General features: G+C 62.8%; 54 protein-coding genes (1 of these 54 only partly in view). 34 read left to right on the plus strand and 20 right to left on the minus strand.

Features of this window, described 5'->3' with window-relative positions; genetic code table 11:
• Positions 1-565: 565 nt before the first annotated feature.
• Positions 566-715, minus strand: coding sequence for a hypothetical protein (locus tag HMPREF2526_RS13550; protein ID WP_232761136.1), 150 nt, complete (start codon positions 713-715; stop codon positions 566-568).
• A 272-nt stretch (positions 716-987) separates the two neighbouring features.
• Positions 988-2,040 (minus strand): pseudouridine synthase, encoded by a 1,053-nt coding sequence (locus HMPREF2526_RS00160; protein WP_083295487.1) that lies wholly within the window; start codon positions 2,038-2,040, stop codon positions 988-990.
• Here HMPREF2526_RS00160 and HMPREF2526_RS13330 point away from each other — a divergent pair.
• From HMPREF2526_RS13330 to HMPREF2526_RS00175, 4 genes are all read left to right on the plus strand, one after another.
• A complete protein-coding gene (locus HMPREF2526_RS13330) occupies positions 1,976-2,116 on the plus strand; it encodes a hypothetical protein (protein WP_168160887.1) in 141 nt (46 codons plus the stop codon). The genes HMPREF2526_RS00160 and HMPREF2526_RS13330 overlap by 65 nt on opposite strands.
• A 46-nt stretch (positions 2,117-2,162) precedes the next feature.
• A complete protein-coding gene (locus tag HMPREF2526_RS00165) occupies positions 2,163-3,059 on the plus strand; it encodes a universal stress protein (RefSeq protein ID WP_046647652.1) in 897 nt (298 codons plus the stop codon).
• Between the two features lie 139 nt (positions 3,060-3,198).
• Positions 3,199-3,459, plus strand: a complete 261-nt coding sequence (locus HMPREF2526_RS00170) for a GlsB/YeaQ/YmgE family stress response membrane protein (protein ID WP_010188457.1) — start codon at positions 3,199-3,201, stop codon at positions 3,457-3,459.
• 68 nt (positions 3,460-3,527) lie between these two features.
• Positions 3,528-4,136, plus strand: a complete 609-nt coding sequence (locus HMPREF2526_RS00175; protein ID WP_070545093.1) for a TetR/AcrR family transcriptional regulator — start codon at positions 3,528-3,530, stop codon at positions 4,134-4,136.
• On the opposite strand, the gene yidC is transcribed toward HMPREF2526_RS00175, so the two are convergent.
• A complete protein-coding gene (gene yidC, locus HMPREF2526_RS00180; protein ID WP_046647648.1) occupies positions 4,093-5,079 on the minus strand; it encodes a membrane protein insertase YidC in 987 nt (328 codons plus the stop codon). The two genes, HMPREF2526_RS00175 and yidC, sit on opposite strands and share 44 nt — an antisense overlap.
• A 66-nt stretch (positions 5,080-5,145) precedes the next feature.
• On the opposite strand from yidC, the gene HMPREF2526_RS00185 reads away from it, so the two are divergent.
• Positions 5,146-5,904, plus strand: coding sequence for a class E sortase (locus tag HMPREF2526_RS00185; RefSeq protein ID WP_070545095.1), 759 nt, complete (start codon positions 5,146-5,148; stop codon positions 5,902-5,904).
• Entirely contained in the window at positions 5,904-6,056 is a 153-nt protein-coding gene (locus tag HMPREF2526_RS13335; protein WP_049154629.1) for a hypothetical protein, read from the plus strand. Before HMPREF2526_RS00185 ends, HMPREF2526_RS13335 begins: the two co-directional genes overlap by 1 nt.
• Positions 6,057-6,090: 34 nt before the next feature.
• On the opposite strand, the gene HMPREF2526_RS00190 is transcribed toward HMPREF2526_RS13335, so the two are convergent.
• A complete protein-coding gene (locus HMPREF2526_RS00190; protein WP_070545097.1) occupies positions 6,091-6,645 on the minus strand; it encodes a DUF2020 domain-containing protein in 555 nt (184 codons plus the stop codon).
• Here HMPREF2526_RS00190 and HMPREF2526_RS00195 point away from each other — a divergent pair.
• Together HMPREF2526_RS00195 and HMPREF2526_RS00200 are read left to right on the plus strand one after the other, a co-directional pair.
• On the plus strand, positions 6,644-7,816 hold the full coding sequence (locus tag HMPREF2526_RS00195) for a sensor histidine kinase (protein WP_070510858.1): 1,173 nt from the start codon (positions 6,644-6,646) through the stop codon (positions 7,814-7,816). The genes HMPREF2526_RS00190 and HMPREF2526_RS00195 overlap by 2 nt on opposite strands.
• 36 nt (positions 7,817-7,852) lie before the next feature.
• On the plus strand, positions 7,853-8,491 hold the full coding sequence (locus HMPREF2526_RS00200) for a LuxR C-terminal-related transcriptional regulator (RefSeq protein WP_046647640.1): 639 nt from the start codon (positions 7,853-7,855) through the stop codon (positions 8,489-8,491).
• Here HMPREF2526_RS00200 and HMPREF2526_RS00205 read toward each other — a convergent pair.
• Together HMPREF2526_RS00205 and HMPREF2526_RS00210 are read right to left on the minus strand one after the other, a co-directional pair.
• Positions 8,488-8,805: a histone-like nucleoid-structuring protein Lsr2 gene (locus HMPREF2526_RS00205; protein WP_070510860.1), complete on the minus strand. Its 318-nt coding sequence runs from the start codon at positions 8,803-8,805 to the stop codon at positions 8,488-8,490. The two genes, HMPREF2526_RS00200 and HMPREF2526_RS00205, sit on opposite strands and share 4 nt — an antisense overlap.
• Positions 8,806-9,120: 315 nt before the next feature.
• The gene (locus HMPREF2526_RS00210) at positions 9,121-9,753 is read right to left on the minus strand and encodes a DUF6474 family protein (RefSeq protein ID WP_070510862.1); all 633 of its coding nucleotides are present in this window, start codon (positions 9,751-9,753) and stop codon (positions 9,121-9,123) included.
• Between the two features lie 75 nt (positions 9,754-9,828).
• On the opposite strand from HMPREF2526_RS00210, the gene HMPREF2526_RS00215 reads away from it, so the two are divergent.
• Positions 9,829-11,265, plus strand: a complete 1,437-nt coding sequence (locus tag HMPREF2526_RS00215; RefSeq protein WP_210384375.1) for a TM0106 family RecB-like putative nuclease — start codon at positions 9,829-9,831, stop codon at positions 11,263-11,265.
• 119 nt (positions 11,266-11,384) lie between these two features.
• On the opposite strand, the gene HMPREF2526_RS00220 is transcribed toward HMPREF2526_RS00215, so the two are convergent.
• Both HMPREF2526_RS00220 and HMPREF2526_RS00225 read right to left on the minus strand, forming a co-directional pair.
• Positions 11,385-12,677 carry a copper oxidase gene (locus tag HMPREF2526_RS00220; protein WP_070545100.1) on the minus strand — a complete coding sequence of 431 codons (1,293 nt, stop codon included), beginning with the start codon at positions 12,675-12,677 and terminating at the stop codon, positions 11,385-11,387.
• An 11-nt stretch (positions 12,678-12,688) separates the two neighbouring features.
• On the minus strand, positions 12,689-13,840 hold the full coding sequence (locus tag HMPREF2526_RS00225; RefSeq protein ID WP_070545102.1) for an MFS transporter: 1,152 nt from the start codon (positions 13,838-13,840) through the stop codon (positions 12,689-12,691).
• 70 nt (positions 13,841-13,910) lie between these two features.
• On the opposite strand from HMPREF2526_RS00225, the gene HMPREF2526_RS00230 reads away from it, so the two are divergent.
• A complete protein-coding gene (locus HMPREF2526_RS00230; RefSeq protein WP_070545103.1) occupies positions 13,911-14,783 on the plus strand; it encodes a LysR family transcriptional regulator in 873 nt (290 codons plus the stop codon).
• Here HMPREF2526_RS00230 and HMPREF2526_RS00235 read toward each other — a convergent pair.
• The 4 genes from HMPREF2526_RS00235 to HMPREF2526_RS00250 all read right to left on the minus strand — a co-directional run bounded on the left by HMPREF2526_RS00235 (position 14,780) and on the right by HMPREF2526_RS00250 (position 18,739).
• Complete coding sequence (locus tag HMPREF2526_RS00235) at positions 14,780-15,754, minus strand: ArsA family ATPase (RefSeq protein ID WP_070510870.1); 975 nt, start codon at positions 15,752-15,754, stop codon at positions 14,780-14,782. The two genes, HMPREF2526_RS00230 and HMPREF2526_RS00235, sit on opposite strands and share 4 nt — an antisense overlap.
• Entirely contained in the window at positions 15,745-16,002 is a 258-nt protein-coding gene (locus HMPREF2526_RS00240; RefSeq protein WP_046647629.1) for a cory-CC-star protein, read from the minus strand. The genes HMPREF2526_RS00235 and HMPREF2526_RS00240 overlap by 10 nt, the downstream gene beginning before the upstream one ends.
• On the minus strand, positions 15,992-17,698 hold the full coding sequence (locus HMPREF2526_RS00245) for a carbon starvation CstA family protein (RefSeq protein ID WP_070545105.1): 1,707 nt from the start codon (positions 17,696-17,698) through the stop codon (positions 15,992-15,994). Before HMPREF2526_RS00245 ends, HMPREF2526_RS00240 begins: the two co-directional genes overlap by 11 nt.
• 438 nt (positions 17,699-18,136) lie before the next feature.
• Positions 18,137-18,739 (minus strand): superoxide dismutase, encoded by a 603-nt coding sequence (locus tag HMPREF2526_RS00250; RefSeq protein WP_046647628.1) that lies wholly within the window; start codon positions 18,737-18,739, stop codon positions 18,137-18,139.
• Positions 18,740-18,903: 164 nt separating this feature from the next.
• On the opposite strand from HMPREF2526_RS00250, the gene msrA reads away from it, so the two are divergent.
• Complete coding sequence (msrA, locus tag HMPREF2526_RS00255) at positions 18,904-19,554, plus strand: peptide-methionine (S)-S-oxide reductase MsrA (protein ID WP_070545107.1); 651 nt, start codon at positions 18,904-18,906, stop codon at positions 19,552-19,554.
• 15 nt (positions 19,555-19,569) lie between these two features.
• Here the strand turns inward: msrA and HMPREF2526_RS00260 are convergent, their stop codons facing one another.
• On the minus strand, positions 19,570-21,411 hold the full coding sequence (locus HMPREF2526_RS00260; RefSeq protein ID WP_070545108.1) for an alpha/beta-hydrolase family protein: 1,842 nt from the start codon (positions 21,409-21,411) through the stop codon (positions 19,570-19,572).
• A 140-nt stretch (positions 21,412-21,551) separates the two neighbouring features.
• Here HMPREF2526_RS00260 and HMPREF2526_RS00265 point away from each other — a divergent pair, with 140 nt between their 5' ends.
• From HMPREF2526_RS00265 to HMPREF2526_RS00275, 3 genes are read left to right on the plus strand one after another with little or no spacing between them, the layout of a single operon-like run.
• A complete protein-coding gene (locus HMPREF2526_RS00265) occupies positions 21,552-22,499 on the plus strand; it encodes an L-lactate dehydrogenase (protein WP_070545111.1) in 948 nt (315 codons plus the stop codon).
• Positions 22,499-23,203: a glycerophosphodiester phosphodiesterase family protein gene (locus HMPREF2526_RS00270; protein ID WP_046647624.1), complete on the plus strand. Its 705-nt coding sequence runs from the start codon at positions 22,499-22,501 to the stop codon at positions 23,201-23,203. Before HMPREF2526_RS00265 ends, HMPREF2526_RS00270 begins: the two co-directional genes overlap by 1 nt.
• Positions 23,204-23,224: 21 nt before the next feature.
• Positions 23,225-24,154: a DUF5926 family protein gene (locus tag HMPREF2526_RS00275; RefSeq protein ID WP_070545113.1), complete on the plus strand. Its 930-nt coding sequence runs from the start codon at positions 23,225-23,227 to the stop codon at positions 24,152-24,154.
• Positions 24,155-24,261: 107 nt separating this feature from the next.
• On the opposite strand, the gene HMPREF2526_RS00280 is transcribed toward HMPREF2526_RS00275, so the two are convergent.
• From HMPREF2526_RS00280 to HMPREF2526_RS00290, 3 genes are all read right to left on the minus strand, one after another.
• Positions 24,262-25,656 carry an LCP family protein gene (locus tag HMPREF2526_RS00280; protein WP_083295488.1) on the minus strand — a complete coding sequence of 465 codons (1,395 nt, stop codon included), beginning with the start codon at positions 25,654-25,656 and terminating at the stop codon, positions 24,262-24,264.
• Positions 25,657-25,747: 91 nt separating this feature from the next.
• Positions 25,748-26,446, minus strand: coding sequence for a CPBP family intramembrane glutamic endopeptidase (locus tag HMPREF2526_RS00285; protein WP_070545114.1), 699 nt, complete (start codon positions 26,444-26,446; stop codon positions 25,748-25,750).
• Positions 26,443-27,588: an amidase gene (locus HMPREF2526_RS00290; RefSeq protein WP_070545117.1), complete on the minus strand. Its 1,146-nt coding sequence runs from the start codon at positions 27,586-27,588 to the stop codon at positions 26,443-26,445. The genes HMPREF2526_RS00285 and HMPREF2526_RS00290 overlap by 4 nt, the downstream gene beginning before the upstream one ends.
• A gap of 41 nt (positions 27,589-27,629) precedes the next feature.
• Here HMPREF2526_RS00290 and pheA point away from each other — a divergent pair, with 41 nt between their 5' ends.
• Both pheA and HMPREF2526_RS00300 read left to right on the plus strand, forming a co-directional pair.
• On the plus strand, positions 27,630-28,541 hold the full coding sequence (pheA, locus tag HMPREF2526_RS00295; protein WP_070545119.1) for a prephenate dehydratase: 912 nt from the start codon (positions 27,630-27,632) through the stop codon (positions 28,539-28,541).
• Between the two features lie 11 nt (positions 28,542-28,552).
• Positions 28,553-29,200 carry a histidine phosphatase family protein gene (locus HMPREF2526_RS00300; RefSeq protein WP_070545121.1) on the plus strand — a complete coding sequence of 216 codons (648 nt, stop codon included), beginning with the start codon at positions 28,553-28,555 and terminating at the stop codon, positions 29,198-29,200.
• Positions 29,201-29,268: 68 nt separating this feature from the next.
• On the opposite strand, the gene HMPREF2526_RS00305 is transcribed toward HMPREF2526_RS00300, so the two are convergent.
• From HMPREF2526_RS00305 to HMPREF2526_RS00315, 3 genes are all read right to left on the minus strand, one after another.
• Entirely contained in the window at positions 29,269-29,616 is a 348-nt protein-coding gene (locus HMPREF2526_RS00305) for a metallopeptidase family protein (protein ID WP_070545123.1), read from the minus strand.
• A 29-nt stretch (positions 29,617-29,645) separates the two neighbouring features.
• Positions 29,646-30,755 (minus strand): septum formation family protein, encoded by a 1,110-nt coding sequence (locus HMPREF2526_RS00310; protein WP_070545125.1) that lies wholly within the window; start codon positions 30,753-30,755, stop codon positions 29,646-29,648.
• A gap of 73 nt (positions 30,756-30,828) precedes the next feature.
• Positions 30,829-31,560 (minus strand): GntR family transcriptional regulator, encoded by a 732-nt coding sequence (locus HMPREF2526_RS00315; protein WP_198525913.1) that lies wholly within the window; start codon positions 31,558-31,560, stop codon positions 30,829-30,831.
• Between the two features lie 66 nt (positions 31,561-31,626).
• Between HMPREF2526_RS00315 and serS the strand changes: the two genes are divergently transcribed.
• The 7 genes from serS (at position 31,627) to HMPREF2526_RS00350 (ending at position 41,378) form a co-directional block, all read left to right on the plus strand.
• Entirely contained in the window at positions 31,627-32,889 is a 1,263-nt protein-coding gene (gene serS / locus HMPREF2526_RS00320; protein ID WP_070510890.1) for a serine--tRNA ligase, read from the plus strand.
• An 82-nt stretch (positions 32,890-32,971) separates the two neighbouring features.
• Entirely contained in the window at positions 32,972-34,666 is a 1,695-nt protein-coding gene (locus HMPREF2526_RS00325; protein WP_070545127.1) for a lysophospholipid acyltransferase family protein, read from the plus strand.
• A gap of 332 nt (positions 34,667-34,998) precedes the next feature.
• On the plus strand, positions 34,999-36,723 hold the full coding sequence (locus tag HMPREF2526_RS00330; RefSeq protein ID WP_070510894.1) for a glycerol-3-phosphate dehydrogenase/oxidase: 1,725 nt from the start codon (positions 34,999-35,001) through the stop codon (positions 36,721-36,723).
• 74 nt (positions 36,724-36,797) lie between these two features.
• Positions 36,798-37,535 carry an MIP/aquaporin family protein gene (locus HMPREF2526_RS00335; RefSeq protein ID WP_070510896.1) on the plus strand — a complete coding sequence of 246 codons (738 nt, stop codon included), beginning with the start codon at positions 36,798-36,800 and terminating at the stop codon, positions 37,533-37,535.
• Positions 37,536-37,571: 36 nt separating this feature from the next.
• Positions 37,572-39,119 carry a glycerol kinase GlpK gene (gene glpK / locus HMPREF2526_RS00340; protein ID WP_070510899.1) on the plus strand — a complete coding sequence of 516 codons (1,548 nt, stop codon included), beginning with the start codon at positions 37,572-37,574 and terminating at the stop codon, positions 39,117-39,119.
• A 189-nt stretch (positions 39,120-39,308) separates the two neighbouring features.
• On the plus strand, positions 39,309-40,154 hold the full coding sequence (locus HMPREF2526_RS00345) for a Cof-type HAD-IIB family hydrolase (RefSeq protein WP_070510901.1): 846 nt from the start codon (positions 39,309-39,311) through the stop codon (positions 40,152-40,154).
• Positions 40,155-40,277: 123 nt separating this feature from the next.
• Positions 40,278-41,378, plus strand: coding sequence for an HNH endonuclease signature motif containing protein (locus HMPREF2526_RS00350; protein ID WP_070545171.1), 1,101 nt, complete (start codon positions 40,278-40,280; stop codon positions 41,376-41,378).
• Positions 41,379-41,487: 109 nt separating this feature from the next.
• Here HMPREF2526_RS00350 and HMPREF2526_RS00355 read toward each other — a convergent pair whose 3' ends face one another.
• Entirely contained in the window at positions 41,488-43,434 is a 1,947-nt protein-coding gene (locus HMPREF2526_RS00355; protein WP_070545129.1) for an N-acetylmuramoyl-L-alanine amidase, read from the minus strand.
• A 170-nt stretch (positions 43,435-43,604) separates the two neighbouring features.
• On the opposite strand from HMPREF2526_RS00355, the gene glf reads away from it, so the two are divergent.
• The 11 genes from glf to HMPREF2526_RS00410 form a co-directional block, all read left to right on the plus strand.
• Positions 43,605-44,801 (plus strand): UDP-galactopyranose mutase, encoded by a 1,197-nt coding sequence (glf, locus tag HMPREF2526_RS00360; protein WP_070545131.1) that lies wholly within the window; start codon positions 43,605-43,607, stop codon positions 44,799-44,801.
• Between the two features lie 81 nt (positions 44,802-44,882).
• Positions 44,883-45,080: a hypothetical protein gene (locus tag HMPREF2526_RS00365; protein WP_070545133.1), complete on the plus strand. Its 198-nt coding sequence runs from the start codon at positions 44,883-44,885 to the stop codon at positions 45,078-45,080.
• Between the two features lie 89 nt (positions 45,081-45,169).
• Positions 45,170-45,778, plus strand: a complete 609-nt coding sequence (locus HMPREF2526_RS00370; protein ID WP_070545134.1) for a three-helix bundle dimerization domain-containing protein — start codon at positions 45,170-45,172, stop codon at positions 45,776-45,778.
• A 94-nt stretch (positions 45,779-45,872) separates the two neighbouring features.
• Positions 45,873-47,825: a glycosyltransferase gene (locus HMPREF2526_RS00375; RefSeq protein ID WP_070545136.1), complete on the plus strand. Its 1,953-nt coding sequence runs from the start codon at positions 45,873-45,875 to the stop codon at positions 47,823-47,825.
• Positions 47,815-48,342, plus strand: a complete 528-nt coding sequence (locus tag HMPREF2526_RS00380; RefSeq protein ID WP_070545139.1) for a phosphatase PAP2 family protein — start codon at positions 47,815-47,817, stop codon at positions 48,340-48,342. Before HMPREF2526_RS00375 ends, HMPREF2526_RS00380 begins: the two co-directional genes overlap by 11 nt.
• On the plus strand, positions 48,339-49,346 hold the full coding sequence (locus HMPREF2526_RS00385; protein WP_049156922.1) for a decaprenyl-phosphate phosphoribosyltransferase: 1,008 nt from the start codon (positions 48,339-48,341) through the stop codon (positions 49,344-49,346). The genes HMPREF2526_RS00380 and HMPREF2526_RS00385 overlap by 4 nt, the downstream gene beginning before the upstream one ends.
• An 11-nt stretch (positions 49,347-49,357) precedes the next feature.
• On the plus strand, positions 49,358-51,103 hold the full coding sequence (locus HMPREF2526_RS00390) for an arabinofuranosyltransferase AftB family protein (RefSeq protein WP_070545141.1): 1,746 nt from the start codon (positions 49,358-49,360) through the stop codon (positions 51,101-51,103).
• A 144-nt stretch (positions 51,104-51,247) separates the two neighbouring features.
• On the plus strand, positions 51,248-52,279 hold the full coding sequence (locus HMPREF2526_RS00395) for an alpha/beta hydrolase (protein WP_210384376.1): 1,032 nt from the start codon (positions 51,248-51,250) through the stop codon (positions 52,277-52,279).
• Positions 52,280-52,574: 295 nt separating this feature from the next.
• On the plus strand, positions 52,575-54,488 hold the full coding sequence (locus HMPREF2526_RS00400; RefSeq protein WP_371326136.1) for an alpha/beta hydrolase-fold protein: 1,914 nt from the start codon (positions 52,575-52,577) through the stop codon (positions 54,486-54,488).
• Positions 54,489-54,496: 8 nt separating this feature from the next.
• Entirely contained in the window at positions 54,497-55,015 is a 519-nt protein-coding gene (locus HMPREF2526_RS00405; RefSeq protein ID WP_049156931.1) for a hypothetical protein, read from the plus strand.
• A gap of 66 nt (positions 55,016-55,081) precedes the next feature.
• Positions 55,082-55,773, plus strand: partial view of a cutinase family protein gene (locus HMPREF2526_RS00410; protein ID WP_070545173.1) — the 5' portion only. The gene runs 241 nt beyond the window's last position; 692 of the gene's 933 nt are visible here — the first part of the coding sequence; it begins with the start codon at positions 55,082-55,084; its stop codon lies beyond the right edge, outside the window.

Here is a 55,773-nt window from a genome sequence, read left to right on the forward strand (position 1 = left end):
TGTGGGAGAGTAAGAAACCGCCGACACCAAACAAAACAAACAACTAAATATATCTCACCAAGAGCCTAGACACACCATGTCTAGGCTCTTGGTGCGTTTTCGGGCCTTCGCATCGCACCCCAAGCAACACTGGGGGCGAGTATACGTGTCGTTGAAGGCAACCTAAGCCAGTCGCACAGCAGTGCTGCCATATCCGGCAGCCGGAAGCGACATCTAGAAAACCCAAAAGCACAAACCCGAAAACACAGACCTGCGTGCTGCACATCCACGTCTCCACGTCTGCGCTTATAGACCGCAACGGATCCGAGCACGAGTCATACGCGCTAATTATCTCAAGCACAAAGAATCCACCGCCGCCCAAACAAGCAACACAGCTTTGCCGGCTGAGGACACTCATCCCCGGACCATTTGCAGGCTACAGCATTCTTGAACCTAGGCGCATCGCCCAAGTGATGGGTTTGCCTCGTAGAGAACAACAAAAATAGCCCCCAGCCGCAGCAAAAGCGGGCCGAAGGCCAAATCTACAGGAAACAGGAACAGGCGCTGTCTTTGGTGACGGTGGTACTTAGCCCTTCTCGCAACCGCGGGTGTCGTGCAAACCGCACTGAGGGACGCCCAGGAACGAAAGAGCGAGCGATGAGAGCGTGACTGGAATAGCGATAATGTCGTAGAAGGGGGAGTCGACGACGAGTTCATTGAGAGACGACGAGTTCATTGAGATCAGTAGACGATCCTTGTCGAGCGTTGTTCACTAGCCCGTCCTCGGCTGTCGCTGTGGGTGTCGCCGTGACCATAAGTGCGGCGGCACTGATGATAGCTAGGGACTTCTTCATCGTGTCAGTTCCTTTCGGATAGGGAATTATAGGGATGTCCTAGGCTATCGGACCAACATGTCAAAGGCAATGGTTTGAGTGCTGGTCTAATTCCGTCCTCATTCTTTGGCAGCAGTGTTGCTTGGCCCAGCCTTTTTGGGTACTGGGGCCAAAACTACGGGCGAAGAAGATTATGGGTATGTAGGGGTAATCGAGAGTGAAACTCACGGGTATAGCCGGTTACGGGGTCGGCAAAAGAAGTGTGCGTCGCCGTCAAGTGCATGGGAATTCGCATATCCTCGGCTTCTGCCGGGTAGATGACGGGGTAGATGGGGTCCCCAATAATGGGTATTGCTGCCTGGAGCATGTGCAATCGGAGTTGATGCGTCTTGCCAGTCTGCGGCTTTAAGGTGTACTTCCCGAGCTCTGGTAGTGAACCGTGGATGGACTCGTAGGGGGCCTTATCTACGGGCACCACGCCGGCGACCTCGGTGATGGCATTGACTTCCCCCTCGACGATGCGGCCTTGCAGCTCCCCCGGGGTCTTCTCCATACGGGAGCGCCAAATGGTGCCTGGGGAGACGTCGGCAAGCGGCGCGATGGCCTCGTAGGTCTTGTTTACGCGGCGCTCGGCAAACAACGTTTGGTAGGCGCCCCGGACGGAGCGGTCCTTCGTAAAGACGAGGATGCCGGAGGTAAGCCGGTCGAGACGATGCGCGGGAGATAGCTCGTTGTTTCCCGTCATCCGGCGCAGGCGCACGGTTGCAGTCTCTGTGATGTGCCGGGCGCGGGGCATGGTGGCCATGAAGGGCGGCTTATCCACCACTAGGAGGTGCTCGTCCTCAAAGAGGATTGGTATGTCGTATGGGACGGGAGTTTCGGGAGCCGGCATGCGGTAGAAGTACACCATTGCGTTGGTGGCGAGAATACTATCAGGGCGAAGAGGGGAACCATCTTGGCGCACAACTTCGTCTGCGTCGAAGCGGGCCTGTAGCGCGGCCTCGTTGTCGCCGGGGTGACGGTGGCGCTGAGTGACGATGAGGTGGTGAACGAAGTTCCACGCGGTAATCGGACCTTCAGGCACGCGGGCGTGGGTGGGGTTTAGCCCATCACGGATAGGAAGTGGTGTTGCGCCACGCCTTTTTTGCGATATTCTTTGACCCATGGATTTTAACTCTATTCTCGCACCCGTCATCGATTTCTTCTCTAATGGTATCGGTGCCGTCATCCGTGACATTGTCGTGGCCGCCTACAACATCCTCTTCCCCGCCAACGCGGACGCTGCTACCACCCCACAGGTCTAGTAATAGGTATTAGACTGGAAGTGTAAGCACTTCGAAAGGAAAGGTCATGGCAAAGGAAGACATTGTCGTCGTCGCCGTTGATGGTTCGGAAGCGTCGAAGAACGCCGTCCGCTGGGCTGCTAATACCGCGGTAAAGCGGGGTATCCCGCTGCGTATCGCATCGAGCTATACGATGCCGCAGTTCCTCTACGCCGAAGGCATGGTTCCGCCGAAGGAGCTTTTTGATGACCTCCAGGCGGAAACCCTAGAGAAGATCGAGGATGCCCGCGCCGAGGCCCACAAGGTTGCCCCGGATCTGAAGATTGGCCACACCGTGGCTGAGGGCTCCCCGATTGACATGCTGCTGGAGATGTCCAAGGACGTCACCATGATTGTCATGGGCTCCCGCGGCATGGGCGGCCTGTCCGGCATGGTGATGGGCTCGGTGTCCGCATCCGTCGTTTCCCACGCCTCCTGCCCGGTTGTCGTGGTCCGTGAGGATAACCACGTCACTGAGTCCACCAAGTATGGTCCGGTTGTCATCGGTGTCGATGGCTCCGAGGTTTCCCAGAAGGCAACAGATTATGCCTTCAAGGAAGCCGATGCCCGCGGCGCGGAGCTCATTGCCGTTCACACCTGGATGGATATGCAGGTTCAGGCCTCCCTGGCCGGCCTCTCCGCCGCACAGGCCGAGTGGGCTGAGGTGGAGAAGGAGCAGGCAGAGCTGCTGACCGAGCGCCTCGCTGAATTCCAAGAAAAGTACCCGGAGGTACAGGTCAAGAAGGTTATTGCTCGCGACCGTCCGGTTCGCGCGCTGGCAGAGGCTTCTGAGGGCGCCCAGCTTCTCGTCGTGGGTTCCCACGGCCGTGGTGGTTTCAAGGGCATGCTGCTTGGCTCCACCTCCCGCGCGCTACTGCAGTCCGCACCGTGCCCGATGATGGTGGTACGTCCGGACTCCGAGTAACCTTCGCATAACCCCGCTATAACGATTCGGGCCCATTTACTGGATAAGTGGTAAGCCCGAGTCGTTTTGGTGTTTTAACGCGTACGGTGGGGAGAACGTAAATAAAAGCTATTTACTGTTACTAGAAGGAGTGAGTGACATGGGACTTGGTCTCGGTTTCTTTGGTTCGATTGTTGTCGGCATTATTGCGGGCTGGCTCGCAGAGAAGATTATGAAGCGCGATCAGGGGCTGTTCACTAACCTCATTGTTGGTGTTATCGGTGGCCTGATTGGTGGCGGCTTGCTTGCGCTCTTTAATAAGAGCGTTGGTGATAGCTGGTTCTTGATGATTATTACGGCAACGGTCGGCGCCTGTATCCTGCTGTGGATTGTGGGAGCCATTACGGGCCGCAAGAAATAATAATTCGCATACATACCGGTTTGTCTATATTGTGTAGATGAACCGGTTTTGTCATGTGAGGAGAAGAAATGGCCGAAAAGAAGTCGCGACGCAATCGTCCGAGTCCGCGCAGCCGACTGCTCGAATCCGCCACGCGGCTCTTTACCACCGAAGGAATCCGCGTGATCGGCATCGACCGCATCCTGCGTGAGGCGGACGTCGCTAAGGCATCGCTGTACTCCCTCTTCGGCTCTAAGGACGCCCTCGTTATCGCGTACGTTGAGGCCCTTGATGAGGAATATCGCGCCGATTGGCAAAAGCGCACCGAGGACGCGACAGACCCGGAAAGCAAGATTCTGGCCTTCTTCGACAAGGCCATCGAGGAGCAGCCCTCCATGGAATTCAGGGGCTCGCACTTCCTCAACGCTGCGGGCGAGTATCCGCGGCCAGAAACTGATGCCGAGCGCGGCATCGTGGCCGCCTGCGTCGAGCACCGCACGTGGATGCATTCCACGGTCACAGCACTCCTCAACGCTAAGAATGGCTACCCCTCAGAGGAGCAGGCGAGCGAAATTCTCATCTTCCTTGATGGCGGGCTTGCCGGCGCGCGCCTTACCCGCGACGTCGCCCCGCTCGTAACAGCCAAGCAGCTGGCTATTCGGCTTCTGTCGGCTCCTCCTGCCGACTATTCGATTTAACAATTTTTCGTGCCTCCGCCACGATTTCCGAGTGCCGCTTGCGGCTAGCGGCGAGCTCTTCCTTGTGCCCCGGATCCTCTTTGAGCCGCTGCTTAGCCGCTTTCTTTTCCCGCTTCTTCTCCTTGGTGCGCCAGCGCTGTATGCTAGCGCGGCGCTGCTCGTGGACGGCCTCTGGCAGCGGGTAGCGCTTGCGCAGAATGATTTCGTACACGCCCGTCTGTAGCAGGGTGAAGAGGTAGGAACAACCCCAGTAGAAGATGATGGTCACGGGGATGGGGCCGTGCCAGGCCACCATCCACAACATCCACGGGATAAGAACCACCATGAGGGCCATAAACCACAGCAAGCGGCGAGGGATCTTTTCGTCGAAAAGCGTGGTGAGGTAGCCGCGGTAGAGCGTAATGAGCGTGTTGAGGGAGGTAAACACGAGTGCCGCGATGAGCATTGGCAGGACCAAGTCACGGTGCTCGCGGGCGAAATTGGTGAGGGGAACGCCGAAGACGGTGGAAGCGCGGAAAGAGGAGACGTCGTCTAGCGTGAGCATCCCCACCGGCTCATGCGTGGAGCCAGAAACCCGGAGCACCACCTGGTAGAGGCCAATAAAGGCGGGAATGATGAGGAAGGCTGGGAAGCAACCCACTAATGGATTGTGTTGAAAGCGCTTCTTGAGATCGCGCTGCTGCGTAAGGACGGCGACGGCTTCATCGACGGTGTCGGCCCGAGCGAGCTGCGCGTTGAGCTCGGTCATCTCTGGGCGCATGAGGGCTCCGATGCGGCCTTGCTTCACGGAAAGCCAGTTCAGCGGTGCGATGAGCCCGCGGACCGTCAGCACGAGGAAGACGATGGTGAGGATCCATGACATGGAGCCGGAGAAGAAAGCACCTAACAGGAGGTGCCAGAGTTTCATGATTCCGGAGACCGGATACATGAAAATTTCGATCATCGCCTACTCCTCTTTCTGCAGGGTGGTGGGGCACTTACACGTTACAGGGAGGCTAGGGTAGTGAGTATGCCCCACCCCACCGCACGCACGCGAACGACCGTCGGCTCCGTCATCGGTGAGCTGATGCTGACGGCCGGCGTGCTGCTGCTGCTCTTTGCTTTTTACGAGTCCTACTGGACCAACATCGCCTCCGGCAAGCTGCAGGACGAAGCTAACGAGACGCTGCAAGAGGAGTGGCACAATCCGCGCGGCGCTGGCCATGCTCCGCAGCTCGGTGAGGCATTCGCACGCCTCTATATCCCTGCCTTCGGCTCGGATTTCGCTTTCGCGGTTCTGGAAGGCACCAACGAGGATGATTTGCTGCGCGGACCGGGGCGCTACACGGAGACACAGATGCCCGGTGAGCCGGGTAACTTTGCGGTGGCCGGGCACCGTGTGGGCAAGGGCGCGCCCTTTAATGACTTGGGTAACCTGCACACCTGCGACGCCATCGTCATCGAAACTGCGACGGAGTGGATCACCTACCGCGTGCTGCCTATCGACAGTTCCCCGGGGGAGTGCTTCAGCCAGGAGCAGCAAGCCAAGCCGGAGTACCAGCCGGTGCAGGGCCGCCACATCACGCTGCCGGGCGATGTCAGCGTGCTCCAGCCTGTTCCCGGGGCGGAGGGCGTTGAGCCGAGCGAATCCTTGCTTACGCTCACGACGTGTCATCCGCAGTTCTCCAATGCGGAGCGCATGATCGTGCACGCCATGGAGACCGACCGGGAGGCTAAAGCGCTCGGCTCAGATGACAATGACCGCCCCGCAGTCTTGGAGGAGAACTAATGTATCGCGCACTGTGGAACCTGTTGCCCGGCCCCACCGCGGTAAAAGCCCTGCTGGCGTTGGCCCTTGCCGTAGGGGTTTTCTTCCTGCTCATGGAGGTTGTGTTTCCCTGGGTAGCAGCGCAGATGCCCTATAACGACGTTGCCGTTTAGACCATTAAATGCTTAGGCCTTATACGTTTAGGCCTTATAGGCCTAAACGCTTGATCGCTTCCTGCGCTATGAGCTGGGGCTTGAGCGTTTGCAGCTGGTTCGACCACACCACCACGGCGTGGTTGTCCTTCTGCACGGCGAAGACCGAGTGATCCTCAAAGACGCCGCGCCCGCCCGACCAGCCATCGAATTCGGCAAGCTCCGTGTCCTCGACAGGGGCGGCCCAGTCCACGACCGCGCGCGCTTCCTCCACGCTGGGCATCTGGCGGATGAGGACGGTGACTTGTGGCTCCTCGGGGTAGGACCAGAACACACAGGCGGGGGTGCCAAAGCGCTTGTCGACGCCCCACCGGGTCATCCTCTGCCCGTTCGTATCGGCCACCCATTGGGTATCCAGATAGGGGCAGTCTTCCCAGTCGCTGACCTCCGCTGTGGCGTCGATGGGCAGGCCATCGCCTGCGTCGGTGGGTGTCGCAGGGCTTGCGGCCGGGGTGCTGGGGGTGGGGTCGTCTGCATCCGAGCACCCCGCGGCGGCGAAGCCGATGCCGATCAGGCAGGCGGCAAGCGGGGGAAGTAGGCTGTGGCGCATGACGTCCACACTAGACCAGCGCTCGGTTGAATCGGATGCCCTGCGCAACGGTATCCACGTCCTGACGGCGACGCTGCTGGTGGTGGCGATTTTTACCACGGTGCGCCTACCTCTGTGGCAGGGCGTGCTCAACCTGCTGCTCTTGGTTTCTTTCGCCGTGGTGTACTTCGGGGGCTCAGCCTACTTGGAGACGCTGCCGCGCATCGCGCGTTATGGCTGGATAGTCATCCTCACGGTATTGTGGCTTGCCGACTTGGCTGTGGCGCCTGCGGCCATCTACCTCGTGTTTTCCCTGTACTTTGTGTACCTCTACGTACTGGAGATGATCCCCGGCGTCATTTGCGTTATTGCGGCCACAGTGATGACCGTGCTGGTGCAGGTACCGGGCGGGCTGTCCTTCGGCGGCGTCATGGGCCCAGCGGTATCGGCCCTGGTGACGATCGCTATCACCTATGCCTTCCGGGCGCTGAGCCGTATGAACCAAGAATTGGTGAAGACCCGTTCGCAACTTGTGGAGTCCGAGCGCACGGCCGGTATGACAGCCGAGCGCCAGCGCATCGCCCACGAAATCCACGACACTCTGGCACAGGGCCTGTCCTCCATCCAGATGCTTCTGCACGCCGCTGACCGCGACCTGGCCCAGGAGAATATCCCTAAGGCGCAGGAGCGCATTGAGCTCGCCCGGCGCACCGCGGCGGATAACCTCCACGAGGCGCGTGCCATGATCGCAGCACTACAGCCGGCGGCGTTATCGGAAACCTCCCTGGAATCAGCTATGACCAGGATGGCGGATAACTTCGCGGCCACCGGTGGGGTTGATGTTTCCGTGGACGTTGAAGGCGATGTCCAGCAACTTCCCATGAAGGTGGAAGCAGCACTGTTGCGGATTGCGCAGGGGGCGATGGGGAACGTCGTCAAGCATGCCCACGCCAGCAAGGCACGGGTGACGGTGACCTATGCGCCGGATGAGGTGCGCGTGGACGTGGTGGACAATGGAGACGGCTTTGATGTCGAGGCAGTGGAGAATAAGCCGGCGGGGTTGGGGCATATTGGTCTATCGGCGATGCGCAGGCGTGCCGAGGAGCTCGGCGGAGAGGTCGTGATTGAATCCACCCCAGGCAGCGGCACGGCGGTCTCAGTTAGTGTGCCCTTAGATAACGATGTAGATTAGGAATTTGTCCACACCGTACCAATGAGGAGGAAGCCCGTGATTAGGGTCTTGCTTGCCGACGACCACGAGATCGTACGCCTAGGTCTACGCTCGGTGCTCGAGGGGGCTGAGGATATCGAGGTGGTGGGCGAGGTAGCTACCGCCGAAGCCGCCGTCTCCGCAGCGCAGGCAGGTGGCATTGACGTCCTCCTCATGGATCTGCGTTTTGGAGCGGGTATTGAAGGTACCCGCGTCATGGGCGGCGCGGAGGCGACCGCCGCCATCCGCTACTCCATGGAGAACCCGCCCAAGGTGCTCGTGGTCACTAATTACGACACTGACGCGGACATTCTCGGGGCGATTGAGGCCGGAGCGGTGGGCTACTTGCTGAAGGATGCGCCGCCGGTGGAGCTGCTCGCGGCGGTGCGCTCGGCGGCCGACGGTGATTCGGCGCTCTCGCCGGTGGTGGCCGATAAGCTGATGACCCGCGTGCGCACGCCGCGCACCTCTCTTACCCCGCGCGAGCTGGAAGTACTGAAGCTGGTCGCGGCGGGATCCTCCAACCGGGAGATCGGTGTGGAGCTGATGCTTTCGGAGGCGACGGTGAAGTCTCACCTCGTCCACATCTATGACAAGTTAGGAGTGCGCTCGCGCACGTCGGCCGTGGCGGCCGCCCGCGAGCAGGGCGTTCTTTAGAGGTTGTTGGCGTCGCGGTAGGCCAGGATGACGTCGTTGGGGATCTTGCCGCGCTCGGCGACCTGGTAGCCGTGCTGGGCGGCCCAGGCGCGGACATCGGCCGGCTTGTAGTGACGGGTGTCCTTCTTCACCGGGTGACGGGCGGCCTTGACAAAAGGTTCCATTGCGGCGTGGAACTTATCGGCATTCTCCTGGGAAACATCGAGGAGATAGTCTTTACCGTCAACGCTGAAGCGGATGACAATCAGTTCTTCCTCGCTGAGGGGCTTGTTATCAATGTCGTCAAAAAACTGGGTGATTTCGCGGCGTGCCATGATTCTCCATTCGATCTGTAATCTGATCGTTCTGTGCTTGGGCTTCCTTCATCGTTCACCACAAGAGCGGAAGCCTAAACTTTAAGTAACTTAACGGATTAAAGAGAAAGTCATTAAAAGAACCTTCTCTTGTTATTGACTATAGAGCAAAACCACGTCTGCGACACAGTTAAGGGGCGCTAGGAGAAGCAATATTCTGGCCGGTAACAAAGGCTGATTTTAAACCCGAAAGAAAAAGCCTCCGATCCGCTTTCCCGCCCTTGTTAGGAGGCGGGGAATGTGGGGATCGAAGGCTGGAAGCTGTGGTGCGAAGGGTTATGCGCCCAGCTTGGACTGGATCTCATCGTTGAGGGAATCAATCTCGCCGGAGATGGAGCGGTGTGCGCGCTGGCGCTGCTGCTCAGTCATGTATTCCGCATTGTCGATTGCGGAATCAAGTTCGTTGAGCCGCTCCTTGACGTCGCGCTTAAAGCCGGCGGGCAGCTGGGCGTCCTTCAGGGAGTTGCGGATGCCGGCGGTGCGCGCCTTTAGCGGTGCGCCGTGGCCGGAGAAGGAGGCCAGCTGCTCAGCGCTGACGCCAGCCTTGTGCGCGCGCTTCTTCTCAACCTCGCGCTGGGCAACGGTGATGCCGCGGTAAATCAGGGGCAAAAGAAGAGGTGCGGCGGTGCGCAGGGCGCCGGCATAACGCTTGACGTTGCCCTTATTTAAACGGCCTTCTTTAATGCGTTCGAGTTCCTTCTTGGCCATTTTGTATTCGTGCTTGCGGCGATTCTTCAGGCCCTTTTCCTCAGACTTGATAAGCGCCTTCTCCTGCTTAGCCAACAGCTTTTGCTGGCGGTGCTTGGACTTATCAGCAGCCTTGACCTCTGCCTTTACACGGGTCTTGGCGGCCTTAACCTCAGCACGGGCCTCACGGCGGGCCTTGCGGATCTTCTTCATAATGCCCATTGAAACGTCCTTAAATTATCTTTCCTTAGGGTCTCGCTACAACTCTAGCAAGGTGGTCTACTAAGCTCACCTGCTGTGAAGGATGTGCTCGTCGCCACGGATCTTGTGGGCTGCCGTTATCGCTTGGTGCAGCGCCGCGCGCATCCCGAGATCCCACGTACCGCGGTAAGTCAGGCCCGCGCGGAACGCCACGCGGCGGCTATCGATGCTGCCTTGAGCCGCCTTCCCGCAAAGGGGCCGGGCCGTTTTCGCCGCATTGACCTGGAGGGTAGCGACTTCGAGCGGGCCCTGGCCACGCTCGAGGCCCTAGCTCGCGGGTATACGCACATCACCAACGCCGTCTTTTCCACCGAAGAGTGGATGGTGCGCGTGGAGCTCCTCGTTCGGGACGGCGAAATGTACAGCCCCGTCATCGTCTCCGATCACCGCGTGGCGCGCCGGCATGAGGCCTCGCGCGCGCTTGTCGTGCCGACCCACCGCTTGGGGTTGAGTGAGCCCTTGCCGGCCAAGTACAAGATTCGGCATCACGCCATCGACGGCTACCGTTTGGCGCTGGCAGCCCGGGGCTTGGAAGAAGTGGGGCTGAATTCTGGCAGGGGCGCGGCGATTGGGCAGGACCGCAGCCAGGCTTTTGTCACGGATACCTCGCGTTTTGCCATCGATGAGGCACTGGCGCAACCGCTGCCCGCGGGCCCGCGCCGTGTCAAGGAGTGCGCCTCCTGCCGCTTTTGGCCCTTGTGCCGGGAAGAGCTGGAAGCCCGCGATGACATTTCCCTCTTCCTGCCGGGCGACCGCGCCAACCCCTACCGCGAGCGCGGTATTACGACAGTACAGGGGCTTATCGACGCCTCCCTCGGCGCCCCCTCCGCCCTCGCCGCCGCCTGGCGCGAAGGTATTCCCCTGCTGCGCCGCGGGCAGGTCAGCGTTCCTCGCGCGGATGTGGAAGTCGACGTCGATATGGAGGCCTACCTGGATCAAGGCGCCTACCTGTGGGGTGCACTCCTGGACGGTGAGTATCACTCTTTTGCCACGTGGGAGCCGCTCGGCGGCCGGGCGGAAGCAGAGAATTTCGCCGAGTTTTGGGAGTGGCTCATGGGGGTGCGTGCTGACGCACATGCGGCAGGAAAGACCTTTGCGGCGTATTGCTACTCCGCCCACGGGGAGAACCATTGGATGCGCAGGTCCGCGCAGCGCTTTTCTGCACCCAACCTCCAGGAAGTGGAAGAGTTCATCTCCTCGGAGGAGTGGGTGGATATGTTTGTCCACGTCAAGCGTAGTTTCGCCGGCACCGCGGGGTTGGGTCTGAAGACCGTGGCCCCGGTCGCGGGCTTTGAATGGCCGGAAGAGTTTGACGGCGAAGAATCCGTTAACGCCCGCCGCGCTGCGCTTGCCGGTGACACGGGCGCGCGTGCGCAGATTCTGCGCTATAACGCCGGCGATGTGCGCGCTACCCACGTGGTCCGCGAGTGGATGTCCGCCGGCGCGCCGGGCGTGCCTCCCCTCGAGCCCTAGCTTCTTCTGCCTTCCCGTTTTGCAAGTCCCCAGACCTGAAACCCGCAACCTCAGCGTCGCCAAGCGCTTGCCGACGCCCCACTGCCCACCAGGAGGTTGCGGGATCGAGGTCTGGGGATCTACAGGATGAGGCTGAGTCCGCCGAGGATGATGAGCACCGCAAGCGCCACCCAGGCCTGGTCCCAGTCCGTAGTGCTCGTTGGGGCTGGGCCTTCGGCCTTCTTGAGAAGCACGGCTTTCTGGGCCTTGACCGCACGAGCGGTGAGTACGGGGATGATCGCCATGGAACCCAGGCAGAGCAGCGAGGCGGCAACCATGGTGAGGGAACTGGAGGTGGCCAGCCAGAGGGCAAGCCCGCCGTTGATAAAGACCGAGCGCCCCAGCCCCCAGCGGTTATATTCGCGCAGGCCAGCCCGCACCGCTGAAGGGCCGCCGCCCATCGTGGTGGGCAGCATATAGCCCATGACGCCGATGAGCAGTTGGGCGCCAAACCCCACGACGAGCGCGAGCATGGGAATCTGTGGCTCGCTAGAGAAGAAATGCTGGGTGGTGTAATACACCAGACCGCCGAGCAGCCAGAAGCAGGAAAAGAGCACAGAAAGCGCCGGGAAGGTGATGCGCCCGCGTGGTTCCCGGAACACGCTAAGGGCATTGAGTAACCAGCTCTGCAGGCTGAGCGCCCAGCCGACGCAGTAGAGGATGAGGCCCGCTTGCGGTACATTCCACGCGCTGCCGATCACGGTGGTCACCACGCCCAGCGCCAACAGCGTGAAGCTCAGGCCCATGTGCGGATTGACTCCCTTGGTGCGCCAGATGGACGGGAACAAGATGGTGAGTGAGCCGGCCGCCGCCAGCCCCACGAAGCCACCAATATTGGCGGCCACGTGCGCGATGAGCAGGCGCGGATGGGAGGGGTGCGTCGCGAGGAAGGCACCAAGAGTGGCACCAACGGCAAGAAAGAAGGCAGAGGCTACGTACGCAGCAACGACAGGGCGGAATCTTTTGGATTCCGCTTGGCGCCATAAGGCAAAGAGGGCCACGCCGTGCCAGACCACGGCGAGCGCGACAAGTGTGGCACCTATCTGTGTGAGCACCCAGTGGTGGCCCCAATATTCACTGAGGATTTGGCCCACGAGGGTGAGGATAACGCCGGCATTCTGCAGATAAATCCGCGCGAGCTGGCGAGGGCGGGCCGACATCGGAACTTTGAGCTGCACGAATTTTTCGGTGAGGTGCTGGGACCACACCACGATGCTGTTGCTGAGGATGCCGAGCGTGAAAAGGTGGATGAGGACCCACCGGTAATTCGGGATAAAGGTATGGATTGCGCCCGCGAGAAGAAAGACCATCATCCACAGGCTGACCGGGCGGGATGCTTTCCTGTGCCATGTGCGCGGCGACCACTTATCCATAAAACACGAGTTTATCCGGTTTTTCTCACAACCCAACTCAACACCGCGATGCCCGCGGCGAGGGCGGCGTAGACGGCGATGAAGCCGGTCCACGACAGGAAATCAAAGAGCACGCCCGCTAGCGCGCCCAGGAGGGAACTGCCCAGGTAGTAGAAGAAGACATAGAGGCTGGAGGCCTCAGCGCGGTCGTGAGTGGCGATATGCCCCACCCACCCCGAGGCCGTGGAGTGCGCTGCGAAGAAGCCGATGGTGAAGAGCACGATGCCGAGAAGGGTGGGGATCAGTGCCCCCATACAGAGCGCGATGCCCACGGCAAAAAGCAGGCAGGACAGCAGCAAGGTGTTGGCGTGGCCCACTTGTGTGACCAGCCGGCCGGCGCGCGCCGAGGACCACGTGCCGGTGAGGTAGAAGAGGAAGACCAAGCCGGCCAAACCAGGCGCGAGGTGGAAGTGGTTGATGAGCCTAAATGCTAGGAAGTTATAGAGGGACACGAAGGTGCCCATGGCCACGAAGGCCACGATGAATAAGGGGATGAGGCGGGTATCCCGGGCATGGCGGAAGATGGCGCGCAGCTCCGAGTGGAAGTGAATCGCCTTCGGGGTGAAGTTCTGTTGGTAGGGCAGCAAGATCGCCGCGATGATAGCCAAAATCAGCGTGACCAGGCTAGAGCCCGCCAGCGCCCAGCGCCAGGACGTGAGCTCGAGCAGCCCGGTGGGAATGAGGCGGCCGGTGAGCCCACCGATGGTGGTGCCGGCGATGTACAACCCCATGGCACGGGCGACGTAGGAGCTTTCCAGCTCCTCCGAGATCCAGGCCATGGCGGTGGCGGGTGCGCCGGCGATGACGGCGCCCTGGAGCGCGCGGGTGGCGATAAGTATCTCCGGATTGGGCGCCAGCGGCACGAGCATGCCGATGAGCGTGGCCGCGATGGTGGAAACGAGCAACAGCTTTCCACGGCCGATGCGCTCGGAGATGATGGACACGGGGATCACGCAGATAGCCAGCGCGCCTGTGGCCGCGGAGATGGTCATGGCGGCTTCCGTGGGGGACATGCCCATGTCCTCCACCAGGGTGGGCAGCATGGCTTGGGTGGGGTAGAGGCAAGAAAAAATTGCCAAGCCCACGAAGAGCATGGCAATGGTGGCGCGCCGCGTTCTGGTCATGCATCAAGCATGGCCTAGCGCGGGTTATGTGTAAAATGTCTAAAAGTTACATAAAACATGCGAGGTGTGCATGAATCTGGAGGATGTGCGCGGCGTCGTCGCCGTGGCCGACCATGGCCTCGTCGGCGCGGCTGCCGACGCCCTCGGGCTCTCCCAATCCGCGCTAACCCGCCGCGTGCAGCGCATTGAGGCGGAGGTGGGGGCCAGCCTCTTCGAGCGCAGCGGCCGGCGCCTGCGGCTCAATGCCCGCGGCCAGGCATTCGTGGAGCATGCCCGGCGGATGCTCATGGCGGAGACCGCCGCGCGCGACGCCGTTTCCCGCCTCATGGATCCGGAGCGCGGTACCGTGCGCCTTGACTTCATGCATTCCCTCGGCACGTGGATGGTCCCGGAACTGCTCAAGGCCTATCGTGCCGAACACCCTCACGTGGACATCCGCCTGCACCAGGGCGCGGCGCGCGAGCTCGTGGAGAGAGTAGCGGCCGGGGAGTCAGATCTCGCGCTCGTTGGCCCCCGCCCCACCACCCCGGGGGCCGTGGGCTGGCACCAGCTTAAATTGCAGCGCCTCGGGCTCGCAGTTCCGGAAGGGCATTGGGCGGCAGGACAAGACAGCGTGCGCATGGAAGATTTTCGGGAGGAGCCCTTCATCGGCATGCTGCCCGGCTACGGAACGCGTATGCTGCTGGATTCCCTGGCGAGCGAAGCCGGATTCACCCCGCGCCTCATCTTCGAATCCATGGAGCTGACCACCGTGGCCGGCCTCGTGGCTGCTGGCCTGGGATCGGCGCTGCTGCCGCTCGATGACCCGTACCTCAAAGCCCGCAACCCCATCCCGCTGCAGCCCGCGGCCTACCGTGAGCTGGGGCTGGTGTGGCGGGAGGGCGATGATGCCCCGCCGGTCGAGCACTTCAAGGATTTCGTCGTGACACGCACCGCCGACTAGCTGCCGAAGGGGAGCTCGGCGGCCAGAGCAGCGAGCGCTTCGGGGGTGGATACCTCATGCGGCAGCCAGGGCAAGGTGTGCACCGGCTGGCCCGGCAGCTTCTCCGCGAGCAGCGCGAGGGCCGCATCCTCCGAGGCGCGGCGCTGTTGAAGAAACTCTTCCGTGCTTTCCGGAGTGCGGCGGTTGACCAGCAGCCCACCGCAGTGCACGCCATGGGAACTCAGGTCCGCGAAGAACTCGGCGGTTTCCAGCACCGGGGTGCGATCGGCGGTGAGGACGAGGAAGAAGGACGTGGTGGTTTCGTCGGAAAGCACGGCGCGCAAACGCTCGAAGCGGCGGCGGCGCTTGAGCAGCGTGGACCGTATCTCCTGGTTGCGGCGGTCCACGGGGTCCTGCGAGCTGGCGGAAACGGCCTTCTCCGCTGAGGTCATGCCGCGCACCACCGCGCCGAACTTGTCGGATTTCTCGCGCCGCGCGAGCAGTCCATCGGTATACGCGGCCATGATTTCCGGCAGCGCCATGAGTCGGGCGGTGTGCCCGGAGGGGGCGGTATCGAAGATGATGTGCTCAAACCCTCCACCATCCTGCTGCTCTTCGATGAGCTGCGCAATGCGCTCCAGCATCGCCGCCTCGTGCGTGCCGGGCGAGTGCCGGGCCAGGTCCAGGTGGCGGTCCACCTCGCGGTGGAGGCGTTCTGGCATGAAACGACGCATTTGCTTGGCGACGCCCTCTAGGTGCTCCTCCGTCGCCCGCGCCGGGTCGATCTCGATGACGCTTAAGTGGGGGCGGACGGTAGTGGGGACGTCGGAAAGCGCGGTGCCAAAGATGTGCCCCAGGTTGTGCGCCGGGTCGGTAGATACCAGCAGCACGCGCTTGCCTTCCTGGGACAGGCGCAGCGCGGTGGCGGTGGCCAGCGTGGTCTTTCCCACCCCGCCCTTGCCGCCGAAGAACATGACGGGGGCTAGCAACATGAGATTCCGTTCAAAGGTGAGCGCTCCATGCCCATGCGCGTGTGCCAGGCGTGGAAATCTTCGTACATCAGCGGCAGCAACTCCAGGGTGTAGTAGCTGGCCGGATTCGGCAGGCCGAGGGCCTCCGAGAGGATAAGCAGCATGAAGAGGTCGTCTTCCTCCTGCTGCGCCTTAGCGAAGGAACGCCGATAGGGCGCGGAGTAGAACTCGTCTAGACCGCGCCCAAAGGCCTTTAGTTTATCGAGCATTGACCGGCAGGGGCGGCTCGATGTCTTCGTCCTTCCATACCACCTGCGGGGCCTTGCGGGCGCGGGAAATGGCGGCGATGGCTTCGGCGATGACCCAGATGGCGGCGACGATAATGACGCCATCGATAAGGAGCAGCAGCCAGTTTCCGGCCTGGAACAGCGTCTTGAGCTGCAGCACCGCCGCCCACAGAGACATGACGGTAACAAAAATCAACGGGAGCAGCACTGGCCACGTCGGGCGGCGCAGCTGGGTGAGGATGACCACGATGATGGACAGCGTCAGGCCTGCCATGAGCTGGTTGGTGGTGCCGAAGAGCGGCCAGATGAGCATGCCGCCGGAGCCGTCGACACCGGTGGAGAAGGTCAGGCCCAAAGCGCAGCCGACGGCGATGATGGTGGCAACCAGGCCGCTGAGCTTGATGCCCATGAGCTCGGCGGCCTCGGAGACCACCATGCGCTGCAGGCGTACACCGGAGTCCATCGTCGTCGCAGCAAAAAGCACGGCCATGGTGGCCAGGATGGTGGCGGAGAGCGAGGTGGGGATGCCCAAACCTTCGTTCATGAGGGCACCGCCGCCCTGGACGAAGGCGCCGACGCCGCCGGCGTTCCACTCGTTGTAGACGGCCTCCCAATCGGCGGCGGTCTTGAAACCGGATGTGGTGGCGACGATGGTGCCCAGTGCGAGGAGGCCCTCGCCCACGGCGCCGAAGTAGCCGACGAAGCGGGCGTCGGTTTCCTTATCCAGCTGCTTGGAAGAGGTACCGGAGCTCACCACGCCGTGGAAGCCGGAGACGGCGCCGCAGGCGATGGTGACGAAGAGCAGCGGGAAGATGCCTGGTGTGTTGTCAGGGACGTGATCCGACACGGTCGGTGCAACAACCTCGGGGCGGGTGATAAGGAAGGAGCCGTAGAGGATGATGAGGCCGACGAAGAGCTGCAGGCCGTTGATGTAGTCGCGCGGCTGCAACAGGACCCACACCGGCAGCAGGGAGGCGATGAAGGCGTAGACGAAGAGCAGGATGATCCACACGCCGCGGTCCGGGATGCCCAGGACGGTTTCCGGCAGGGCCAGCGGGACGCGGTCACCGATGATCATCAGCGCGTACAAGGCAGCGACGCCCACGATGGAGACGATGGTCAGGTTCCAACGGAAGCGGTAGATGGCCTGGCCGATGAGCAGGGCGACGAGGATGGCGCCCCAGGTGGGGATGACGGCGGTGGGCGTGGAAATCAGCAGGTTGGAAATGACCACCGCGAAGGCCGCGTTGACCATGAGCAGCAGCAGGAAGATCACGACGAGGAAGAGCGCGCGCCCGCGGGCGCCGATATAGCGCCCAGAGAGCGTGCCGATGGACTGTCCGCGGTGGCGCTGGGAAGCCCACAGCGCGCCCAGGTCATGCATTCCGGCAAAGAAGACCGTGCCGAGCGTGACCCAGAGGAAGGCTGGTAGCCAGCCCCAAATCACGGCGACGGCGGGGCCGATGATGGGTGCAGCACCCGCGACCGAGGTGAAGTGATGGCCCCACAGCACGTATTTGTTAGTAGGGACGTAGTCGACACCGTCCTCCATGGTGTGGGAGGGCGTGGAGAAACCCTCGGAGAGCTGATACACCTTCGACGCAAGGAAGCGGGAGTACAGCAGGTAGCCCGCCACCATCATGGCGAGTCCGATAAAGACGAGAAGAAGTGAGTTCACAAAACCACCTGAAGAGAGTCAATTGAGATGTCGCATCAGCGTTGGCTCCTCAGCAAGAAAGGCAAGCCTGTAATACGCATCCCTGTGTGCAGGTGGTGTGAATTATGCCATAGCTGTTTTGTGAAGGTGGGTTTAATTTCTAAATCTCGATAGGGAAAGTTGGGGCGGGTGGGGCAGAAGGGGGTGTGGTTCATCACCGCTCACGGTCTGCGAATTGCCTTGACCGATAGGCCAACTGCCCTACATGACGAAGATCCCCCTCGGATCGGCAATGGCGGCGCATAACTTTGGCAACTCGGGCAGTTTCGCCTCGCGCACCGGGAGCAGGAGTCCTGTGCAAAGGCCTGCAGCTTGTTGAAAACGCGAAACCGCGCCGAGCCTCATTGAAGAGGGCCCAGCGCGGTCGAAGCTATATGGCCTTAAAAGAGGCCGGAATGCTTACTTGGTGGCAGCAGCGTAACGCTCAGCAACGTCATCCCAGTTGAAGACGTTCCAGACAGCCTTGACGTAGTCAGCCTTCACGTTCTTGTACTGGAGGTAGAAGGCGTGCTCCCACATATCCAGCATCAGCAGCGGGGTGAAGTTCACCGAGATGTTGCCCTGCTGATCAGTGAGCTGCTCAATAATCAGGCGACCAGCAACGTGGTCGTAGCCCAGAACTGCCCAACCGGAGCCCTGCAGGCCGGTCGCAACAGCGGAGAAGTGAGCCTTGAACTTCTCGAAGGAACCGAAGTCGCGGTTAATAGCCTCAGCCAGCTCGCCGGTCGGCTCGCCGCCACCGTTCGGCGAGAGGTTCTTCCAGAAGATGGAGTGGTTGGTGTGGCCACCCAGGTTGAAGGCAAGGTTCTTGGACAGAGCGCGGATAGCGTCAGCGTTAGCCTCGCCGTTGCGCTGCTCCTCCAGAGCCTCGAGCGCAGCGTTAGCGCCAGCAACGTAGCCAGCGTGGTGCTTGGAGTGGTGCAGCTCCATGATCTCAGCGGAGATGTGCGGCTCCAGAGCGTCGTATGCGTAGTCGAGTTCAGGAAGTTCGTAAACAGCCATTTGTGTCATCCTTTCTTTGGGGTACGAGGCCCCATCGTAGGGCGCGGATGAGGATTTGGCCACAATAATTTTTTAATGGGAACCGCCGTGAACGAAAACCTGGATTGCAAGCGGCGTAGCGGAGTATAAGGGGAGGACAACGCTAAGTGTAAGGAGAACCCAGCATGTTTCTTTTCAAACCAGAGCCCAAGCTGGTGGCAGCGGAGGACGCCCTTCCCGGGCGCGCCGAGCCCGTCTTGGACAACCCGCAGCCCCACGCGGTCCTGGGCACTCCGATTACTGGACCGTGGAAGGACGGGCAGAAGTCCCTCATCATTGCCATCGGCTGTTTCTGGGGCGCGGAGAAGATGTTCTGGGAAACTGAGGGCGTGGAGTCCACGTCCGTGGGCTATGCGGGCGGCACCACGCCTAACCCGACCTACTACGAGGTCTGCCGTGGGCTGACCAACCACGCGGAGGCGGTGCAGATTACCTACGACCCGCAGCGTGTGCGCCTGCGAGACTTAGTGGTCAAGGCTCTGGAGGCTCACGACCCCACCCAGGGCTTCCGCCAGGGCAACGATGTCGGCACGCAGTACCGCTCGGCGTTCTACCCAGAGACCGAGGAGGAGCGCCAAGAGATCCAGCAGCTCGTGGATTCCTACGCAGGCAAGCTTGCCGACGCCGGCTTTGGCGCCACCACCACCGAAGTCACCCTCCTCAGCGAGACAGACTCGGGAGAGTATTACCTGGCCGAGGACGAACACCAGCAGTACCTGCACAAGGTGCCCAACGGCTACTGCCCGCACCACAGCACCGGCGTCAAGTGCGGCTAGCGCGCGGGCGCGCGGCTAGAGCTGCTTGCGCACGTGCGTGCGGAAGTCGGAAGGTTTGTTGAGCTGGTCGCGCTCCACGAAGGCCCGCATGCGCTCGGCGAGCTCCGGGGTGAGCTGGGTTCGCGTTTGGGAGCCGAGGACGGAATCCCAGTACCAGAAGGTTTCCTCAAAGTAGTTGTGCCCGTGGCCACCCGGCACGTTGAGCGAGTTGATCTGGTCCAGCGCTACCTGCCAGAAGGTGATGAACGGATGCCAGCGCAGGTTCTTAAAGGTATCTGCGTACAAGGTCTGCGGGGTCGGCTCGTGGATCCAGTTGGGGCGGGCATAGATGAGCTTGCTGTCCCACCACACGATGGCATCGGAGGCGTGCTGCCCCACCGCCACGCGCGGGCGCTCCCAGGGGCCATAGGGTTCGCCGAAGGCATCGTGTTCCATGTGGGCGGGAACGCTGGCGAAGCGGAGGTGCCGGCCGCCGTCGATAAGCGGCAGGCGTTCCAGGGAACCGCGTTCGCGGTGCAGGCGCCGCATGAAGCTGGTCATCCGAGGCGGCCCAGTGAACACCGCACCATCGCAGTCGGCTAGCAGTTCTTCGAGCGTCTCGTAGTTTTCCACGATGGCATAGCAGCCCAAGGACTCGCCGCTTAAGTACAGCTTCGGGCGGTTGTCCTCAGGCAAGAGCGCGAGGCGGGCATGAACGGCGGCGATGAGCTCGCGCGCAAAGGTGCGGGAGAGGTTCTTGTCCACCAGATAGGAAAACATGGAGGGCAGGTAGTCAAATTGCAGGGCTACGGTGGCGCAATTGCCGCGCGTGAGGAATTCATAGCCGCTGACCGAATAATTGTTGATCCAGCCTGAGCCGGAGGGCATCTGCAGCACGATGGTGTCGCGGTGGAAAGCGCCCGTGCGATCCATCTCCGCCACCGCGTGGCGGGCGGCGGCGTGCGGACCACGGCCGCGGATGAGCCCGATGTAAATACGGATCGGCTCGTGGGCACGTTCGAAGTGCATAACTTCTTTGATGTCCTGGGCGCGTGGGCCGCGGTCGAGGAAGGCCCTGCCCTGGGAGCCGACGGCCGTCCACGGCTCGTGGGACCAGGGGCTTCCCGAGCGTTCCGGCTCCCACGGCATCGCGGAGCCTGGGTACACCAATTTATTGAGGGCCAGACCTTGGATGGAGGCCCTGCGGAGCAGCCGGCGCCACACCATGCGGTCGCTGACCACAGCCGCAGCGAAGCCGACCGCGCCACCTGCTAGCGGCCACGCTATCCACCTGGGCAGCCAGCGCTGCACCTGGCGGGAAAGCTGGGTGACGGCGATCTGCGCTGCCTCCCCGACGATGAGCAGGGCGCCGTAGCCCGCGGTGCCCACCACCATGCCCAGTGCTGCGGATTGGGGGCCGCGGTCATTGAGCTTGCTTACGAGGCGGGCTTGTTCTGATTGGTTGCGCAGGGAGCGTATGCCCGCGATGAATGTTCCGAGCCCAAGCAGGTAGTAGGAGTAGCGCCGGGTGGTGGGGCCCACGTGGTCCTGGGGGCGTCGCCCAGCGAGGCGGAGCCCGCGCTTCGCTGCGAAGGCCGCGGTGGTAGCGGCGAGGTGTCCCGCACCTTGGCCGATGGCCACGTTGGCGGCAGTGACCCACCACGGGCGTGGCAATAGCGACGGGGAGACGGCTGCCCAGGTTGCTACCTCCGCGCCGAAGATCCCGGGCCACATATTTTGCGGCAGGCGCCGCCGGCCGGTCATGCGCATGCCGGGTGTGAGATCGCTGATGAGCTCCAGGGAAAAGATTGCAGCCTGAAGGCCCTTCTGAGCGGTTGTCAGTGCGATGCGGCGTGCGAGTTGACGCATGGTGGCCATTGAACCAGCTTTAGTGCGGGCGCGCAGGGAAGCCTCAAACCGTGCACAATCGGACATGAAAATGTGAGATCGGACTACTGGTCCTGTGAATTCGGGCGCATAACGAGCAAAATTCGGACATTGGGGGCACAATAGGAGGCATGGGAAATCATGTTGGAAACAAAGTAGTACTCATCGGTGCTGGCGACGTTGGAGTTGCTTACGCCTACGCTCTGGTCAACCAGGGCACTGTTGACCACCTGGCCATCATCGACATCGACGAAAAGAAGCTCGAAGGCAACGTCATGGACCTCAACCATGGCGTCGTCTGGGCCCCGTCCCGCACCCGCGTGACCAAGGGCACCTACGAAGACTGCAAGGACGCCTCCATGGTCGTCATCTGCGCCGGTGCTGCGCAGAAGCCTGGTGAGACCCGCCTGCAGCTCGTGGACAAGAACGTCAACATCATGAACTCCATCGTGGCGGACGTCATGAAGAATGACTTCGACGGCATCTTCCTGGTCGCCTCCAACCCGGTGGACCTGCTGACCTATGCGGTGTGGAAGGCCTCCGGCTTCCCGCACCAGCGCGTCATCGGCTCCGGCACCGTCCTGGACTCGGCCCGCTACCGCTACATGCTCTCTGAGATGGATGACGTGGCGCCGACCTCCGTCCACGCCTACATCATTGGTGAGCACGGTGACTCCGAGCTGCCGGTCGTCTCCTCCGCCAACATCGCAGGTGTCTCCCTGTCCCACCGTTCTGAGGAGGACCCGGGCTACAACGAGCGTATCGAGAAGATCTTCGAGGACACCCGCGACGCCGCCTACCACATCATCGACGCTAAGGGCTCCACCTCCTACGGCATCGGCATGGCCCTGGCCCGCATCACCCGCGCGGTCATCCAGAACCAGGCTGTTGCGCTGCCGGTCTCTGCTTACCTGCAGGGCGAGTACGGCCACGAGGATGTCTTCATTGGCACCCCGGCCATCGTTGACCGCTCCGGCGTCAACCGCGTTATCGAGCTGGCCCTCGATGACCACGAGAAGGAGCGCTTTGAGAACTCCTTCAACACGCTCAACACCATCAAGGAAGAAATCTTCGGCTAGTGAAGATCGTCGCCCACAGGGGATACTCCGGGAAATATCCGGAGCTATCCCCTCTTGCCTTTGAAAAAGCGCTCGCGCTTCCCATTCACGGTATCGAGTGCGATATCCGCCTGAGCAGCGATGGCAAGGTGGTGGTTCACCACGATCCCACCCTGGACCGCACCACGAACGGCTCGGGCCGAGTGTCTCGCCTGACCTGGGAGGAGCTGCGCCGCCTGAAGATTGGCGGCGGCCAGCGCATGCTGCTTCTCGACGAGCTCCTCGAGATGCTCGGTGACAAGAAGCATCACCTCTACATTGAGACCAAGCATCCCTCGGGGCAGGGCGACATCCTCGAAGAACAAATGGTGCTGCGGTTGCGCTATGCAGGGCTTCTCGACGACCCCCGGATCCACATGATTTCCTTTTCCCACCGGGCCATCCGTCGAATGGCAGCGCTCGCCCCGCACGTTGACCGCATCTACCTGCGCCGCGATTGGGAGCGCCATTTCAACCGCCCCGATATCCTGTTATCGCAGCCCACTGGCCTGGGCATGTCGCTGTTGCGCGGCAAGCTGCAACCTGGTGCCATTGGCGCGCATGGTCTGCCCACGTACATGTGGACCATCGATAAACCCGAGGATATGAAGTGGGCATGGGCCAATGGGGTGGATATTCTCGCCACGAACCAGCCGGAAGTGGCCCTGCATGCCATTGAGCTGTAATGAACAGGTAAGTTGTTCAGTATGGCCAAGAAGAAAAAGAAGAACGAACAGCTGCCGGAGGGCATGTCCCGCCGCCAAGCTAAGCTCGCTGCCCGCGCCGCCGAGCGCGCTGCCCTGGAAAAGGACCCTCGCCCCTTCGGTGGGCTCGCCGCTGAGGCTAGCCTCGTCGCCCTGCAGGAATTTGTTCCTTCCGCAACGGCGAAGCTGTCCGTCAAGGGCTTTGACAAGGACGTCTACATCGCCACCGTGCTGCCCGGTGCTACCGCGGCGCTTATTCGTGACGAGGAGTCTGGCGGCGAGGCTTTCGTGGGCCTGCAGGTACAGTCCCACACCCACAACCCGGGCCGCGACCTGGCTTTTGCCCTGAACTGGGTGAAGAACAACGCGCCGGGTTCCACCCTCGAGTCCACCGCTGCCGACGGCTCCCAGCCGGAGCTCAAGGAGCTGCTTGAGGAAGACGCCGAGCTGGAGATCAACGTCTACCAGGACTTCGCGTGGTGGATGCCGGAGGGCGCGCAGGTTCCTCCGCAGATGGCGCAGGCTCTGCAGCGCGCCAACGATTCCGTCATCGAGTCCTACCAGGTGGGCCAGGAGGCCGAAGGTTTTGTCGGCACCGCCTTCTGGGCTAACGCCGGGGGCGGCAAGGCCCACATCCGCTGGGTCCGCCCCTGTGATGACGAGAATGCTTTCCTCAACGCGCTGGCGCGCGTGGCCGCTCGCGGCGAGCTCAACTTGGGCGAGGACACCAAGTTCGCCGGTGTCTTCCGCACGCACGGTCTGATCGCCCCGGTCTTTGACCTCGACCCAGAGGTCGCGCACGACTCCTACGAGGCCGAGCTGTCCCGCGTGAACAAGGCGTTGGAGGAGGAGATCTCCAACGACGCCAACCTCAACGCCGATGAGCGCAAGCAGCTGCAGAACATCAAGTCCCGTCAGGTGACGCTGCGCTAATTCCTCGGCACCTTCGCCCCGAGGCTTAGGTACATATCGATCAAATAGGGCTCCAAAACCCACACAGGTTTTGGAGCCCTATTTGATCGAAACGACCGGCCGGAGCCTTAGCGCATGGAGTCCCAAAGTGCTTGGGCCTCGGCGTCATCCCAGAGGACGACATTGCCCACGACCGTGTCCTGGAAGCCGCCGATCGGCACAGTCTTCGTCTCCACACCCGAGGCCATCGACAGTGCCACGCGGGCAAGGTGCCAGACGTGGTCCTTCTCGTTGACGATGAAGGAATCTGCGGTGTGGTTGACCAAGGAGATGGCCTTGAAGGGGTTGCCGATGGTGGAGAAGGACGTTGCCTTATCCAGCAGCGCGGCGAAGAACTCGCGCTGGCGTTCGACGCGGTCCAAGTCACCCATCGCGGTAGCGCGGGTGCGCACGTAGCCAAGGGCATCTGGTCCGCGAAGCTTCTGACAGCCCGCTTGGAGGTCGATGCCGGCGAGCGGATCGTTGATGGGCTCCTTGACACAAATCTCCACGCCGCCCACGGAATCCACGACGTTGGCTAAGCCGCCCATGCCGATCTCCGCATAGTGATCGATGTGGAGGCCGGTGGCTTGTTCCACGGTTTGGGTCAGCAGCTGCGGCCCACCGTAGGTGAAGGCGGCGTTGACCTTGTCCATGCCGAAGCCGGGCACATCGACGTAGCTATCGCGCGGAATGGAGACCAGCTGGGCCTTTCCGGATGCGGGAATGTGCAGAAGCATGATGGTGTCGGTGCGGCCAACTCCTACGTCACCGCCGGTGCCCAGCTCGGCCTGTTGTTCCTCGGTGAGGCCCTGGCGCGAGTCCGAGCCCACCAACAGCCAGTTCGTCCCGGAGGTCGGCGCCACCTGCTCGGAGGGTAAGGCATCGATACGGGTCAGGCGCGAATCCGTCCACAAGGTGAAGGCCACCATGAAGACGAGGGCGATGACGATGAGCCAGCCCAAGCAGCCGAATACTTGCTTGGCCGGGTTGACCTTCTTGCGGCGGCTGTGCGGGCGCCGAGCAGGACGCCCGCGGGACGCAGTTTGTGGGGAGTAGCTGCGCGGTGGTGCGTCGGGGCTTCGCCGGTATGCGCCGGCGGCAGGTTCCCGGGCGGGCATGTTCTGCTGGGGCGCCGGGCGCGGCGATGCGTGCTGAGCCATATAGGCATCGACGTCGAAGCGGGTTTCCTCCGGACGCGAGCGCTGCGCACTGGGGCGCTGAGCGCGAGAAGAAGAGTGCGTGGGATTAGCTCGCTGCCCGGAGGGGCGGCGACGCACTGGGCGTCCGTAGCGATCCCGCAGGGGCTGCCCGTCAGCGCCAAGGACGAACTCACCGGCATCCTGCCCGGCAGCATGCGCACCGCGCGGGCCATCCGGGCCGTGGGGGTGGGCCGGGCCAGTGGCACCCGCGCGGCGGGAATCGCCGTGGGGATCGCCAGCGCGGCGGGAATCGCGCTCTGGATCGTGTCCTTGGTAGGTCATGGGGAACACTGTACCGCGAAATCACTTCCGCCCCACCTTTCACACAGGGCGTGGTTGTGGTCTTTGTGATGCTATGAACTCTGGCCCATGCTTAAGCACCGAAGAGCAATGCGTAGCCCACGAAAGCGATGGCGTCGATCAGAAAATGCGCGATGACCAGAGGCCACACCTTCCCCGTGCGGTGGAAGTACCAGCCATAGAGCACGCCCATGATGATATTGCCGAAGCCTGCGGAAACACCCTGGTAGAGATGATAAGAGCCGCGCAGGATGGAGGAAGCAGCCAGCGTTGCGGGCAGGGCCCACCCAGACTGCTTGAGCCTGGTCATGAACCAGTACACCACCACCAGCTCCTCCGCCCACGCGTTGGCGAAGGACTTGATGAGCAGCACCGGGATCTCAATCCACGTATCGAACGCTCCCGGCACCACCTCCTTGGTCCACCCGAAGTGCAGCGCCACGTAATACAGCACCAACCCCGGCAGACCAATGACTGCCGCTAGCGCTGCGCCGTGGACACCATCCCGCCACCGCGGGCGGGGCGGGAAGGAGATCAGGTAGAGCGCAAGTGCTCCCCACGCGAAGAGCACCGCGGCGCTGCAGAGCTGGAAAGCAAGGTCGAGCAGCGTCGTCGCCGACTGCGAGGCGTTGATGGTGACCGACTGCTCGTTGAGCGGGGCGGGGTTGAGCAGGGAATCGGTCAGCCGCAGCGCGGCGCGCACGCCCGAGACACCAAAAGTGATGGTCAGGACGATGAGGATTTCCGCGCGCAGGCGTGAGCGCGCGGTCATGGGTGAAGCACCTGGGCGAGGCCGAGAAGGGAGGACTCGTCAAGCGTGATTGAACCCAACTGCACGCCCACGGGCGGGTGATCGCGCACCGGCCACGGCACGGAGATGGCAGGCAGCTGCGCCACGTTGAACAACGAACCCCACGGTGACCACCGCGTTTGCTCATCAAAGTTGGCCTGGTGCTCCAGCGCCAGGAAGTGCCCACGCCGGGGCGGATCGAAGGCCAGCATGGGGCTCAAGATGGCATCGACTTCCCACTCTTGTGCCAGCAGCTCCGGCAGCTGCGCGGCGTGCGCGCGGGCTGAGGCGAATTCGGAATCCGTGACGCGCCGGCCCTTCGCACGGATCCACTCCGCGTAACCCTCCGCGAAGTCAAGGCCGGCCAGCCGGCGGCTAAAGATGTGTTGAAAGGCCTCAAAGGTAGTCGCGGCCTGGGGGTAAGGGGAAATGGCCACGGTTTCAAATCCCGCGCCTTCAAAGGTGGCGGTGGCCTCTGCGACCGCGCGCAGCATGTGCGGGGCCACCTCGGTGTTAGCGAAGAGGGGATCCGTCAGCACTCCGATGCGGGCGCGCCGGGCGCGCGGACGAAGGCCGTGCAGCGTTGCGGTATCGGCGATGCTGCGCGTGATGAACCCCTGCACCGAGAGGTCCTCACCGCCGGGCTTGAACCCGACGACGCCACAGGCGGCAGCCGGCACGCGGATGGAGCCTCCGCCGTCGGAGGCATGCGCAGCGCGCAGCAGACCCCGCGCCACCTGGACCGCCGCTCCACCGGAGGAACCGCCCGGGGTATGGCCCGGGTAGAGCGGGTTATCCGGGTGGGGCAGGCCTACGGGTTCGGTGTCCACGCGCAGGCCCAGTTCGGGCGCGGCGGACTTGCCGACGATGAGCGCGCCGGCGTCGATCAGCTCCTGCACGAAAGGATCGGTCTCCTCCGCCACGTAGGTGCGCTCGGCATGGCCGAGCGTGGTGGGCATGCCGGCGACGTCATTGAGGTCCTTGACCGAGAGAATCCAGCCGCTCAAGCGCCCGTGCGCCTGCGGCCGGCGCTCGAGGTCGAGGTACGTGAAGCCGTGTTCCGCGGGGTCCAGACCAGATAGATCCTCGCGCAGCTTATCCAGAGTGAACTCGGTGCTGTCCATGGCGGCTCAGTTTAGTAGTTACGTGAGATAAAGTTGCTGTCATGAGCACCACCATCGCATTCCTCGGGCCCGCCGGAACCTTCACGGAAGCGGCGATGCAGCACTTCGCCGCTGACTTTGCTTCCCCTGAGGGGCTGCCGGTAAACTCGCCGGCCGAGGCGCTGGCGGCGGTGCGCTCTGGTGCGGCGGACTATGCCTGCGTGGCCATTGAAAACTCCGTGGACGGTCCGGTAACAGCCACCTTTGACGCGCTTGCCGACGGCTCCCGGGTCCAGATCTACCGCGAAGTAGACCTGCCGGTGTCCTTCTCTATTCTGGTGCGTCCCGGCACTTCCGCGGAGACTCTTCGCACCTTCTCCACGCATCCTGTGGCCTACCAGCAGGTGCGCGGTTGGTTGGAGCAGAACCTGCCGGGCGTGGACTATGTTCCGGCGGCGTCGAATGGCGCGGCGGCGCAGGCCGTGGCGCGCGGGGAGGTGGATGCCGCGGCCGCCCCGGCACGGGCAGCGGAGGTCTTCGGGCTGGATTCTCTTGCGGACAACGTGGCGGATGTCGCGGGGGCCACGACGCGGTTCGTCCTCGTGGGGCCGGCCGGAAAACCGACCGCGCGGACCGGCAACGATAGGACGTCCGTCATCTTCACCCTGCCCAATGAGCCGGGCTCCCTGGTTGGGGCCCTGCAGGAATTCGCGCACCGCGGGGTGGACCTCTCCCGCATCGAATCCCGTCCGCTGCGCACCGTCTTTGGCAACTACCGCTTCCACGCCGACCTCATCGGGCACATCGAGGACCAGCCGGTAGCGGAGGCGCTGCGGGCGCTGTGGTTGCGCGCGGAGGATGTCGTTTTCGTGGGTTCTTGGCCTTCCGTGGTGGCGCTAGGGGAGGCGCCACGGAATCTGGCGCGGTTGCAAGATGCCGATGAATGGGTAGCGCAGGCGCGCACCGGCCAATAGTGTGGTGAAACATGACCGGAAGAATCATCCTGCTGCGCCACGGCCAGACCTTTTCCAATATTGACCGCATCATGGACACCCGCCCGCCGGGTGCCGAGCTCACCGAGCGCGGCCGTGGCCAGGCGGAGGATGTTGGCCGCGAGCTAGCTGAGCTGTGCGCGGGACGCCGCGTGCGCTTTGTGTGTTCTATTGCCCTGCGCGCCCAGCAGACCGCGATGCTGGCCGCCCGTACATACGGCGAGGCCGCTGATGAGCGCAACGTTCCCGTCGAAGTGCGTGTAGGCCTGCACGAGGTCTTTGCCGGTGAGCATGAAATGAGCGGCAGCGAGGATACCCACCGCGAGTACATGGTGGCGCTGCGCGGCTGGCTCGACGGCGATGAGGCTGCCCGGATGCCTGGCGGTGAGAGTTACGTGGATGTGCTCGAGCGCTACCAACCGGTGTTGGAGGATCTCGCTGCGGAGCTGGAGGATGATGAAGACATTGTCGTCGTCAGCCACGGCGCCGCCATTCGCGTAGTGACGAGACATGCCTGCGGCGTGGACCCAGACTTTGCCTATACCGGCTACATGCCGAACTGCCGCTTTACCCTCATGGAGCCGCAGGGGCAGTCTTTTGGCCAGTGGACACTCAAGCGCTGGGCGGATACCGAAGTCTAACCCGCTGCGGCCACGGTAGGTTTCGTTGTGGCCGCGGTAGGCGCCCCGCTGGGCGCCCCGCTGGGCGCCTACCCCCAGCCGAGCTCGTGGAGGCGGTCCTCCTCGAAACCGAAGTAGTGTCCGACCTCGTGGAAGACGGTCACCATGACCTCGTGGGCCAGCTCCTCTTCCGAGTTGCTCATGGCCTGCAAAGGTTGCCGGTAAATGGAGATGGTATCCGGCAGGTAGCCAGTGTGCGAGGCGGTGCGGTGCGTGAGCATCACGCCTTCGTAGAGGCCCAGCAGGTTAGGGTTTTCTGGGTTTTCTTCCTCCACCAAGATGACCAGGTTGCGCATCTGGTCGACGAATCGATCGGGGATCTTATCCAGGGCCTCACCGACTAGCTCTTCGAAGCGTTCCTCGCTGACCTCGTACATGTGCTTACTCCCTGTGGAATAGTCGGGGTTTATTGGGCCGGCGCCGGTGCAGTAGTGGCGGCAGGAACGGCACTGTCGCCAGCCGGCTGGGAGTTCTCGCCGCCCGGCTGGGCGTTCTGATCACGCAGCGGGTTGCGCTTCGGCTGCTCGGTGGGCGGGGCACCGTTGATGTTCAGGGAATCTCGTCCCTCCGCAGCGGAGCCCGTAATGGTGGAAAACAGGCCTTCGTTGACATGGATGAGGGAGCAGTTCACCGAACGGGAGCCGGCCTCCCAGGACTCGCGGTTCATCGCGCCCCAGAAAGGCTGCAGTGTGGATTGGTAGAGGTTTTCCTCGCCGCCCAGGTAGTCCATGGCGTCCTGAGTACACGTTTCGGAGAGGAACTTATCCATGTCCTCGTCGTTGGGGTAGCCATCGGGGAATTTCTCGGCCAGGTTAATGACGGATACGGTCTCCATCTGGTGCGGCTCGCTACACGGAACGGTGCTGAGCACCTGGTTCTCGTCCACCTTGCGGCATTCGCCGGGCTTGGCGACGACCGCCTGGTCCACCTCACTGACCTTACCGGTGGATTCCTGGGGGACGCCGTTGGCGTCGGTGGTCTGCAGGCCGCACAGCAAGGTGCGGTCGCCCTGTTCCCAGGAGGCGGCCGGCGGCAGGATGGAGGCGATGTCGTAGCGGCCGTTGGGATCCCACTTGCCGTTGAGGTAGCTCACCGTGGGGGCTTCGCACAGCTCATCGCGCAGGGCGTTTTGCCGTGTGATATCGGGGCGCTTGGCATTGGGGCCGAATTCACTGGTGGGGTAGGCGCTGAGGTCCTCGCGGGAGGAGACCTCGAAGCGGTGTGGCTTATCGCAGCTGGTCTGCTCGAAGTCGGTGGCAGTGCCGTCTGGGGCGATGTCCCACGTCACGCACGAACCAGCGGAGGCGGTGGTAAAGGATGCGATCTCTCCTTCGGAGGGATCGGCAGCCTGACTGCCGTCGGCGCTGGGGGTAGCGGAGCCTTGTGCGGCCGAATCGGTGCCGGTTGGCTCGCCGCTGAAGAGGCCGTAGGACGCCATGAAGGCGGCCGCGGCCACGGCTGCAACGAGGACGACGCGGATGGCGGAGGCGGAGCGCCACGCAGATGAAGTGCTCATAGAACTCTTCATACTACTCCCTTAGCGTCCCTGGCTTCTAGCCCGCCCGGCACCGTGCGGGAGCACGGCGCCGCTAGATACGTGCGCGGGAGACGTGCGTTGTGAGCCGGTAGCGGTCTGTGCGGTAGACCGAGGAGCACCATTCAACCGGTCGGTCCCCCGAGCGGGCGAGGCGGGTGATGTGCAGCAGTGGGGTGCCCGGTGAGACGTCGAGAAGCTCGGCGATGTCCTCGTCTGCCGCGACGGCCGTGACCGTCTGCTCGGCCTCGGTGATGGGGACCTCGAAGGTGCTATCCAAAATCGCGTAGACGGAATTGTAGATGTCATTCTCCAGCAGCGACGGCGCAAAGGTGGAGTTGTACCAGCCATCGTCGATGGAATAGGGCTCGCCATCGCCCAAGCGCAGGCGCCGCAGGTGGGTATGGGCCACGGTGGTTTCCGTGCCGAAAAACTCGCAGACCTCACTGGGGGCGGTGCTACGCTCACCCAGCAGGATTCTCGAGGAAGCCTGGACCTTTTGGTGGCCCATCTCATCGGAGAAGGAGGCCAAATGGAGCCGGGAGACCAGTGGGTTCGGAGCCACGAAGGTGCCCTTGCCACGCACCCGCCGCAGGCGGCCCTCGGCCACTAAATCACCGATGGCGCGGCGTACGGTGATGCGGGAAACACCGTAGGTTTCTTCGAGAATGCGCTCGCCGGGGAGGATGTCACCGGGTTTGAGGGTGGTTCGGCAGAGCTCGGAGAGGATATCCCGCAGCTGAGCGTGCTTGGGCACGGGGCCGTCGGTAATAATGTGAGGTGCCATGTTATTCATGATAATGCGCTGGTTATGACCAGCGCAAAGGTATGGCCGTGCGCTAGACTATCCGGCGTGATTGATCTCAAGTTTCTTCGCGAAAATCCCGATGTCGTCCGCGCCTCCCAGGTAAACCGTGGGGAGGACCCCGCTTTGGTGGACCAGCTGCTCGCCGCCGATGAACAGCGTCGCGCGGCCATTGTGAAGGCAGACCAGCTGCGCTCGGAGCAGAAGGCCTTTGGCAAGAAGATTGGCCAGGCCTCCCCGGAGGAGCGCCCGGCGCTGCTGGAGGGCTCCAATGAGCTGAAGGAAAAGGTCAAGGCGGCCGGCGAGGAAGCGGCCGCGGCCGAGGCCAAGGTGGAGGAGCTGCAGTACCAGCTCTCCAACGTGGTGGAGGGTGCCCCGGCTGGTGGCGAGGATGATTTCGTCGTGCTCGAGGAGGTCGGTGAGAAACCGCAGTTCGACTTCGAGCCGAAGGATCACCTGGAGTTGGGTGAGACGCTGGGGCTTATCGACGTCAAGCGGGGCGCCAAGGTCGGCGGCGCACGTTTCTACTACCTCACCGGCGACGGCGCCTTCCTGCAGCTGGGCATGCTTATGCTGGCTGCGCAGAAGGCCCGTGAGGCCGGCTTTAGCCTCATGATCCCGCCGGTGCTCGTGCGCCCGGACGTGATGCAGGGCACCGGTTTCTTGGGTCAGCATGCGGATGAGGTCTACTACCTGCCGGCGGATGATCTCTACCTGGTCGGTACTTCGGAGGTGGCTCTGGCTGGCTACCACAAGGAAGAGATCATCGACCTGTCCAAGGGCCCGCTGCAGTATGCGGGCTGGTCCTCCTGCTTCCGCCGCGAGGCGGGTTCGCACGGCAAGGACACCCGCGGCATTCTGCGCGTGCACCAGTTCGACAAGCTGGAGATGTTTGTCTACTGCAAGCCGGAAGACGCCGAGGAGATGCACCAGAAGCTGCTGAACATGGAAAAGGACATGCTCGCGGCGATGGAGCTGCCCTACCGCACCATCGACATCGCGGGCGGAGACCTCGGTTCTTCTGCAGCCCGCAAGTTCGATAACGAGGCGTGGGTGCCTACCCAGGGCACGTACCGCGAGCTCACTTCGACCTCGAACTGCACCACCTTCCAGGCGCGCCGCCTCTCCACGCGCTACCGCGACGAGAACGGCAAGACCCAGTACGCCGCCACGCTCAACGGCACCCTGGCTACCACCCGCTGGCTCGTGGCCATCCTGGAGAACCACCAGCAGGCAGATGGGTCCGTCGTGGTTCCGGAGGCATTGCGCCCATTCGTGGGTAAGGACGTTCTTTACCCCGTAAACTCCTAGAAGAATGACAGGAGGCGCCGCAGGCGCCCCCTTCGATCCCCGGTTGTGCCCTCTTAAGGCCCTAAATCCTCCCTGGAGCATCATGAGCGTTGTGACTAATTTCCTCTACCGGCAGATTACGCACATTGGCCGCGGGGTGACTTTGGCCCAGGGGCTGAAGATGCGCCTGTCCGGCGAGGAGAATATCCCGGATAAGGGCGGGGCCGTCATCGTGTGCAATCACACCGGCTACATGGATTTCCTCTTCGGGGCCTTCTTGGCTTATCGCAAGCGGCGTTTGGTGCGCTACTTGGCTAAAGCCTCCATCTTCCAGACGCCGGTGGCCGGTCAGCTTTTTCAGGTGATGGGGCATGTTCCGGTGGATCGCATCGATGGCGGGGCGTCGATTGTCAAAGGCATCGAGCTGGCCAAGAATGGCGAGCTCGTGGGTGTGTTTGCGGAGGGCACGATTTCCCGCAGCTTCGAGATTCGCAGCATGCGCAACGGTGCGGCGCGTATCGCCCACGGCGCGGGTGTTCCGATCATCCCGCAGGTCATCTTCGGCTCCCAGCGCATTTGGACGAAGGGCCAGAAGAAGCACCTAGGCCGCACCAAGACCCCAGTGCTGATCACGGCTCTTGAGCCCTACTACACCACGGGCGATTTCGATGCGGATATCGCGGAGGTGCGCCGCCGGATGCAGGAGGCTCTGGAGGGGCTGTGGGCTCAGTACGAGGAGGAATTCGGCCCGATGCCGGCTGGCGAATACTGGGTACCGGCCCGTAAGGGTGGGGGCGCGCCGACGCTGGAGGAGGCCGAGGCCCAGGACTCCGAGGTGGAGACTGAGCGCTACCGTGTGCGCCGGCTGCGCGATGATCTGACCAATCTCAAGGAGCACGTGTCCGAGGCCACCGTGGAGCTCATGCGCGACCGGATGGCGTTGATGAAGCCGGGTAGTAATGAGGAAACCGGTACCGCAGAAGCCGGAGCCGAGGCCGCCGAGAAGGACCGCCCGCGTACCGCGCCGGAAACCCTTGAGTGGATCAAGGAAAACCTCAACTCGGTGGTCGAAGAGGCTATGCGCGGCGTAGAGGAGGGCCGCGAAAAGGTCACGGGGGTGATGGCGCAACTGAAGTCTGATGTCATGGAGGCTCAAGCTTCCATGACTGCGAGCAGCAAGGAAATCTTCGCTGGTTCCGTCGTGGAACAGGGGTTGCTCTCCGCGGCGACGCAATCTCGGCTCATCGTCTCGCGCCTGCCGCACCGCGTGAAGGCGCAGTATTCCGAAGCGCCGCGCGTGATCGTGGCGGATCAGAGCGCGCTGAGCATGGAAAACGGGGAAATCTCGACGCGGCTCCAAGAAGCGCTAACGCAGCTCCACCCGCAGGTTGAGGAGTTCGTCGTGCTCTCGCCACAGGGCGAGGTACTGGACGCTGCCGCCTTCGGGGACCTCCCCCAATCGTGTTGGCGCATCGCCTGCTCGGACGGTGCCGAAGGGGTGCAGTTCAACGATGTCCCCGGGGGAGTGGTGGCGACGGCCTCTTCCCCCGCGGAGGGGCTGGCGGCCGTGGTGAAGAAGATTGGGGCCGAGCCTAAGGATCTCCTGTTCTTTGCCAATGAGCCCGGGGATGAAACCTTTGCGGAGGGCGGGGACGGCGTCGCCGTGCGCATGGTGGCGCTTGAGACTGCACCCATTGAGGTGATTAAGGCTGCGCAGGCGGTGACGTATTCCACCGAGCGCTACGGAATGGCCGAGGTGCTGGAGGCCATGGCGCGCTTGCAGCAAGAGAAGAAATAAGTCTTGACACCCTGGACTTAAGAAGCGTTCGCAACGCCCGTTAACACCCCTGGAAGGGGGTGTTATTTTATTTTGTTCACCTATGGAATGCCTTGGAAACTCCAGCTTACGGATGCGGAACTTACGTGTGAGTAGCGTCTCCAGAGAGAATTTGGCGTGACCTATAGCATTGGCTGTGGGAGAAAAACTTCTTCTTCATTCGCCTTTCGAGCAGGTGGCCGAGGTGTCGGTGCACAGGGCGCGCGTGGTGGATGAGTGCAACATGCTGCGCACACCGTCAACTGGACAGGACTTTCTGACGCCGTGCAGCGAGAGAGGAGACTCGGTCAACAATGACCACGACGAGTATTAACAGCTTCAACCCTGAGTATTTTGAAAAGACGTGGAACGACTACTCCACCGAGGACTATGACGTCGTCATCATCGGCGGAGGTTCCGTAGGCGCCGGTGCTGCACTGGATGCGGCCACTCGTGGCCTGAAGACGGCTGTGCTGGAATCCCAAGACTTTGCGGCGGGCACGTCTTCGCGTTCCTCCAAGATGTTCCACGGTGGCCTGCGCTACCTGGCAATGTTCGACTTCCGCCTCGTTGCGGAGTCCCTCAAGGAGCGCGAGCTCAACATGTCGACCCTAGCGCCGCACCTGGTCAAGCCGCTGAAGTTCATCTTCCCGCTGACCCACCGCGGCTGGGAGCGCGTCATGATGTTCGGTGGCTTTACCCTCTATGACCTGATGGGCGGAGCCAAGAGCGTCCCGATGCAGAAGCACCTCACCCGCAAGGGCGTGCTGAAGGTGACCCCGGGCCTCAAGGAGGACGCCGTCGTCGGTGGCGTGCGCTACTATGACACGCTTGTCGACGACGCCCGCCACACCATGACCGTCCTGCGCACTGCCGCCGAGTATGGCGCTAGCGTGCGCACCGGCACTGAGGTGATTGGCTTTGAGAAGGACGGCCGCGGCCGCATCACTGCCGCGAAGGTCCGGGACCTGGAAACAGGCCGCGAGACCACCGTGAAGGGCAAGGCCTTCATTAACGCGACCGGTGTGTGGAACGACAAGATTCAGGAGATGGCGGGCGCTGAAGGCAAGTTCACCGTCCACGCTTCCAAGGGCGTTCACATCGTGGTCCCGAAGGATGCCCTCGACGCCGACGCCGCGCTGTGCTTCGTCACCGAAAAGTCCGTGCTCTTCGTCATCCCGTGGGGTGAGTACTGGATCATCGGCACCACCGACACCGATTGGGAGAAGGGCCTGTCCCTGCCGGATCCGGCGCCGACCAAGGCGGATATCGACTACATCCTGGATGAGGTCAACCAGCGCGTGCGCGACAAGATCACCCGCGATGACATCGTCGGCGTGTACTCCGGTCTGCGCCCGTTGCTGTCCGGCAAGTCCGATTCCACCACTAACCTGTCGCGCAACCACGCCGTTGCCCGCGTCGCACCGGGCATGGTGTCCGTCGCCGGTGGTAAGTACACGACCTACCGCGTCATCGGCAAGGACGCGGTGGATCTGGCCGCGAAGGAGCTGGGGACCAAGGTGGCTGAGTCCGTGACCGAGCGCACCCCGATTCTGGGTGCGGACGGCTACCACGCACTGGCTAACCAGGTTCCGGCACTGGCCCGCCGCTACAACCTCGACGAGGACCGCATCGAGCACCTGCTCGGCCGCTACGGCTCGCTGATCGGTGAGGTCCTCGCCCCGGCTGCTGACGACGCCACGCTGCTCGAGTCGGTTCTGGGTGCCGAGAGCTACATCTGGGCAGAGGTGCGCTACGCCGTGACCCACGAGGGTGCCCTGCACATCGACGACATCGTCTCCCGCCGCCTGCGCGTGGCCATCGAGTTCGCCGACCGCGGCGTCGCTGCCGCACAGCCGATCGCTGAGTTCGTCGCCCCGCTGCTGGGCTGGGATCAGACCGATATCGAGCGGGAAGTCTCCCACTTCACCAAGCACACTGAGGCAGAGCTCGCCGCTGAGGCAGCGCTGACCGACCGTGAAGCAAACGACATCCTCGAGCGCGCAGGAAGCGCACGAGCCACCAAGGAAGAAGCCTAAAAGTCACGGGGCCTAGCGAGCGGTGGATATCCCTCGCTGGGCCCTTGGCCTAGGCAGATAAGAAAGGACATCTTATGACCGGAATGGATGCATTCCTGTGGGAGTTCATCGGCACTGCACTGCTGCTCCTGCTCGGCAACGGCGTGTGCGCCGTTGTGAACCTCCGAACTTCTGGCGCGCGCGGTTCGGACTGGATCGTCATCGCTATGGGCTGGGGCCTCGCGGTTTTCATCGGCGCTAGTGTCGCCGACCCCTCCGGCGGTCACCTCAACCCGGCGGTCACCATCATGCTGGCGGTGAACGGTTCCCTTGAATGGGGCCTCGTTCCCTACTACCTGCTGGGGCAAATTCTCGGCGCCATGCTTGGTGCATTCCTTGCCTGGGCTACGTTTAAGCAGCTTTTCGACGCCAACAACCTCGATGAAGCCGGCAACGTCACCGGCGCCAACAAGAACACTGGGGGGATTTTCTTTACCGCCCCGGCGCACCCGAACAACGGCTGGAACGCAGCCACCGAGTTCATCGCTACCTGCGTACTGCTCATGTTCATCGCCTTTGGCCCGGCCGGCGGCGAGTTGGGTCCGCTGAAGTACTTCGCCGTTGCCTTCGTCGTCGTGTCTGTGGGCCTGTCCCTCGGCACCGCTACCGGCTACGCGATCAACCCGGTCCGTGACCTCGGACCCCGCATCATGTACGCCTTCGTCCTCCCCATCAAGGACAAGGGCAGCGCCAACTGGGGTTATGCCTGGGTTCCGGTGGTTGCACCGACCTTGGCGGCCGTCGCTGTCGGCCTGCTGTCCATGGCTCTCTAAAAATCAGACCTTCACTACTCAGAAACGGAGAACACAATGTCTACCAAGCGCTACGTTGCAGCGATTGACCAAGGAACTACGTCCACCCGCTGCATCATTTTCAACCACGACGGCGAGCAGGTGTCCGTCGGCCAGCTCGAGCACGAGCAGATTTTCCCGGAGAAGGGCTGGGTCGAGCATGACCCGGAGGAAATCTGGAGCAACACCCGCCGCGCTGTGGGTGAAGCTTTGGCCAACGGCGACATCAATGTCGAAGATATCGCAGCACTTGGCATTACCAATCAGCGTGAGACCACCGTCGTGTGGGACAAGAACACGGGTAAGCCGGTATACAACGCCATCGTGTGGCAGGACACCCGCACCACCGAGATTTGTAAGGAACTCGCTGGTGATGAAGGTGCGGACAAGTGGCGTCGCCGCACCGGCCTCATCATCAACTCCTACCCAGCCGGCCCGAAGGTGAAGTGGATCCTCGATAACGTCGAGGGCGCCCGCGAGCGCGCGGAGAAGGGCGAGCTGCTCTTCGGCACCATCGATACCTGGCTCCTGTGGAACCTCACCGGTGGCGCCGACGGCGACAACGGCCAGGAAGCCCTGCACGCCACCGATGTCACCAACGCTTCCCGTACCCTCCTCATGGACATCGAGAAGCTCGAGTGGGATGAGGAACTGTGCAAGGAGATGGGGATTCCCACCTCCATGCTGCCGGAGATCCGCCCGTCCCTGGGCGACTTCCGCACCGTCCGCGAGCGCGGCTCGCTGTCCGGTGTGCCGATTCGCGCCATCCTGGGCGACCAGCAGGCCGCCATGTTTGGCCAGGGCTGCTTCCGCCCGGGTTCTGCTAAGAACACCTACGGGACCGGTCTGTTCCTCCTGCTCAACACCGGTACCACCCCGAAGTTCTCCGAGAACGGTCTGTTGACTACCGTGTGCTTCCAGCGCGAGGGCGAGCGCCCGGTGTACGCGCTCGAGGGTTCCGTCTCCATGGGTGGTTCCCTGGTGCAGTGGCTGCGCGATAACCTGCAGCTCATCCCGAACTCCGCGTCCATTGAGAACCTGGCTCGCGAGGTCAAGGACAACGGCGGCGTCTACATCGTGCCGGCTTTCTCGGGACTTTTCGCTCCGTACTGGCGCCCGGATGCCCGCGGTGTCATCGTTGGTCTGACCCGCTACGCCAACCGCAAGCACCTGGCCCGCGCCGTGCTCGAGTCCACCGCGTACCAGACTCGCGACGTCGCCGATGCCATGGTGGCGGACTCCGGCGTGGAGATCACCGAGCTGCGCGTCGACGGCGGCATGACCATGAACGAGCTGCTCATGCAGTTCCAGGCGGACATGCTTGGCGTGGAGGTCCACCGCCCGAAGAACGTGGAGACCACCGCTACCGGTGCGGCCTTCGCTGCGGGTCTCGATTCCGGTTTCTGGGATGACCTCAGCGTACTGGGCTCCCAGCAGGGCGACTTCAAGGTCTGGAAGCCGCAGCGCGAGAAGGACGAAGTCGAGGCTCTCTACCGCGACTGGAAGCGCGCCATCAAGCGTTCCCTGAACTGGGAAGACGTGGACGATGACGACGTTATCGCTTAAGGGCTAAGTAGCAGTCTTTGCAGGCAAGCGCGGCTGTCACGAGCATTCTCGTGGCGGCCGCCTTCGTCGTTGTGCGAGTGGCGGGCTGCGGCACGGTGGTGGGGAGCCAACGCTGCAGTGGACGTTGTTGTGGCCACCAGCGTTGCGGGTGCGCTCTTGTGTGCATCGCTCTGACGTAGACTCAGGGCTATGGCCAGTGACGTATTTTCGGACCGCGCTCCGCGCCTCATCATCAGTGACATCGATGGTACCTTGTTGGACCGGAACCACCGAGTTCCCAGGCGAAACCGCGAGGCAGTGGCCCGAGCAGTTGCCGCGGGCAGCGAGTTTGCGCTGGCGACCGGCCGGCCCTTCCGCTGGATCATGCCCGTACTGGAGCAGCTGACCGTGCGCCCGGTGTGCGTGACATCAAATGGCGCGGTGATTTATGACTCGGCAGAAGACCGCGTGCTCTCCGCCCACGAGCTCTCGCCTGAAGCCCTCGCGGAAATCGTGGAGGTGGCCACGAAGGTACTCGAGCCCCATGGCGGTGTTGGCTTCGGCGCGGAGCGCACGGGAGGCTCGGTCTTGGATCCGGTGGAGGAACTCTTCGTGGTGGAATCGCACTATTCGGAGAACGCGCTTTTTGAAGGCTTCGGCCTCGTGAGCGTCGGCGAATTGGTGTCCCGACCGGCGGTGAAGCTGCTGATCCGCAACACCGCGTTCTCCGCACCGGAACTCTACGAGCTTATTGCTCCGCACATCGATTCCGAGCTGGCCCACGTGACCTACTCAATGTCCGAGGGGATCCTCGAGGTGGCGGCCCCCAACGTGACGAAGCGGCGCGGAATTAAGTGGCTGGCCGAGCATCACGGTATCGCCCGCGAAGACATCATCGCCTTTGGCGATATGCCCAACGATATCGAGATGCTCGAGTGGGCAGGTTGCGGGGTTGCCATGGAGAACGCTCACCCAGAGGTCATGGAGGCGGCAGATGCGGTGACGGTAGCGCATCACCAGGCAGGTGTGGCAAAGGTGCTTGAGCGATGGTTCTAGTGCTGCTGTACCCCGCCGCGCTGTAGCCGTGAAGCCCAGCGCTACCTGCCCTTTTTCTAGCAGATTCTGAGAGTTTTCTGCCTCCGGTTGCGGGGTGTGTGGTGGTGTTTTAGTCTCGTGGGCATGGGGGATTTGGAGACTTATTTCTCCTATCGCAGTTCGGGGTTGGATCTTGTGGGGCTTGCGGTAGGCAGTGTGGATGATTTACGCGCGCGTGGTGCTTCTGTGGCTGATGCTGCGGAGTTGACTGGGCTGCATGCGGTGTATTTCGGGCCGACGCGTTTTAGCGGCAAGCAGCGCCAGGCGCGTGCGGCCGCGGTTTCTCAAAGGCATGATCTGGCGACGTTGAGCTTGATTGAGTCGTATACCGGCAGGGTGAAAAAGGAGTTGGATGCGTGGAATCTGCGCGTTCGGCTTGCGGCGACTCCGGCACACCGTATCCCGAAAGTGGCGAAGGAACGGTTGAAGCAGTTGCGGCCGCGGCGGGTGCCTGAACCTGGGGTGCGGTTGACGTATCGAAAGTCGGGTCCGCATTCGTTGACGATTACTGATTCAGCCTTGCGCATTAGTGAGATGCGCGGAACCTTGGAGTCGATTAATTCGGCTGATTTGTTGGATGCGGCAGGCCAGGTGTTCTTTGCTAAGGCTCATGGGGGAAGCAAGCCTGCGGTAGCGACCAATGTGGTGGTCACCTTGGATGAGTTGGATCAGATCGTGCGCGGTGAGGGCGATGATATTGAGCTTGTGCTTACCAACGGTGGGCGGATGACGGGTCGGGAGTTTGTAACCTATAAGTTTGCCGAGGTTGGGTATGTGACGTTGGTGCATCCAACGATTGGGCCGGTGTGGTTGCATCGGGTGCGGCGTTTAGCTGGGTTTGAGCAGCGGTTAATGGCCAGTGCGGAGCATCCGACGTGTGCGCGTGAAGGGTGTAATAAGCCGGCTGATTATTGTCAGGTGCATCATTTGGTGCCGTGGAAAGCTGGTGGGGCGACGGATCCGCCGAATTTGACGATGTTGTGTGCTTATCACAATGGCATTAATGATGATGACCCGGATAAGCCGACTGGTGCTGGCTATGTCTTCCGGTTGCGGGGCGGGGTGGATTATGTGCCACCCTGGGCGGAGCCGATTACTTCCCAGGCGGCGTACCAGGCAGCACAAGCAGCGTTGAAGCAGCAGGCCAACGGGGGCTTAGTGGGCGGATCCCCGCCGGATACCTAAATCCAATAGATAACATGCCGAAGCGGAAGCCACCGAGGTGGCTCCCGCAATATCGGCGATCCCACAGGGCTGTGCGCGTGAGTTTTGCGCACACGCGGTGCGGCTGGGATTAGTTCGTGAAGACCTGAATCTGCTCAGTCTCCGGGTTGTAGACAATGGAACCGCCCTGGAACTGCACGCGGACTTCCTTGCCGAAGCCGGTGGGGAGCTCGTCGGACGTCGGTAGGCCGAGCGTCGCCGAGTTATTGCCCGACGCCCATTCCTTGGCGATGCGTCCCACCAGCGCGTGCGTACCAGTGTCCTCGGAGCTCAGCACGACGCCGTTCTGGAAGAGCTGGTAGATGATGCCGGCCGACTCATCCGGGCCACCGACGGCCAGACCCAGCGCTGGGCCAAAGGCATTGAGGACCGCCGTCCACGTTTCCTTCAATCCCTCGTTCTTGCTCAGGGAAAGCACCTTGGTCACGATGCCCGGGATCTGCTCCACCGGCAGGCCATTGACCGTCTGGTTCATGTCAACCTGGTGCTCGGAGCGGGCATACATGATGGCGAAGAGGGTGCCAGCCAGGCCGACTAGTGCGGTGATGGTGCTCATCGGGATTTCAGTATCGCTCAGCGAGGACGTTGCCTCCTGTGCGGGAGCTGCCGGTGCAGGAGCGGAAGGCGCGTGGTTGTCGTTCGGCGTGGAGTCGGAGGTATCCGGCGTAGGTGTATCCACGCTGCCCCAGTCCGTGGACGTCGAACCAGACGCGCCCGACTTGATGGCCACGTACTTCTTATGGGCCGCCTCGCGGATCTTCGGCCACTGGGCAATGGTGTATTGACCCGGGCAAGCAGTGAAGTGAACGTCGCTGTGCCCGAAGAGGCCATAGACCGAGGCAGAGGCACCAGCCGGGTAGCGCGAGCCGCGGAAGTTCTCCGCCGAGCGCAGGGAAACGCGGGAGGTCGGATCAACACCGGAAATCGCGCCCTTCCAGCCAGCCAGGTCAGTGACGGACTCCAGCAAGGCTTCCGTTGGCTGAGCCGTCTCGTAGTTACCAATCATGGAAATACCCCACGTATTCCGGTTGAAGCCACCGATGTGGGCGCCCTGCACGGCTTCGTCGAGCCCGCCGTAGCGGCCCTCGTAGATGGTGCCGTACTTATCCACCAGCGCGTTGTATCCGATATCGCACCAGCCCAGGTTCTGGGCGTGGTACTTGTACGCGGCGCGCACCTGTGCGGCCGCCTGCGCGCGGGTGTAGTTATTGGAGCCCGCGGTGTGGTGCAGCGCAATGGCCTTGACGCCGTCATCATAGTCAGCACCCTTGCAACGGATGCTCTCATCCGCGCCCCAACCTGCGCGCGAGACCACGCGCGGCATGCCGTCGGTCTCAGCGGTCGGCTCAATGACCTCGCCCTCCTGGGCGTTGCCGTCCATGAAGACAGCCTCGAGGCCTTCCACGTCGCTATTGGCCGGAAGCTCTTCGGTCTCAGCGACGGGGGCGATGTCGCCGACGTTGAAGGGGGCGTCGTCAAGCGCGGCGTCCTCAACGGGGGTTTCGGTGAACTCTTCGTCCAGGTTCGACCCGGTCACCAGATCCACATTGTTGATGGAGACCTGCACGTCGTTGGTATCGCCCACGAAGATGAGCTCGGTGCCGTTCGTGGCGGAGGGGTCATCGTTGTTGTAGGACATCGCGTCCATGTCGTACCACTCGGACCAGGACCCGTCTGGCTGCTTAGCGCGGACGAAGGCCGCGACGTCGCGCGAACCCTTCCACGTGACGGCGAAGGAGGAGAAAGTCTCATCGCGGTGGAATTGCTTGACGGCGCGTGGGCCTTCGCCCTCGCCCTGGGCGGCGATGGCCGGGTCATCCACCACGACCGTTTCGCCGGACCCGAAGGATTCGGAGGCCGAGCTCACTTCGATGGGGCCGCTGCCCGCTTCCTGCGTTTGGATAAGGGTTTGGCCGCCCACGGCTGCGGCAGCGACCACAGCGATCGAGGTGACCGTAGCGATAACCGGCGTCGACCACGTCGATTTCGCGGGAACAAGACGACGTTTGAGGTGCACTGTTACTCCCTAGGATGGTGTGCGCCACGAGATTAAGAGGAGCGCAAAAAGTTAACTAACGGGACAGATGTTACGCCAGTTGTTGGAGTGAAAGAAGGTGTGACACGCGAGTGTTCTCGCTTGGGTGTCACCAGCCGTTCTGTGCGTGTTACTGCTTTAAGCTGATGGCCATGACTGCATATGACCTCATCGTTGTTGGATCTGGATTCTTTGGCCTGACCGTGGCCGAGCGCGCAGCCTCCCAGCTGGGCAAGAAAGTGCTCATCGTCGAGCGTCGCGAGCACCTGGGCGGTAACGCCTACTCGGAGGCCGAGCCGGAGACCGGCATCGAGGTTCACAAGTACGGCGCGCACCTCTTCCACACCTCGAATAAGCGCGTGTGGGAGTACTGCAACCAGTTCACCGATTTCACTGACTACCAGCACCGCGTCTTCGCCATGCACGACGGCACGGCCTACCAGTTCCCCATGGGCCTGGGCCTGATTAACCAGTTCTTCGGCCGCTACTACTCGCCGGACGAGGCACGCGAGCTCATTAAGGAGCAGGCCGGCGAGTTCGCCGTGGATGAGGCACAGAACCTGGAGGAGAAGGCCATCGCGCTCATTGGCCGCCCGCTCTACGAGGCCTTCATTCGCGATTACACCGCCAAGCAGTGGCAGACCGACCCGAAGGAGCTGCCGGCCGGGAACATTACGCGCCTGCCGGTGCGCTACACCTTCAACAACCGCTATTTCAACGACACCTACGAGGGGCTGCCCGTCGACGGCTACGCGGCCTGGCTGGAGAAGATGGCGGAGCACGAGCTTATCGACGTCCGCCTCAACACCGACTGGTTCGACGTGCGCGAGGAGGTGCGGGGGGCGTCGCCAAGCGCGCCGGTGGTCTACACGGGCCCGCTGGACCGCTACTTCGACTTCGCTGAGGGTGAGTTGGGCTGGCGCACGCTCGATTTCGATATGGAGGTGCTGGAGACCGGCGACTTCCAGGGCACCCCGGTAATGAACTACAACGATGCGGACGTGGACTACACCCGCATCCACGAGTTCCGCCACTTCCACCCGGAGCGCGCCGATAAGTACCCCAAGGATAAGACGGTGATCATGAAGGAGTACTCGCGCTTCGCGGAGAAGGGTGATGAGCCGTACTACCCGATCAACACCCCGGAGGACCGCTCCAAGCTGGAGGCCTACCGCAAGCTCGCCGCCGCTGAGGCCCGCGAGAACCAGGTCCTCTTTGGCGGCCGCCTGGGCACTTACCAGTACCTGGACATGCACATGGCCATCGCCTCCGCGCTGAGCATGTTCGATAACAAGCTGGCTCCCTATTTCCGTGATGGCCAAGCCATCACGCAGGAGCGCGGTCACTAGGCCACGGCGCTGGCCCGGCCGCTCCCGGTAGCGCAGCGTGGCGCGCTATGCTGAGACACCTCGATGAAAGGAGGTGACGGCATGGCCCAGCGCAAAAAGAAGCGCGCAGACCGCAGTATGTGGAAGATGTCCCCGGAGCGGCTCGAGGAACACCTCAAGCTGCGCAGTCGCGCAACGCGCATTCCCGATAAGAAGAAGGAACAATCCAGGAAGGCCTGCCGGAACACCCGGCGGGCCTTTGGCCGTTTATGGGGAGGTTGTGCCAGCGTACGGAACTAGACCAAAGAAAATAAAACTTGTGGTCTGGCCAACAATCACTTAAGGTTAACAGTAGGTTAACAATAGGCGAACAGAAAGTGAGTTTAGAGATGACTTCCCCGAACGCCCGCCGTTTCGATACGTTGCGCCAGGATTTACACGCAGATTACGGCCACGAGTACACCGCGCAGGAGATTGACTCCTTCCTCGATGCCACCATTGAGCGTCACGAAGCTGGTGCGACCTTAGATGAATTCGTTCCCGTGATGGTGGAGCGTGAGGTGCGCGAGCACTTCGGCACCCACCGCATCCACGTGCGTTTCTCCGCGGGCACCGACCACGCCCTGGCGCAGGCTGCCGTGGCGCTGACGAAGAAGTACGCCGGCGATGCCCTACTTGTCGACGCCGCCGTGGCCCACCCCGAAAACGACCCGGACTCTCACATGGCCCACGTGCTGCAGGAGCGCGGCATGGCGGAACACCCGGACCGCTACGTCGAGGACCTGCGCTTGGTGACGATCCCGGATTACATCGTGTATCTGGGCCGCGAGGTCCCGCGCGATGAGGCCGGCAAGGACGTCAAGATTTGGGACATTGCCACGGCAGAAACCGTAGAGGAGACCCGCGAGCTGGCCGATGACCTCGGCGCCCGCGTGCTCTACATGCTCAACCGCCTGGGCATCGAACCCATCTCGGAGGATGCACCCCTCTCGGCTTAGCTTTCAGCCGCGTGGGAACTCAGCTGAAGAGTGCGAAACCACTAATCTTGGTTCCTGAATACTGTCGAAATCTGTGTGGAGAACCGAAGATATCGTGACTGCCAACAATTCTGCTGCGTACGAACCCGTACAGCGCATCCTGCTGCCCAAGCGTGGCGAGCCGGTCGACGTCCGCATGCTCTACCTCATCGAGTCCGAGCAGAACCGCGAGCGACTCAGCTGGAGCGGCCGCACCTCCGTGACCATCCCGGCCGGCGAGGAGGCCTCCTTCGAGACCTACTTCAACGCCTTCCCGGCCGCCTACTGGCGCCGTTGGTCCCAGCTGAAGTCCATCGTGCTGGCGATGGACGTCGAGGGCGAGGCCAACATTTCCCTCTACCGTTCCAAGCAGGACGGCCAGCGCATCGCCGTGGCCAACCACGTGGTAACCACCGGCCACCACGAGTTTGAGCTGCCCCTGAAGAACTTCGAGGACGGCGGCCTGCTGTGGTTCGATGCCTCTGCTGTTGAAGACACCGTGCTTAGCGACGCCGCCTGGTGCGCCCCGCACGCCCCGAACCCGCAGCTCCTGCCGGACGGCAGCGAGTACCCGGCGCAGGAGAAGCGCGTGGCCGTGGGTATTCCGACCTTCAACCGCCCCACCGACGCCGTCGCGGCGCTGCAGGCACTGGCGGAGGACCCGGTGGTGGACGGCATCATCGACTACGTTCTCATGCCGGACCAGGGCAACCAGCACCCGGCGGACGAGCCGGGCTATGACGAGGCCGTGGCGCACTTTGGTGAGCGCTTCCGCGAGTTCCGCCAGGGCAACCTGGGCGGCTCGGGTGGGTATTCCCGCATCATGTTCGAGGCGCTGGAGAATACAGACTCGCCCTACATCCTCTACATGGATGATGACATTGCCATCGAGCCGGATTCCATTCTTCGTGCGGTCCAAGCAGCGCGCTACGCCGCCAAGCCCTTCATCGTGGGCGGGCAGATGCTCAACCTGCAGGAGCGCTCCCAGCTGCGCACCACCGGCGAGCGCGTGAACCGCGCTGACTTCATGTGGGGCGCGGCCGAGCACGCCGTCTACGACCACGACTTTGCCAAGTACCCGCTGCGCGCCATCGGTGATACGCAGTCCCGCCTCGACCCGAAGAAGTATGACTCCCGCGCGCTGCACCGCCGCGTCGACGTGGAATACAACGGCTGGTGGATGTGCCTCTTCCCGCGCGTCGTGGCGGAAAGCATTGGGCAGCCGCTGCCGCTGTTTATCAAGTGGGATGACACCGAATACTCCCTGCGCGCCGCCGCCCACGGCTTCCCCACGGTGACCTGGCCGGGCGCGGCCATCTGGCACATGGCGTGGGCGGATAAGGACGATGCCATCGACTGGCAGGCCTACTTCCACCTGCGCAACCGCCTCATCGTGGCGGCCCTCTACCACGAGGGTGATGCGCGCGGGATTACCAAGTCGATCTTTAAGTCCACCCTCAAGCACACCATGTGCATGGAGTACTCCACCATGGCCATCCAGTTGGAGGCTATGAAGGACTTCCTGGCCGGCCCGGATCAGCTCTTCGACATCTTGGAGTCCTCGTTGCCGCGCATCGCCGCAATCCGTAAGGAATTCCCGGATGCTGTCATTATCGATTCGGCGGACCAACTACCCGCGCCCACCGGCGCGCCGGGCGTGCCGACCCGCAATGTCGGTGGCCGCCTGGGCAAGATCAAGAAGATCCCGTGGCTCATCAAGTCCGCCAAGCACTTGGTCACCAAGGAAGATCCAGCGCACCATGAAGCGCCGCAGCTCAACCTCACCCCGGAGGAGGCCCGCTGGTTCACGCTCTCCCGCGTCGATTCCGCCACCGTCTCTACCGCGGGTGGCACCGGCGTGGCCTTCCGCAAGCGCGACCGCGAGCTGGCCCTCGAGCTGGTGAAGTCCACCCGCGAGCTGCTCAAGGAAATTGAGGATAACTTCGATGACCTGCGCGCCGAGTACCGCGCGGCTCTGCCGGAGCTGACCTCCCGCGAGTCCTGGCGAAAGGTCTTCGATGCCCAATAAGCTTTCTGTCGCCGAATCCCGTGTCCTCGAGAAGATCCAGGATGCGGCCTTCGATGCGCCCGGCGTTCTGCCCACCGCGCGGGGTTTAAGCCACTTCGGCGAGCACGCCCTGGGCTGGCTGGCGCTCTCCGGCTTAGGTGCCGCCGTGAATTACCAGAATCCGGCGCGCCGCCGCCAATGGGTAGCTGTCGGTGCGGGTGCTTTCACGGCGCACGCGGCCAGCGTTGTGATCAAGCGCATTGTGCGGCGCAAGCGCCCGGACTATGACTACGTCAAAGTCGGCGTGAAAACCCCTTCTAAGCTGTCCTTTCCTTCTTCGCACGCGACGTCGACAAGCGCGTTCCTCGTGGGCGCCGCGCACGTTCTGGGAACCCCGGCACCGCTCGTCGGTGTGCCGGTCATGATGGCCTCGCGTATGGTGCTCGGGGTACATTACCCATCCGATACGGCGATCGGCGCCCTGCTGGGAGCCGCCACCGCGGAAGCATGCCATCGCTATGAAAGGAAGACCGCATGAGCGAACGTCCTAACCGCGTCGACGACGGTGAGCAGAGAGTCTTCCACTCTGAGCCGCACACCTCCGGCATCGATACCGGCCGCAAGCGCAAGCCGCCGAAGAACCTCGCCGACGGCATGGTGAAGGCGTTGCGCCCCAAGCAGTGGGTCAAGAACGTCCTCGTTCTCGCCGCCCCTGCGGCCGCGGGCGCGGATTCGCTGTTCCACACGCGCGTGCTTCTCGACGTCCTCCTCGCCTTCATCGTCTTCTGCATGGGTGCATCCTCCATCTATCTCATCAACGATGCCCGCGACGTGGAGGCTGACCGCGCGCACCCGACGAAGCGCTTCCGTCCCATCGCGGCGGGTGTGCTTCCGGTGAGCTTGGCTTATGCCATGGCCGCGGTGCTCATCATCGGTTCGATTGGACTGTCCTTCTTGGCCACCGCGGGCCTGCAGCTCGCCATCGTCATGGCCATCTACATCGGCCTGCAGCTGGGCTATTGCTTCGGGTGGAAGCACATGCCGGTGATCGATATTGCCCTGGTGTCCTCCGGATTCATGCTGCGCACCATGGCTGGCGGTGTGGCCGCGGGCATCGTGCTCTCCCAGTGGTTCCTGCTGGTGGCCGCGTTTGGCTCCCTGTTCATGGCCTCGGGCAAGCGCTACTCGGAGATCCTTTTGGCGGAGCGTACGGGCGCCAAAATCCGTAAATCCCTGGAGGGCTATACGCCTACCTACCTGCGCTTCGTGTGGACTTTGGCCGCCACCGCCGTGGTCATGTCCTACTCGCTGTGGGGTTTCCAGCTTTCCAACGAGTCTGATGGCCCGGCCAGCGTGTGGTACCAGGTGTCCATGGTGCCGTTTACCATCGCGATTCTGCGCTATGCCGCCGACGTGGACCGCGGCAACGGTGGTGCCCCGGATGAGATTGCCCTGGAGGACCGCGTCCTCCAGATTCTGGCTCTGCTGTGGCTGGCCTGCATTGCCATGGCGGTGTACATCATGCCGGTCATGATGGGCTAGACTCTCTCCTCATGCGAAAATCCGAATCACGTACCGCGGCGGCGCTCAGCGCGCTGGCCTCGGTCATCGTGATCGGAGTTTTCTCGTTTTGGGGCGGCTTCGCGCGCCGCTGGATTTCCGATGACGGCCTCATCGTCCTGCGCACCGTGCGCAACCTGGAGGAGGGCAACGGCCCCGTTTTCAACGCGGGCGAGCGCGTGGAGGCCAATACCTCGACGCTGTGGCAGTACCTCATCCTGCTTGCCCGCTGGGTCACCAACGCCCCGCTGGAGTCCATCGCCGTCAACCTGGGATTGCTTCTGGCGGTCGCGGCCATGGCGCTGGGGGCGTGGGCCACAGCCCGGGCCTTCTTCCGCTCGGGCCAACTCGCCACACCGCTACTGGCGCCCGCGGGCGCGCTGGTCTACCTCGCGCTGCCCCCGGCCCGTGATTTCTTCACCTCCGGTTTGGAGTGGGGCCTGTCCATCTTCTACCTCGCCGCCCTGTGGGCGTTGCTCCAGCACTGGGCGCAGTCTCACGATAACGCCAGCGCCTACTGGCTGGCGCTGTGGGCGGGATTGTCCTGGCTCGTGCGCCCGGAATTCGCGCTCTACGGCGGACTGGCCGGCCTGCTCCTCTTGGCCGCACATCGCAATTGGAAAGCCTGGCTCGGCATTCTTGGCGCGGCTCTGCCCATCCCGGCGGGTTACCAATTCTTCCGCATGGGCTATTACGGCCTGTTGACGCCGCACACGGCGGTGGCCAAGTCGGCGTCGTCAAGCGCGTGGGGCAGCGGCCTGGACTATGTCGGTGACTTCGTTGGGCCGTATGCCCTGTACCTGCCCGTTCTCGTGCTGGCGGGTGCTGCGCTGTGGACCTTCCGTGCCCACCTGCGCCCGGCGGCCCTGCGAAGCTCCACGACCGTCACTTACCTGCTGGTCGGTGCGGCGGTGGTGCATGTGGTGTACGTGCTGCGCGTCGGCGGTGACTTCATGCACGGCCGCATGCTGCTACTGCCGCTGTTTGCCGCCCTCCTGCCGGTCTTCGTGCTGCCGCTGAGAGGCCTGGTGTCTGTGCTCGCGGCGGCCTTCTGCGCGGTGTGGGCCGTGGTGGTTGTGCTGCGCGGGCACCCCACGGACTGGGAGGCCTACGAGCAGCCGCTGTCCATCGTGGATGAGCGCGACTTCTGGACCTACGCCACGAACCGCGAGGCGGGTTACCCGCCGCGTTCGGCACGGGACTACATGACGATGAAGTTCATGCGCGGATACGGGGAAGCCACCGAAAAGTTGGCGGACGGCGATGCGCTGGGTGTTATCTATGTAGAGGACAAGGAGAAGGACCAGCTCAATTGGCTCACCGTCCCGCGCGAGCCGGGCGCGGAGGAGCCACCGACGGTCTACCTGGTGAACTTGGGCATGACCTCAATGAACGCGCCGCTCAACGTGCGGGTGCTCGACACCATCGGCCTGGCCACCCCGCTGGCCGCGCGCATGCCTCGTGAGGAAGGCGGGCGCGTGGGCCACGACAAGCACCTCGAACTGGAGTGGCAGGCGGCGCTGACCGGCGCGGACATCGAGTACCTCCCGCCGTGGTATGACAAGGAGAAGACTCGGCAGGCGCGGGCGGCGCTGGCGACGCCAGAGGTGCAAGAGCTTGTTGCCTCCTACAGCGAGCCCCTGACGTGGGAGCGCTTCCGCGCGAATTTGGCCTTCTCTTTGACCACGGGGCGCACCCTCATGTTTTCTGCCGATCCGGCCGATTACCCTGCCCACTAGCTTGGGGCGGGCTGGCAAATACCCCCACGGGGAGGCAAAAGTTGCCAGGGTGCGTTACGCTACAAAAGATTCTCGTTATTGATCCGTAACTATCGCTGGCGTGTTGGCGATGTAGTAATGGCAGTAAAAATGTTAAGGAGAAACATGAGTTCACTAAGCTCTGGCCTGCGGACTCGGGTCCTCTCAGTGGTGGCCGCTATCGCCGTGGCCTTGGGCCTGGTCGTGACCGCCGGCACCCAAGAAGCATCCGCAGCTCACCGTGACTGGCTGCGCGCGGACGCCACCGGCACCTGCGAGTGGGATCGCGTTGGCTTCTGGGTGCAGCGCTGCGATGTGTGGTCCCAGGCGATGGGCCGAAACATCCCGGTGCAGATCCAGCCTGCCAAGAACGGCGGCAACGCGGGCCTCTACCTGCTCGATGGTCTGCGCGCGACCGATTCCACCAACGCGTGGATCCATGACGTCAACGCCGCGCGCACCTACGTGGACCACAACATCACCCTGGTGATGCCGGTGGGCGGCGCTGGCTCCTTCTATGCGGACTGGAATGGTCCGGCTACCTATGACCTGGTCAAGCCGGTCAACTACCAGTGGGAGACCTTCCTGACGCAGGAGTTGCCGGCTTACCTTGAGGGCAACTTCGGCGTGGCCCGCAACAATAACTCCATTGCTGGCCTGTCCATGGGCGCTACCGCGGCGATCACCCTCGCCGGCAAGCACCCGGAGCAGTTCCGCCAGGCGCTGTCCTACTCCGGCTACCTCACCACGACGTTGCCGGGAGCCCAGACCTTTATGCGCCTAGCGCTTCTCGACGCCGGCGGCTTCAACATCAACGCCATGTACGGTTCCATCATCAACCCGAAGCGCTTCAGCAATGACCCCTTCAACCTGATCCCGGATCTGGCTGCAAACGGAACGGATGTTTACGTGTCCGCCGCTTCCGGTGTTCCGGGGCCGCTGGATCAACAACGCTACTTGCCGCAGCACATCGCGTCCGGCATGGCGTTGGAAGCTTTCGCCAACGGCACCACCCGCCTGTGGGAGCTCAAGGCTCGGGCGATGGGTGTTCGCCTGCAGACGGATTACCCGGCCCAGGGCCTGCACAACTGGGAGCAGTTCGGTTACCAGCTGGAACGCTCCAAGCCGCAGGTGCTCAACGTTATGAACGCCTGGTAACTAGCTAGCCGCCGTGCCCTTGGGTGTGGCGGCTTTTTCATCCCACCGCTGGGCGTGTCCCCCTACCGAAAGTCTCAAGTTAAACTTAAACTTGAGAACACACTAGACCGCTCACCACGCGTGCGGCGGCGAGTTCCGCAGGAGGGGAACCTGCGGAGCTCGCTCGCGGTACCGCGTGCCCTTATCTCGATATACCCCTTAAAAGGACTCTTCAATGCCGAACACTGCGTCATCTCAGCCTCGCCGGTCCGCTAAGGATTCCGGCCTGCGTTCCCCGTCCGCAGCCCGCAAGGGCCTGACCATCGCTGCGCTGCCCACCGCCGTGGCAGTGGGCTTTGCGTTGCTGCCTATCGCAAACGCGCAGTCCTCAAGCTCCTCGAGCGAGGGCATTACCGACCTGCTGGGAAGCTCTAACTTCTCCGATTCCTTCGCGCCGTCCAACCCGCCGCAGCGTACTCCGGTGGAGACGGAATACCCGAAGATCGAGGGCCTGCCGGAGGGCGTGTCCGTCTCTCGCGTGGAATATCTGACCAACCGCCACCTCAAGGTCTACATCAAGTCCGCCGCCATGCCGGACAAGGAGCAGGTCGTGCAGATTCAGCTTGCGCGCGATTGGTACTCCAGCCCGGACAAGACCTTCCCGGAGGTCTGGGCACTCGACGGCCTGCGCGCCCGTGATGATGAGTCCGGCTGGACCATCGAGACCAACATCCTGTCCCAGTACGCTGACCGCAACGTCAACCTCATCATGCCGGTGGGCGGCGAGTCCTCTTTCTACTCCGACTGGCAGAAGGAAGACAACGGCACCCACTACATGTGGGAGACCTTCCTGATGAAGGAGCTCATCCCGATCCTGGAGAAGGGCTACCGCTCCAACGGCAAGCGCGCCGTGACCGGTATCTCCATGGGTGGTACCGCCGCCATGAACCTGGCCGAGCGCAACCCCTGGGCCTTCAAGTATGTTGGCTCTTTCTCGGGTTACCTCGACACCACCACCACCGGTATGCCGGAGGCCATTACCGCCGCGCAGGCCGATGCCGGCGGATTCACCTCCACCAACATGTGGGGCGATCTCTACTCCCAGGACTGGATCGACCACGATCCGAAGCTGGGTATTGAAAACCTCAAGGACATGAAAGTCTATGTCTCCGCCGGCAACGGTAAGGACGACTACGGCCAACTAGGCTCCGTGGCGAAGGGCCAGGCCAACATGGCCGGCGTGGGCCTGGAAGCAATCTCGCGCATGTCCACCCAGACCTTCGTTGACTACGCCAAGCGCGCCGGCGTCGAGCCGGTCGTCAAGTTCCGCCCGACCGGCGTCCACAGCTGGGAATACTGGCAGTTCGAGATGACCGAGGCATGGCCCTACATCGCCGATTCTCTCGGCTTGGACAAGAGCGACCGTGGTGCGGACTGCACCCCGGTTGGGGCCATCGCTGAGGCCACCAAGTCCGGCATCATCGGCTCCTGCGTGAACAACGAGTATGACGTCGCCGAGCGCGGCAAGGCCCAGGACTTCCAGGCCGGTACCGCCTACTGGTCCCCGGAGACCGGTGCGCACGCCGTTATCGGCCGCATCGGCGCACGCTACTCCGAGCTCGGTGGCCCGACCTCCTGGTTGGGCTTCCCGAAGACCGGTGAGGAGAAGACCCCCGACGGTCGCGGACGCTACGTCCACTTCGAGCATGGCTCCATCTACTGGACCCCGGAGACCGGCGCCTGGCCTATCTCGAAGGACTTCTTCGACGCCTGGGGCAAGAACGGCTTCGAGGGCGGCGACCTCAAGTACCCGGTAGCCGAGCCGAACAAGGTCGGCGACGGCGAGGTCCAGGAGTTCGAGGACGGCGTACTGACCCGCAATCCAGACGGTTCCTTCCACATCGTGCACGGTGCTATCGGCGCGAAGTACAAGGAGCTGAAGGCTGCTGACTCCGAGCTGGGCTTCCCAGTGGGGGAGGAGAAGGCCGTCAACGGCGGCTTCTTCCAGGAGTTCGAGCACGGCAACATCTACTGGTCCATGGACTCCGGCGCGCACTACATCCTCAAGGGCGAGATCTTTGATGAGTGGGGCAAGCACGGCTACGAACAGGGCGAGTTCGGCTGGCCCACCGAGGATTATGCGACGATCCCGGCCGGCGGGCTGACCCAGACCTTCCAGCACGGTGTTATCCGCAAGGTCATGGGTCAGGTTCAGGCGGATAAGAAGTAGGGACGGCCATGCGATTTTTCTCCGCCCGTCCCGTTGTGGCAGCTGGCGCGGCCGTGTTGTTGGCCGCCGGCGCGCTGCTGACCGGCTGCGGTTCCGCCACCGTCGAGGAAGGTGAGGCCACCGCAACGTCGGTGGCGCCGCTGGAGCGCTCCTCGGGGGCGAGCGGTGAATCGTCGGCAAGCAAGGCGTCGGCCAGCTCAGCGTCGGAGTCCCCCTCCGAGCAGAGTGAGCGAGCGCAGGAAGACGAGCCGGAGGACCGCGGCGCGCGCGAGATCTCCGAAATTCCCGCGCCCGCGCCTGAACAAGGCCCGGACCAGGACTTCCTGGCCGCAGTGGCTGAGAAGGGCGTGAACGTCGACGGCGTAGAAGACCAGCTGGTGGGCGCAGCACAAGCCTCCTGCCAGGGCGATACCGTCACCGTGCCCGCGGTGGCTGGGCAGCTCATCGAGCAGGGTCGCAGCGAACTCGGCCACGAAGAACTCGTCCAGCTCATCACCGAGCAGGGCCGCGCGCTCTGCGCTCAGTAATGTGGCAGGGATTTTCCAGTCAATCCCGCACCTTCCCAAGGTAGAAACTTCTTCATGCGTAAAACCATGCGTAACACTCTGACCGTCCTTGCCGTGGTCGTCCTCCTCGCCCTGATCGGCGGGGGAGCGGTTCACTTCCTCAATACCCGCGGGGAAGGGGAACAAGGAAACCTTGCGGAGCCTGCCCCTTCCCAGGAGGAGGACAACACGGCCCCCGAGCAGCCGGACTGGTGCCCGCGCGTGGAATTTATCTCCGCGCCGGGAACGTGGGAATCCGCTGCGGACGATGATCCGATCAACCCGGGGGCGAACCCGAATTCCTTCATGCTGTCGATCACGAATCCCCTGAAGGAGGCCTACGTCCCCGAGGACGTCAAGGTGTGGACACTGCCTTATACCGCGCAGTTTAAGAACATCAACGCGCAGCACGAGATGAGTTATGACGATTCCCGCAATGAGGGCACCTCGCGCCTCGAGGGCGAGCTGACCTACATGCACGAGACCTGCCCGGACACGAAGTTCATCCTGAGTGGCTTTTCGCAGGGTGCGGTCATTGCGGGCGATGTGGCGGACAGGATTGGTGGCGGCAACGGGCCCATCCCCGCAGAGAACGTGGCGGGCGTGGCGCTCATTGCAGACGGCCGGCGCCAAGACGGCGTGGGCATTAACCCGGGCGCGCACGTCGGCGGTGTGGGCGCGGAGATTGCCTTGCAGCCGGTATCGACCTTGATTCAGGGCATCGTTCCGGGCGCCACAAT

It is taken from the genome of Corynebacterium sp. HMSC070E08 (genome assembly GCF_001808895.1).
GTDB classification, from domain to species: Bacteria; Actinomycetota; Actinomycetes; order Mycobacteriales; family Mycobacteriaceae; genus Corynebacterium; species Corynebacterium hiratae.

What these genes read in the sequence shown, in the direction of transcription:
- HMPREF2526_RS13550 (WP_232761136.1), bottom strand. Translation starts at nt 715, where the DNA reads ATGAACTCGTCGTCTCTCAATGAACTCGTCGTCGACTCCCCCTTCTAC.
- HMPREF2526_RS13330 (WP_168160887.1), top strand. Translation starts at nt 1,976, where the DNA reads ATGGATTTTAACTCTATTCTCGCACCCGTCATCGATTTCTTCTCTAAT.
- HMPREF2526_RS00160 (WP_083295487.1), bottom strand. Translation starts at nt 2,040, where the DNA reads ATGACGGCACCGATACCATTAGAGAAGAAATCGATGACGGGTGCGAGA.
- HMPREF2526_RS00165 (WP_046647652.1), top strand. Translation starts at nt 2,163, where the DNA reads ATGGCAAAGGAAGACATTGTCGTCGTCGCCGTTGATGGTTCGGAAGCG.
- HMPREF2526_RS00170 (WP_010188457.1), top strand. Translation starts at nt 3,199, where the DNA reads ATGGGACTTGGTCTCGGTTTCTTTGGTTCGATTGTTGTCGGCATTATT.
- HMPREF2526_RS00175 (WP_070545093.1), top strand. Translation starts at nt 3,528, where the DNA reads ATGGCCGAAAAGAAGTCGCGACGCAATCGTCCGAGTCCGCGCAGCCGA.
- yidC (WP_046647648.1), bottom strand. Translation starts at nt 5,079, where the DNA reads ATGATCGAAATTTTCATGTATCCGGTCTCCGGAATCATGAAACTCTGG.
- HMPREF2526_RS00185 (WP_070545095.1), top strand. Translation starts at nt 5,146, where the DNA reads ATGCCCCACCCCACCGCACGCACGCGAACGACCGTCGGCTCCGTCATC.
- HMPREF2526_RS13335 (WP_049154629.1), top strand. Translation starts at nt 5,904, where the DNA reads ATGTATCGCGCACTGTGGAACCTGTTGCCCGGCCCCACCGCGGTAAAA.
- HMPREF2526_RS00195 (WP_070510858.1), top strand. Translation starts at nt 6,644, where the DNA reads ATGACGTCCACACTAGACCAGCGCTCGGTTGAATCGGATGCCCTGCGC.
- HMPREF2526_RS00190 (WP_070545097.1), bottom strand. Translation starts at nt 6,645, where the DNA reads ATGCGCCACAGCCTACTTCCCCCGCTTGCCGCCTGCCTGATCGGCATC.
- HMPREF2526_RS00205 (WP_070510860.1), bottom strand. Translation starts at nt 8,805, where the DNA reads ATGGCACGCCGCGAAATCACCCAGTTTTTTGACGACATTGATAACAAG.
- HMPREF2526_RS00210 (WP_070510862.1), bottom strand. Translation starts at nt 9,753, where the DNA reads ATGGGCATTATGAAGAAGATCCGCAAGGCCCGCCGTGAGGCCCGTGCT.
- HMPREF2526_RS00220 (WP_070545100.1), bottom strand. Translation starts at nt 12,677, where the DNA reads ATGGATAAGTGGTCGCCGCGCACATGGCACAGGAAAGCATCCCGCCCG.
- HMPREF2526_RS00225 (WP_070545102.1), bottom strand. Translation starts at nt 13,840, where the DNA reads ATGACCAGAACGCGGCGCGCCACCATTGCCATGCTCTTCGTGGGCTTG.
- HMPREF2526_RS00230 (WP_070545103.1), top strand. Translation starts at nt 13,911, where the DNA reads ATGAATCTGGAGGATGTGCGCGGCGTCGTCGCCGTGGCCGACCATGGC.
- HMPREF2526_RS00235 (WP_070510870.1), bottom strand. Translation starts at nt 15,754, where the DNA reads ATGTTGCTAGCCCCCGTCATGTTCTTCGGCGGCAAGGGCGGGGTGGGA.
- HMPREF2526_RS00240 (WP_046647629.1), bottom strand. Translation starts at nt 16,002, where the DNA reads ATGCTCGATAAACTAAAGGCCTTTGGGCGCGGTCTAGACGAGTTCTAC.
- HMPREF2526_RS00250 (WP_046647628.1), bottom strand. Translation starts at nt 18,739, where the DNA reads ATGGCTGTTTACGAACTTCCTGAACTCGACTACGCATACGACGCTCTG.
- msrA (WP_070545107.1), top strand. Translation starts at nt 18,904, where the DNA reads ATGTTTCTTTTCAAACCAGAGCCCAAGCTGGTGGCAGCGGAGGACGCC.
- HMPREF2526_RS00260 (WP_070545108.1), bottom strand. Translation starts at nt 21,411, where the DNA reads ATGGCCACCATGCGTCAACTCGCACGCCGCATCGCACTGACAACCGCT.
- HMPREF2526_RS00265 (WP_070545111.1), top strand. Translation starts at nt 21,552, where the DNA reads ATGGGAAATCATGTTGGAAACAAAGTAGTACTCATCGGTGCTGGCGAC.
- HMPREF2526_RS00275 (WP_070545113.1), top strand. Translation starts at nt 23,225, where the DNA reads ATGGCCAAGAAGAAAAAGAAGAACGAACAGCTGCCGGAGGGCATGTCC.
- HMPREF2526_RS00280 (WP_083295488.1), bottom strand. Translation starts at nt 25,656, where the DNA reads ATGACCTACCAAGGACACGATCCAGAGCGCGATTCCCGCCGCGCTGGC.
- HMPREF2526_RS00285 (WP_070545114.1), bottom strand. Translation starts at nt 26,446, where the DNA reads ATGACCGCGCGCTCACGCCTGCGCGCGGAAATCCTCATCGTCCTGACC.
- HMPREF2526_RS00290 (WP_070545117.1), bottom strand. Translation starts at nt 27,588, where the DNA reads ATGGACAGCACCGAGTTCACTCTGGATAAGCTGCGCGAGGATCTATCT.
- pheA (WP_070545119.1), top strand. Translation starts at nt 27,630, where the DNA reads ATGAGCACCACCATCGCATTCCTCGGGCCCGCCGGAACCTTCACGGAA.
- HMPREF2526_RS00300 (WP_070545121.1), top strand. Translation starts at nt 28,553, where the DNA reads ATGACCGGAAGAATCATCCTGCTGCGCCACGGCCAGACCTTTTCCAAT.
- HMPREF2526_RS00305 (WP_070545123.1), bottom strand. Translation starts at nt 29,616, where the DNA reads ATGTACGAGGTCAGCGAGGAACGCTTCGAAGAGCTAGTCGGTGAGGCC.
- HMPREF2526_RS00310 (WP_070545125.1), bottom strand. Translation starts at nt 30,755, where the DNA reads ATGAGCACTTCATCTGCGTGGCGCTCCGCCTCCGCCATCCGCGTCGTC.
- HMPREF2526_RS00315 (WP_198525913.1), bottom strand. Translation starts at nt 31,560, where the DNA reads ATGGCACCTCACATTATTACCGACGGCCCCGTGCCCAAGCACGCTCAG.
- HMPREF2526_RS00325 (WP_070545127.1), top strand. Translation starts at nt 32,972, where the DNA reads ATGAGCGTTGTGACTAATTTCCTCTACCGGCAGATTACGCACATTGGC.
- HMPREF2526_RS00330 (WP_070510894.1), top strand. Translation starts at nt 34,999, where the DNA reads ATGACCACGACGAGTATTAACAGCTTCAACCCTGAGTATTTTGAAAAG.
- HMPREF2526_RS00335 (WP_070510896.1), top strand. Translation starts at nt 36,798, where the DNA reads ATGACCGGAATGGATGCATTCCTGTGGGAGTTCATCGGCACTGCACTG.
- glpK (WP_070510899.1), top strand. Translation starts at nt 37,572, where the DNA reads ATGTCTACCAAGCGCTACGTTGCAGCGATTGACCAAGGAACTACGTCC.
- HMPREF2526_RS00345 (WP_070510901.1), top strand. Translation starts at nt 39,309, where the DNA reads ATGGCCAGTGACGTATTTTCGGACCGCGCTCCGCGCCTCATCATCAGT.
- HMPREF2526_RS00350 (WP_070545171.1), top strand. Translation starts at nt 40,278, where the DNA reads ATGGGGGATTTGGAGACTTATTTCTCCTATCGCAGTTCGGGGTTGGAT.
- glf (WP_070545131.1), top strand. Translation starts at nt 43,605, where the DNA reads ATGACTGCATATGACCTCATCGTTGTTGGATCTGGATTCTTTGGCCTG.
- HMPREF2526_RS00365 (WP_070545133.1), top strand. Translation starts at nt 44,883, where the DNA reads ATGGCCCAGCGCAAAAAGAAGCGCGCAGACCGCAGTATGTGGAAGATG.
- HMPREF2526_RS00370 (WP_070545134.1), top strand. Translation starts at nt 45,170, where the DNA reads ATGACTTCCCCGAACGCCCGCCGTTTCGATACGTTGCGCCAGGATTTA.
- HMPREF2526_RS00380 (WP_070545139.1), top strand. Translation starts at nt 47,815, where the DNA reads ATGCCCAATAAGCTTTCTGTCGCCGAATCCCGTGTCCTCGAGAAGATC.
- HMPREF2526_RS00385 (WP_049156922.1), top strand. Translation starts at nt 48,339, where the DNA reads ATGAGCGAACGTCCTAACCGCGTCGACGACGGTGAGCAGAGAGTCTTC.
- HMPREF2526_RS00390 (WP_070545141.1), top strand. Translation starts at nt 49,358, where the DNA reads ATGCGAAAATCCGAATCACGTACCGCGGCGGCGCTCAGCGCGCTGGCC.
- HMPREF2526_RS00395 (WP_210384376.1), top strand. Translation starts at nt 51,248, where the DNA reads ATGAGTTCACTAAGCTCTGGCCTGCGGACTCGGGTCCTCTCAGTGGTG.
- HMPREF2526_RS00405 (WP_049156931.1), top strand. Translation starts at nt 54,497, where the DNA reads ATGCGATTTTTCTCCGCCCGTCCCGTTGTGGCAGCTGGCGCGGCCGTG.